This window comes from Rhodoflexus sp., from assembly GCF_053489755.1.
This window is the reverse complement of the sequence record NZ_JBRCHD010000005.1, coordinates 1-57,671: the sequence shown is the minus strand read 5'-3', so window position 1 is coordinate 57,671 and position 57,671 is coordinate 1. Positions and strand designations below refer to the sequence as shown.

The 57,671-nt window shown below is 47.4% G+C and carries 47 protein-coding genes and 1 tRNA gene (1 of these 48 running past the window's edge); 17 read left to right on the top strand and 31 right to left on the bottom strand.

The features are described 5' to 3' along the window. Positions 1-1,027 carry the 5' portion of a sialate O-acetylesterase gene (locus tag ACWIP2_RS00620; RefSeq protein WP_448517946.1) on the bottom strand. It extends 500 nt beyond the left edge of the window, so 1,027 of the gene's 1,527 nt are visible here — the first part of the coding sequence; its start codon is at positions 1,025-1,027; its stop codon lies beyond the left edge, outside the window. Positions 1,028-1,054: 27 nt separating this feature from the next. Next, the gene (locus ACWIP2_RS00615) at positions 1,055-2,212 is read right to left on the bottom strand and encodes an aminotransferase class V-fold PLP-dependent enzyme (RefSeq protein ID WP_448517945.1); all 1,158 of its coding nucleotides are present in this window, start codon (positions 2,210-2,212) and stop codon (positions 1,055-1,057) included. A 67-nt stretch (positions 2,213-2,279) separates the two neighbouring features. On the opposite strand from ACWIP2_RS00615, the gene ACWIP2_RS00610 reads away from it, so the two are divergent. The 3 genes from ACWIP2_RS00610 to ACWIP2_RS00600 all read left to right on the top strand — a co-directional run bounded on the left by ACWIP2_RS00610 (position 2,280) and on the right by ACWIP2_RS00600 (position 8,034). Next, the gene (locus ACWIP2_RS00610; RefSeq protein ID WP_448517944.1) at positions 2,280-3,710 is read left to right on the top strand and encodes an L-lactate permease; all 1,431 of its coding nucleotides are present in this window, start codon (positions 2,280-2,282) and stop codon (positions 3,708-3,710) included. 113 nt (positions 3,711-3,823) lie between these two features. Then, on the top strand, positions 3,824-6,238 hold the full coding sequence (gene tamL, locus ACWIP2_RS00605) for a translocation and assembly module lipoprotein TamL (protein WP_448517943.1): 2,415 nt from the start codon (positions 3,824-3,826) through the stop codon (positions 6,236-6,238). 128 nt (positions 6,239-6,366) lie between these two features. Beyond that, a complete protein-coding gene (locus ACWIP2_RS00600) occupies positions 6,367-8,034 on the top strand; it encodes a L,D-transpeptidase family protein (RefSeq protein WP_448517942.1) in 1,668 nt (555 codons plus the stop codon). A 58-nt stretch (positions 8,035-8,092) separates the two neighbouring features. Here ACWIP2_RS00600 and ACWIP2_RS00595 read toward each other — a convergent pair whose 3' ends face one another. The 6 genes from ACWIP2_RS00595 to ACWIP2_RS00570 all read right to left on the bottom strand — a co-directional run bounded on the left by ACWIP2_RS00595 (position 8,093) and on the right by ACWIP2_RS00570 (position 15,672). Next, the gene (locus ACWIP2_RS00595) at positions 8,093-8,635 is read right to left on the bottom strand and encodes an OmpH family outer membrane protein (protein ID WP_448517941.1); all 543 of its coding nucleotides are present in this window, start codon (positions 8,633-8,635) and stop codon (positions 8,093-8,095) included. Between the two features lie 98 nt (positions 8,636-8,733). Further along, positions 8,734-9,312, bottom strand: a complete 579-nt coding sequence (locus tag ACWIP2_RS00590) for an OmpH family outer membrane protein (protein ID WP_448517940.1) — start codon at positions 9,310-9,312, stop codon at positions 8,734-8,736. A gap of 12 nt (positions 9,313-9,324) precedes the next feature. Continuing rightward, complete coding sequence (bamA, locus tag ACWIP2_RS00585) at positions 9,325-11,883, bottom strand: outer membrane protein assembly factor BamA (protein ID WP_448517939.1); 2,559 nt, start codon at positions 11,881-11,883, stop codon at positions 9,325-9,327. A gap of 47 nt (positions 11,884-11,930) precedes the next feature. After that, the gene (locus ACWIP2_RS00580) at positions 11,931-12,671 is read right to left on the bottom strand and encodes an isoprenyl transferase (RefSeq protein WP_448517949.1); all 741 of its coding nucleotides are present in this window, start codon (positions 12,669-12,671) and stop codon (positions 11,931-11,933) included. A gap of 209 nt (positions 12,672-12,880) precedes the next feature. Beyond that, the gene (locus ACWIP2_RS00575; RefSeq protein WP_448517938.1) at positions 12,881-13,393 is read right to left on the bottom strand and encodes an FKBP-type peptidyl-prolyl cis-trans isomerase; all 513 of its coding nucleotides are present in this window, start codon (positions 13,391-13,393) and stop codon (positions 12,881-12,883) included. Next, a complete protein-coding gene (locus ACWIP2_RS00570) occupies positions 13,390-15,672 on the bottom strand; it encodes an NADP-dependent malic enzyme (protein WP_448517937.1) in 2,283 nt (760 codons plus the stop codon). The genes ACWIP2_RS00575 and ACWIP2_RS00570 overlap by 4 nt, the downstream gene beginning before the upstream one ends. A 193-nt stretch (positions 15,673-15,865) precedes the next feature. Between ACWIP2_RS00570 and ald the strand changes: the two genes are divergently transcribed. Next, positions 15,866-16,981 (top strand): alanine dehydrogenase, encoded by a 1,116-nt coding sequence (ald, locus tag ACWIP2_RS00565; protein WP_448517936.1) that lies wholly within the window; start codon positions 15,866-15,868, stop codon positions 16,979-16,981. A 160-nt stretch (positions 16,982-17,141) separates the two neighbouring features. Next, the gene (locus tag ACWIP2_RS00560; protein ID WP_448517935.1) at positions 17,142-18,245 is read left to right on the top strand and encodes a hypothetical protein; all 1,104 of its coding nucleotides are present in this window, start codon (positions 17,142-17,144) and stop codon (positions 18,243-18,245) included. Here ACWIP2_RS00560 and ACWIP2_RS00555 read toward each other — a convergent pair. Genes ACWIP2_RS00555 through ACWIP2_RS00545 form a run of 3 tightly spaced genes read right to left on the bottom strand, consistent with a single transcriptional unit; the run spans position 18,223 to position 19,624 of the window. After that, positions 18,223-18,804: an AAA family ATPase gene (locus ACWIP2_RS00555; protein WP_448517934.1), complete on the bottom strand. Its 582-nt coding sequence runs from the start codon at positions 18,802-18,804 to the stop codon at positions 18,223-18,225. The two genes, ACWIP2_RS00560 and ACWIP2_RS00555, sit on opposite strands and share 23 nt — an antisense overlap. Continuing rightward, complete coding sequence (locus ACWIP2_RS00550; protein WP_448517933.1) at positions 18,801-19,187, bottom strand: HIT family protein; 387 nt, start codon at positions 19,185-19,187, stop codon at positions 18,801-18,803. Before ACWIP2_RS00550 ends, ACWIP2_RS00555 begins: the two co-directional genes overlap by 4 nt. An 11-nt stretch (positions 19,188-19,198) precedes the next feature. Next, on the bottom strand, positions 19,199-19,624 hold the full coding sequence (locus ACWIP2_RS00545) for a DUF6252 family protein (RefSeq protein ID WP_448517932.1): 426 nt from the start codon (positions 19,622-19,624) through the stop codon (positions 19,199-19,201). Positions 19,625-19,756: 132 nt separating this feature from the next. Between ACWIP2_RS00545 and ACWIP2_RS00540 the strand changes: the two genes are divergently transcribed. After that, positions 19,757-21,046 (top strand): aminopeptidase P N-terminal domain-containing protein, encoded by a 1,290-nt coding sequence (locus ACWIP2_RS00540; protein ID WP_448517931.1) that lies wholly within the window; start codon positions 19,757-19,759, stop codon positions 21,044-21,046. Between the two features lie 60 nt (positions 21,047-21,106). Continuing rightward, positions 21,107-21,613 carry a DUF2911 domain-containing protein gene (locus ACWIP2_RS00535; RefSeq protein ID WP_448517930.1) on the top strand — a complete coding sequence of 169 codons (507 nt, stop codon included), beginning with the start codon at positions 21,107-21,109 and terminating at the stop codon, positions 21,611-21,613. 70 nt (positions 21,614-21,683) lie between these two features. Here ACWIP2_RS00535 and ACWIP2_RS00530 read toward each other — a convergent pair whose 3' ends face one another. Next, a complete protein-coding gene (locus ACWIP2_RS00530; RefSeq protein WP_448517929.1) occupies positions 21,684-23,105 on the bottom strand; it encodes an arginine deiminase family protein in 1,422 nt (473 codons plus the stop codon). Between the two features lie 93 nt (positions 23,106-23,198). Here ACWIP2_RS00530 and ACWIP2_RS00525 point away from each other — a divergent pair, with 93 nt between their 5' ends. Next, positions 23,199-24,485: a Glu/Leu/Phe/Val family dehydrogenase gene (locus tag ACWIP2_RS00525; RefSeq protein ID WP_448517928.1), complete on the top strand. Its 1,287-nt coding sequence runs from the start codon at positions 23,199-23,201 to the stop codon at positions 24,483-24,485. 73 nt (positions 24,486-24,558) lie between these two features. Here the strand turns inward: ACWIP2_RS00525 and ACWIP2_RS00520 are convergent, their stop codons facing one another. The 5 genes from ACWIP2_RS00520 to deoC all read right to left on the bottom strand — a co-directional run bounded on the left by ACWIP2_RS00520 (position 24,559) and on the right by deoC (position 34,758). Continuing rightward, entirely contained in the window at positions 24,559-27,651 is a 3,093-nt protein-coding gene (locus ACWIP2_RS00520) for a hypothetical protein (protein WP_448517927.1), read from the bottom strand. A gap of 100 nt (positions 27,652-27,751) precedes the next feature. Beyond that, complete coding sequence (locus ACWIP2_RS00515; protein WP_448517926.1) at positions 27,752-29,473, bottom strand: sodium:solute symporter family transporter; 1,722 nt, start codon at positions 29,471-29,473, stop codon at positions 27,752-27,754. A 106-nt stretch (positions 29,474-29,579) separates the two neighbouring features. After that, positions 29,580-30,932, bottom strand: a complete 1,353-nt coding sequence (locus tag ACWIP2_RS00510) for a RagB/SusD family nutrient uptake outer membrane protein (protein ID WP_448517925.1) — start codon at positions 30,930-30,932, stop codon at positions 29,580-29,582. A 49-nt stretch (positions 30,933-30,981) separates the two neighbouring features. Further along, on the bottom strand, positions 30,982-33,975 hold the full coding sequence (locus tag ACWIP2_RS00505) for a SusC/RagA family TonB-linked outer membrane protein (protein ID WP_448517924.1): 2,994 nt from the start codon (positions 33,973-33,975) through the stop codon (positions 30,982-30,984). A 132-nt stretch (positions 33,976-34,107) separates the two neighbouring features. Beyond that, the gene (gene deoC, locus ACWIP2_RS00500) at positions 34,108-34,758 is read right to left on the bottom strand and encodes a deoxyribose-phosphate aldolase (protein WP_448517923.1); all 651 of its coding nucleotides are present in this window, start codon (positions 34,756-34,758) and stop codon (positions 34,108-34,110) included. Positions 34,759-34,843: 85 nt separating this feature from the next. Between deoC and ACWIP2_RS00495 the strand changes: the two genes are divergently transcribed. Both ACWIP2_RS00495 and ACWIP2_RS00490 read left to right on the top strand, forming a co-directional pair. Beyond that, complete coding sequence (locus tag ACWIP2_RS00495) at positions 34,844-35,716, top strand: dienelactone hydrolase family protein (protein WP_448517922.1); 873 nt, start codon at positions 34,844-34,846, stop codon at positions 35,714-35,716. A 22-nt stretch (positions 35,717-35,738) separates the two neighbouring features. Then, a complete protein-coding gene (locus ACWIP2_RS00490) occupies positions 35,739-37,031 on the top strand; it encodes a S41 family peptidase (RefSeq protein WP_448517921.1) in 1,293 nt (430 codons plus the stop codon). A 70-nt stretch (positions 37,032-37,101) separates the two neighbouring features. Here the strand turns inward: ACWIP2_RS00490 and ACWIP2_RS00485 are convergent, their stop codons facing one another. Further along, on the bottom strand, positions 37,102-40,383 hold the full coding sequence (locus tag ACWIP2_RS00485; protein ID WP_448517920.1) for a TonB-dependent receptor: 3,282 nt from the start codon (positions 40,381-40,383) through the stop codon (positions 37,102-37,104). A gap of 214 nt (positions 40,384-40,597) precedes the next feature. Beyond that, the gene (locus ACWIP2_RS00480) at positions 40,598-41,581 is read right to left on the bottom strand and encodes an acyl-ACP desaturase (RefSeq protein ID WP_448517919.1); all 984 of its coding nucleotides are present in this window, start codon (positions 41,579-41,581) and stop codon (positions 40,598-40,600) included. A 124-nt stretch (positions 41,582-41,705) separates the two neighbouring features. Here ACWIP2_RS00480 and ACWIP2_RS00475 point away from each other — a divergent pair, with 124 nt between their 5' ends. From ACWIP2_RS00475 to ACWIP2_RS00455, 5 genes are all read left to right on the top strand, one after another. Then, positions 41,706-42,356 (top strand): DUF4290 domain-containing protein, encoded by a 651-nt coding sequence (locus ACWIP2_RS00475; protein WP_448517918.1) that lies wholly within the window; start codon positions 41,706-41,708, stop codon positions 42,354-42,356. After that, positions 42,250-43,095 (top strand): lysophospholipid acyltransferase family protein, encoded by an 846-nt coding sequence (locus ACWIP2_RS00470; protein WP_448517917.1) that lies wholly within the window; start codon positions 42,250-42,252, stop codon positions 43,093-43,095. The genes ACWIP2_RS00475 and ACWIP2_RS00470 overlap by 107 nt, the downstream gene beginning before the upstream one ends. A gap of 18 nt (positions 43,096-43,113) precedes the next feature. After that, a complete protein-coding gene (gene gatC, locus ACWIP2_RS00465) occupies positions 43,114-43,401 on the top strand; it encodes an Asp-tRNA(Asn)/Glu-tRNA(Gln) amidotransferase subunit GatC (protein WP_448517916.1) in 288 nt (95 codons plus the stop codon). 92 nt (positions 43,402-43,493) lie between these two features. Then, a tRNA-Phe gene (locus ACWIP2_RS00460) sits at positions 43,494-43,566 on the top strand. A gap of 182 nt (positions 43,567-43,748) precedes the next feature. Then, positions 43,749-45,053, top strand: a complete 1,305-nt coding sequence (locus ACWIP2_RS00455; RefSeq protein WP_448517915.1) for a serine hydroxymethyltransferase — start codon at positions 43,749-43,751, stop codon at positions 45,051-45,053. A 331-nt stretch (positions 45,054-45,384) separates the two neighbouring features. On the opposite strand, the gene ACWIP2_RS00450 is transcribed toward ACWIP2_RS00455, so the two are convergent. From ACWIP2_RS00450 to ltaE, 6 genes are all read right to left on the bottom strand, one after another. Beyond that, on the bottom strand, positions 45,385-46,635 hold the full coding sequence (locus ACWIP2_RS00450; RefSeq protein WP_448517914.1) for a hypothetical protein: 1,251 nt from the start codon (positions 46,633-46,635) through the stop codon (positions 45,385-45,387). Then, entirely contained in the window at positions 46,632-47,378 is a 747-nt protein-coding gene (locus ACWIP2_RS00445) for a BsaWI family type II restriction enzyme (protein ID WP_448517913.1), read from the bottom strand. Before ACWIP2_RS00445 ends, ACWIP2_RS00450 begins: the two co-directional genes overlap by 4 nt. A 53-nt stretch (positions 47,379-47,431) precedes the next feature. Further along, on the bottom strand, positions 47,432-48,340 hold the full coding sequence (locus ACWIP2_RS00440; protein WP_448517912.1) for a polysaccharide deacetylase family protein: 909 nt from the start codon (positions 48,338-48,340) through the stop codon (positions 47,432-47,434). A gap of 63 nt (positions 48,341-48,403) precedes the next feature. After that, positions 48,404-49,702 carry a metallophosphoesterase gene (locus ACWIP2_RS00435; RefSeq protein WP_448517911.1) on the bottom strand — a complete coding sequence of 433 codons (1,299 nt, stop codon included), beginning with the start codon at positions 49,700-49,702 and terminating at the stop codon, positions 48,404-48,406. A 56-nt stretch (positions 49,703-49,758) separates the two neighbouring features. Then, on the bottom strand, positions 49,759-49,920 hold the full coding sequence (locus ACWIP2_RS00430) for a hypothetical protein (RefSeq protein ID WP_448517910.1): 162 nt from the start codon (positions 49,918-49,920) through the stop codon (positions 49,759-49,761). A gap of 90 nt (positions 49,921-50,010) precedes the next feature. Continuing rightward, a complete protein-coding gene (gene ltaE, locus ACWIP2_RS00425) occupies positions 50,011-51,027 on the bottom strand; it encodes a low-specificity L-threonine aldolase (protein ID WP_448517909.1) in 1,017 nt (338 codons plus the stop codon). A gap of 80 nt (positions 51,028-51,107) precedes the next feature. Between ltaE and purD the strand changes: the two genes are divergently transcribed. Further along, positions 51,108-52,385 (top strand): phosphoribosylamine--glycine ligase, encoded by a 1,278-nt coding sequence (purD, locus tag ACWIP2_RS00420; protein ID WP_448517908.1) that lies wholly within the window; start codon positions 51,108-51,110, stop codon positions 52,383-52,385. A 12-nt stretch (positions 52,386-52,397) separates the two neighbouring features. Here the strand turns inward: purD and ACWIP2_RS00415 are convergent, their stop codons facing one another. Genes ACWIP2_RS00415 through ACWIP2_RS00405 form a run of 3 tightly spaced genes read right to left on the bottom strand, consistent with a single transcriptional unit; the run spans position 52,398 to position 53,796 of the window. After that, complete coding sequence (locus tag ACWIP2_RS00415; protein ID WP_448517907.1) at positions 52,398-52,850, bottom strand: hypothetical protein; 453 nt, start codon at positions 52,848-52,850, stop codon at positions 52,398-52,400. Positions 52,851-52,854: 4 nt separating this feature from the next. Beyond that, positions 52,855-53,241: a hypothetical protein gene (locus ACWIP2_RS00410; RefSeq protein ID WP_448517906.1), complete on the bottom strand. Its 387-nt coding sequence runs from the start codon at positions 53,239-53,241 to the stop codon at positions 52,855-52,857. A gap of 3 nt (positions 53,242-53,244) precedes the next feature. Beyond that, the gene (locus ACWIP2_RS00405) at positions 53,245-53,796 is read right to left on the bottom strand and encodes an RNA polymerase sigma factor (RefSeq protein WP_448517948.1); all 552 of its coding nucleotides are present in this window, start codon (positions 53,794-53,796) and stop codon (positions 53,245-53,247) included. A 181-nt stretch (positions 53,797-53,977) separates the two neighbouring features. On the opposite strand from ACWIP2_RS00405, the gene ACWIP2_RS00400 reads away from it, so the two are divergent. Beyond that, the gene (locus ACWIP2_RS00400) at positions 53,978-54,967 is read left to right on the top strand and encodes a tetratricopeptide repeat protein (RefSeq protein WP_448517905.1); all 990 of its coding nucleotides are present in this window, start codon (positions 53,978-53,980) and stop codon (positions 54,965-54,967) included. Here the strand turns inward: ACWIP2_RS00400 and ACWIP2_RS00395 are convergent. From ACWIP2_RS00395 to ACWIP2_RS00385, 3 genes are all read right to left on the bottom strand, one after another. Further along, positions 54,964-55,464: a hypothetical protein gene (locus tag ACWIP2_RS00395; protein WP_448517904.1), complete on the bottom strand. Its 501-nt coding sequence runs from the start codon at positions 55,462-55,464 to the stop codon at positions 54,964-54,966. The two genes, ACWIP2_RS00400 and ACWIP2_RS00395, sit on opposite strands and share 4 nt — an antisense overlap. Before the next feature lie 32 nt (positions 55,465-55,496). Continuing rightward, positions 55,497-56,783: an MFS transporter gene (locus ACWIP2_RS00390; protein WP_448517903.1), complete on the bottom strand. Its 1,287-nt coding sequence runs from the start codon at positions 56,781-56,783 to the stop codon at positions 55,497-55,499. A gap of 144 nt (positions 56,784-56,927) precedes the next feature. Then, the gene (locus tag ACWIP2_RS00385) at positions 56,928-57,440 is read right to left on the bottom strand and encodes a hypothetical protein (protein ID WP_448517902.1); all 513 of its coding nucleotides are present in this window, start codon (positions 57,438-57,440) and stop codon (positions 56,928-56,930) included. Between the last annotated feature and the right edge of the window lie 231 nt (positions 57,441-57,671).

The following is a 57,671-nucleotide window of genomic DNA, read 5'->3' as shown; positions in this document are numbered from 1 at the left end:
GTGCTTCGCGCAGTTCTGCCCACTCGCTGCCGCCATTTTGGCTGGTGCCACCTGCTGCTTTCCAATTGGCTAACTGTACAAATAGGAAAGGTAGTTCCTGCCCCCATTGCTTGCGCCAGTCGGCAATCAGTGCAGGAAACATTTCGCGGTATTGCACTGCCCTCGCCGCATTGGTTTCCCCCTGATACCAAATCACGCCGCGCAAAGCAAAAGGAATTAGTGGGTGGATCATGGCATTGTAGAGAACTGAGGGATAGCGATTGGGATTTTTTCTGATGAGCGAATCCGTCCGCGTATCACTTGCGGCAGGCGTGCGGGCAAATAAAGCCGTCATGCCGGGTAGATCGGAAAGGCTTGTTCTACTGATCCACGACTCGATTTGCGTACCGCCCCAAGTGCTGTTTATCAGCCCGATTGGCACTTTGAGCGAGTCGTGCAAATGGCGGGCAAAGGCATAGGCAACAGCAGAAAACGCTGCTACATTTGGCGGAGTAGCTGTCTGCCAGCCGCCTGTTTGGAGGCTATCCTGCAAACTTAACTTAGCATTGTGAACAATTTTTACATGCCTGATGAGCGGATAGTTAGCCGCAGCAATCTCGCGTTCGGCATCCTGACTGGCGCGTACCTGCCACTCCATGTTGGATTGACCCGAACACAGCCAGACTTCGCCTACAGCCACATTGTGTAGCAAAACGGTGTCCTGCTGCGGTTGCATGACAAGCAGCCGATAATTGCTGCCTACGGGCAAGCTATCAATAGTAATTTGCCACCTGCCGCTGACTTTATCTGTTTTTTCTTTCCACAGGCGGTTGCCAATCTGCACGCTGACGGGCTGCCCGGGCACACCCCAACCCCATATTGGGATTGTCTTGCCCCGCTGTAATACCATGTTATCGCCAAAAATAGCTGCTACCCTAAGTTGCTGCACGGGCTTTTCCCTCGCTTTTTTTTGTGCGTTTGAACAAAGCGGCAGCAACCCCGCACCAATCAAGCTGAACCAAAAGATGAGTTGTATGGTTGATTTCATATGCTGATGCTGTTAATTTGCCAAGAATTACGACTTCAGAACCACCTGTAAACCTTCCATAAGCGCTTCTATATCGGCGGGAGTGTTGTATAGATGGGGGGAGACACGCATCGCATCACCGCGATACGATACCAGCACATGGCGGCGGTTTAGCTCCTCTCGCAAGCGCGCCATATCTATATCTTTCGGAAAGCGAACGCCCAATAGGTGTTCGCTTCGCCAGTGCAGATCTTCCGTATAGCAACCCGCTTCTGTCAGCAAGTCAATGAGCGGCGCAGTCAGTTGGCGACAGTGCGACTGGATCTGTGCCGTACCCCAGCCCTGTACCAATCGGAGTGCCTCCAGCAGCATTGGGATAAGGATAAAGTTGCTTTTTTCGCCTACGTCGTAGCGTATTGCACCGGGCTGGTAGGCTGGCTGATAGTCTATCAGTCGGCTGAAGTCTTCGCTGTTGAGTCTGCCCATCCATGACTCCTCTATGGGCTGTCCGTTGTCAAAAATAGGCCCGTACCAGGCAACTCCTATGCTGTAAGGCCCCATGAGCCACTTGTAAGAAGCAGCAATGACGGCATCTGCACGGATCTCGCGCAGATCGAACGAGTAAGCCCCAATGCTTTGTGTGCCGTCTACCACCAACACACCGCCACAGCGGTGGACTTTGTCGGCAATGGCAGCCAGTTCGAAGCGCGTGCCGTCTGCCCAATGAAAATGCGGCAAAGCTACCAGCGCTGTTTTATCGGTAATGGCTTTCAGGATTGCCTCGTTCCACAGCGCCCCGCGATTGTGGAGCGTTTCGGGGGGAGCGATCGTTTTGATGGTCAGCTGCCGCTCGCGGGCAAGCATCTGCCAGGAATATATGTTACTTGGAAACTGCTCGTGGGCAACAATAATTTCTTCCCCTGCCGAACAGGGCAGATTTTTAGCGACTGTTGCAATGGCATAAGATACTGAAGGAATAATGGCAACTCGCTGAGGTTCGCTGCTTCGGATCAGGTTTGCAAAGGCATAGCGTACCTTCTCTACGTCACTAAAAAAATCTGCCTGACTGATGTTGTAAGGTTCTGCTTTGCGCAAAAGCCCTTTCATACCTGCTAAGGCTACCGCATTGGGCATGGGCGACATGTAGGCGCAGTTGAGGTAGTGCACGTCGTCGGCGATACTAAAAAGTGAGCGAAAATTTGCCATCGTGATCAGTCGTCTATGGTCAAATATAATCTTTCGTTTTTATCTTTCGGCTTTAGTGTGGTTTATCATGTCTCAATCGCTGATTTATACGCTGTTATCGCTGGCATTGCTGCTCGGTGGTATTTTTGTTCTGCGTCGTTTGTGGATAGGGGCGCTGGCAGGAGTCCTCTTTCTTGGCATTGCTCATCTGCGGGCAAGAGGCACTTACGCCTTGCTCCCTGCCGCTGCGGATGCGCTACTTATCTGGGCAGAACTTGGCATCCTGATTTTCGGAGCGTATTTGTTCTATAACCTTTTGCATCAGCAAGAGCAAATGAATGCTTTCAGCCAAAAACTGGGGACTTCCGGCAAAAGCCTGACGGTCATTTTGTTGTTTGGCTGGTTTTTGGGAAGCCTGATGGAAGGTATCGCAGGCTTTGGCATTCCGGCAATGCTGGTGGCGCCCTTGCTGTACAGCCTTGGCTTCCGCCCGCTAACCTGCGTAATGATTCCGTTGGCTGCCAATACGGCCTCAGTAACTTTTGGCGCGCTGGCAACTGCCTTGCGCATCGGCATAGGAGTAACCTTGCCGGGCGATGCGGTAGTGCAGTACACAGTAGTGATTAATGCGCTGCCCATTATGGCGATGCCCTTTGTGCTGGCATGGCTTTACAGCAATACTGAGGGCATTACAATCCGTTGGCAGCAGGAGAGGCAAACGCTTCTGCTGGCAGGCATTTGCTTTCTGATTCCCTATCTGATTGGTAGTCGTTTGAGCGTAGAGCTGCCCACTGTGCTCGCGGGTAGCATAGGCATGTTTGCTTTTGTAGCGCTGGCGATGCCCAACGAACAAAAGCCCGCTGCTAAACTCTGGTGGCAAACTTTCTGGCCGTATCTGCTGTTCATCGCACTGCTGATTCCTGCCTCGTGGCTGCTGAAGCCTATCGGCTGGCGATGGACGGACAATGGCAAAATGCTTTCAGCCTTTCAACCGGGGCTGCTCTTTGTTCTTGCAGGACTTATTTACCAATCAATCGCTGTCCAAAACGATCGCGGTAGAGTTTTTTGGCAGGCTTTTGGACAAACTGTCGGCAAAATGCGCATGACGCTACTCAGCATCCTGCTTTTGGTACTGTTTACACAACTGATCCGTGCAGATATGGTGGCTGCCTACGGCGAGCTTGCCCCGCAACAATCGTGGATGGCACTGCTTGTATTTCCGGGGCTTTCGGGCGTGGCAGGCAGTTTTATCACAGGCAGCGCCACGATGGGTAACCTACTCTTTGCCGGCGGATTGCAAGAAATACTGGCCGGACAGCAATGGATGAGCCTCGCGCTGGCAGTTCTCCACTCGGGCAGTGCGGTAGGCAATGCGATCTCGCTGCAAAACATCCTGATGGTAAAATCTGTTATCCCCGAAGAAATAGAGGAAGCACAAATGATGCAGCTAAATGCTCCCATCGTTGGGTTTTATCTGCTGCTCGTCTGGCTGGGGGCGTGGGTGGTGATGCAGGTATAAGTGCAATTGCTATCTTTTCAACAGCAACCTGTCGAAAAGATAGCAAATTACACCTGCATCTTAAGCAGTAAAAAAATGGATATTGGTACTTTTGTTGTCCAACCCGTGAATACATGCGCATTTTCCGCCACTTCTTTTGGATAGTCATTATTTGTTGCTCTACAGGTTGTACGGGGGTTCGCTATTTGCAGGAAAACGAGCAACTGCTCTACAGTCAAAGTATCAGAGGCAACCGCCAAGTATCTACCGATGAACTGGAAACCTTCTACAGACAACGCCCCAACCGTAGGTTGCTGCTGTTTGCTTTTTCGCCTTATGTAATTGCTTATTACGAAGGCAGAAAGCCCTACGAGCGCCGCCTACCCGAAAAAAAAGCAGAACTTGCCCAAAAAGAAGCCTATTTTGACGCGCTGCTGCAAGATACAACGCTCGACTTCCGCCGGGAGCGAAAGATTCTTGCCAAACGCGATCGTCAACTGGGTAAGCTCCGCCGCTGGATAGAGGAGGGCAATTGGCTTATGCGCTCCGTAGGAGAAAAGCCTGTTATCTTTGACTCGATGCTCATGTTCCGCACGGCGCAGCAAATGCAACTTGCTATCCGCCAACGCGGCTTTTTCTCGGCGCAGGTCAAGCCTGTGTACCGCATCAATAAGCGCCTGGCAAATGTTACCTATCAGGTAAGTGAGGGGGTTGCGCATACCATTAACAGCATCAGCTATACCAGCACAGACTCGGTACTGCTGCAAATCATTCGGCAGGATACGCTCAACCGACTGCTGCGCAACAATATGCGCTACGACGAGGCAATTTTCGCACAGGAACGCGATCGCATCACGCGCTATTTGCGCAACAACGGCTACCACGAGTTTACCCGCGATTTTATCTTCTTTGACATAGACACACTCATCGGGAAGCCCTACCGCGCAGACCTGCGGATTACGATCGAAACAATTGATGGCATAAGTCCGCACCGTCGGTTCTCTATCGGACAGGTAGAAATTATTACGGACGTAAATACGGAAAGCGATCGCCCTGCCCGCGACACATTGAATTACAAAGGTTTACGCATCGTTTCGTTTGATACCTATCGCTACTCGCCCAAACTGCTGGAAGATCGCATTCGACTCAAAGCCAATCAGTTGAGCAGTCAGGCAAATGCCGAAGAAACACAGCGGGCACTGGCAGCATTAGACATGTTCAAGTTTGTAAATATTGTGCAGGATACAACTGGCGGAATGCTTCGCCCGCGCATATTTGTCAGCCCCTTACCCATCAATGAGATCAGCTTCGAGGGCGGCTTGAACGTAGCGCAGGCATTTCCCGGGCCCTTCTTCAGCACATCGTGGCGCAATCGAAATATCTTTCGGGGTTTTGAAATTGTAGAATTACGGGCACGGGGATCGCTGGAAGCCCAAGGCAGCGCTGCCGAACTGCAAAATAACTATAACGCGCAAGAACTCAGCCTCAATGCGAGTATTGCTTTTCCCAAACTGATATTCCCAATCAGCTTGGACAAAAACAAAATCCTGAATATTTTTTCGCCACGAACTAAACTTTCCACAGGCTATACCTTTATCCGCCGTCCGGAATATGATCGCCTGAATTTTCAGTCCACCTTTAATTACGAATGGACAAACTTGCGCGATAAGCAGTTTACTTTTACCCCCTTAGACCTCACGATTGTCAATACACCGCGCTTTCAGGACGAGTTTATCGAGTACTTGTTGCAATTAGCAGCAGGTGGCAACACTTTGCTGCGAAGTTTCAGCCGCCTGATCGTATCGAGTATGTCTGCCAATTTTACCTATTCGAATAGTAAACGGCGCGACGCTATCTATTTCCGCTTATTTGGCGAGTCGGGTGGTACTACGCTCAACTTACTCAGCCGACGATTTCTGGCAAACAACAGCACCATTTTTGGGTTGGAGTATTTCCGTTTTGTCAAAATGAATGCCGAAGGCAGGTACTATTTGCCGCTCAGCAAAGAAACAACCCTTGCTATGCGCGCCAATCTAGGGATGGCGCTCCCCTATGGAACTACACAAGACGAGCGAAGTACAGTGCTGCCCTATGAAAAGTATTTTTTCACAGGTGGTAGCAACAGCATACGGGCATGGCGACCGCGCCGCCTCGGACCGGGCAGCTACACCCCTCCTTTCAATGAAAACACGGGCTTTTTCGACCTGCGATTCGAACAACCCGGCGAACTGCTGCTGGAGATGAATGCCGAACTGCGCACCAAACTGTTTGGGTTTGTTAATGGCGCACTCTTCATAGATGCAGGCAATGTGTGGATGCTCACACCGGACTCCCGTCCGGGATCGGACTTTCGCTTAGATCGCTTTGCACAAGAAATTGCCGTCGGGACGGGTGCAGGGCTACGCATGGACTTTTCCATCGTAATTCTCCGCTTCGATTTGGGCTTACGCGTATGGGATCCTGCTTTTCCCTTGCAACAACGCTTCGTACTTGGCAGAGAAGCCCTCCGCAACCCCACCTTCAATATCGGCATCGGGTATCCGTTCTAATCCAAGTATGAATTTAACATCTGCGCAAAATTGAGCGCACTTGGCGGTAAAAAATTTCAACTGCCAAATAGGCCAGCAAAGTTGGCAAAAAATTCGTATATAGAATTACCAACAAACAACTTCTGCTTATGCGACGCTTGGCACTATTTTCCATACTACTGTTTGGGGGCTTCCTAATAAGTTGCGAGGAACAATCTGCGGCAGATCGGATAACGGTGGAGACTTCACTGATGATAAATAGCGCAGAAACGCCACCAACCTCGCTACAAATAGCCAACTATTCGCAGTCTTTGCGCGAACTGCTGGCGCGGGATTCCTCTATAGACAGCGTGATTAGTGCTTTCTACCGGCAGCGCAACTTTTTGCCTCTGTGGCAAAGTCCTGAAAAAATAGATGCAGCCGTCGCTACACTGCTCAATGCCGATGAGCACGGACTGCTGGCCGGCGACTATCAGATCAATGAGGCGTTGGAGCTAAAAAGATTAGCACTGCGCTCCGAATATCAGCATCCGCAAACGCTGGCAAAATTAGAACTACAACTAACGGCGAGTTTGCTGCAATATGCCGTTGATCTGCTGGCAGGCAAGCTGAAGCCCAAGTCCGTACATACCCTGTGGAACTATCCTGCACGCGATTTTGTGGCGCAAAACAAGGCTGAAATCTTACAAAAATATATTGCTGCCGATACTATAGCCCCTACTTTCCGCCATATGCGGCAACATCCGCACTATGTTTTTCTGAAAAATCAATTGGCCACTTACAGGCAAATGGCTGCTGCGGGTGCTTTTCAGCCTGTACACTGCGATACTACTATCAAAAAAGGCAGCACACACGAAGCCATTACTGCGCTGCGCAAAAGGTTACGCGCCGAAGGGCTGTACACACCCAGTACAGATACAATCTGGTTAGACGATTCGCTCAGCGAGGCATTGAAAATATGGCAGTATAGACACGGACTGAAGCAAACAGGCAACTTAGACACCATGACGCGCAATGCCCTCAACGTGCCTGCCGAACAGCGGATTGCAACTATTCGCGCCAATATGGAGCGGATGCGCTGGCTGTCCGATACGATGCCTGCCAACTACACACTGGTTAATGTAGCAGATTTTCGACTATTTGTGTTCCGAAACGGTAAAGCCATATGGGAAACTCCTGTTATTGTCGGTGCAAAAGCTACTCCTACCCCGATCTTTGAAACTTACATGACTTATTTGGAGCTGAACCCGACATGGAACCTGCCACACAGCATTATTACAAAAGAAGTTGCTGTGGAAGCAGCCAGAAGAAGCGACTATATCTCCCGCAACCGATTTAAAATTTTGAACAACAAAGGCGAGGCAGTTGATCCATCAACCATCAACTGGAACGACGTGCGCAACAACAAAACACAATACAGAGTTTACCAGCCGCCGGGCCCAGACAATCAATTGGGTAAAATTAAGTTTTTCTGCGTCAATCCACACGCCATTTACCTCCACGATACTCCCAGCCAGAGCAAGTTCAAATTTCAGGATCGCGCCTTTAGCCACGGCTGCGTGCGCGTATGGAATCCATTCGGGCTGGCAGGGCTGCTCATGGGCGACACGCTGCAATGGAACAAGGCAGCGTTCGATCAATTGCTTGCCCCGGGAACAACGCGCAACCTGATGCTGCCGACACGCGAACCGGTACACCTGCATTACTTTACAGCATTCCCCGATCGGAAGCAGCAACTCATACTGCGTCGCGATATCTACGGACACGACCGTCGCCTGCTGCAAATGCTCGATGCACCCGCCGATAGGTTACAATAAACACGCAAGCCGACACAGAGCAAACTGTATCGGCTTTTTAACATGATTGCAGTAGCGATTACTTTTTAGGCTCTTCTTTGCTAATTGGTTTGCCACCCAGTTTGGTAATGATCTTATTGGTTACGTCATACTCATCTTTGGCAAACAGGATAATCGGCATTTGGCCTGCATCTGAAACCAGAATGTAGTCGTAGTTTTCCGCCTTAGCCAAATCGTCAATTGCTTTTTGGATTTTTTCGTACAGAGGCTGCAACAACTGCGCTTGTTTCAACTGCATATCATTTTGAGCTTTCTCTTGAAATTCTTGTAGTGATTGGTTGAGATTTTGCAATTCTTTCTCACGGCTCTCGCGGATAGCAGGGGTCATGTCATTCACAGTGCGCTGATAATTTTCGAACTTGGTTTGCAGCTCTTTCTGCTTATTCTGCATCTCATTTGTCAACTGCGTCCGGTAGGTATTCAGCTCCGTATCAATAGTCTTAGCTTCGGGCAGTGCCGTCAGAATAATGTCAGGATTGGTGAAACCGATCTTTATCTGGGCTTGCGAATGTCCTGCCCACAGTACCAGTCCAGCTACAAAAGCGAAAAATTTAATTTTCATATGGCGTTAGCGTTTTTTTAGTAATACTCAATCAATTCTTACAATTTGTGCTCCAAATCAGAAACGGCGCAAATATATACAACACTGATTAACAGTTTTTAATTATTGCCTCTTTTGGGCGGATTACCGCCGGGGGCAGGAGTTTTTTGCTGTTGGCTTGTTTCGCCAATACCCAACTCGTCCATTACAATATCGGTATAGTTGTGCGTAGGATCGGCAAAAATCACCACCAGATCGCCCGCCTTGTCAAAAATAAACGATAAGCGACGTTTGCGAGCTACCTTCTCTACAGCGGCATAGATCTTGTCCTGAATCGGCTTCATCAGCTCTAATCGCTTCTGATAGATCTGCCCTTCAATACCAAACATTTTGTTCTGGAATTCCATGACCTCCTTTTCTTTGGCATCTATGGCGGCGAGGCGCTGCCGGCGCAGGTCTTCGGGAAGCAGCACTTTTTCTGCCTCAAAGTCTATGCGCATTTTCTGAACGGTTCGTTGCTTTTCCTCTACTTCGTTGCGCCAAATCTCGGCCTGTTTTTCTATATCGCTTTGTACCTGTGCGTATTCAGGCATTTTTTCTACAATTACCTGCGTATCAACATAGCCGAATCGCTGAGCGTATGTCTGCCCGGCAAGAGAAAGCAGCAAGACGGCCAAAAACAATCGGATTGAGATCATCGTCTGTGGCTTTTATCTTAATAATTGTCCAATAGTGAAGTGGAACTGGCTGCCGTTGATGCCGGGCGCACCGGGGATGTTGTCAAACCCATAAGCCCAGTCAATGCCCAACAGACCAAAGGCAGGCATAAAAATACGCGCACCTACACCCGTCGAACGTTTCAAATTGAACGGGTTAAACTCTTTGAAACTGCCCCAGTTGTTGCCGCCCTCAGCAAAGCCCAATACGAAGATAGTAGCTGAAGGGTTCAAAGACACGGGATAGCGCACTTCCAATACGTATTTGTTATATACAATACCGCCTGCACCGTTTCTGTTGTAGCGCAAACCGCCCTGCCCATCGGGTTCCAGCGGACGAATCGTATTGTCTTGGTAGCCGCGCAGACCGATAATTTCTGTACCCAGCAGGAAGTTGTTGATCGTCAGACCGCTGCCGCCCAACACGAAGCGCTCAAACGGACTGGTATCAATATTGGGATTGAAGCGACCCATGAAGCCCATGTGCGCACGGGCGTGCAGCACAAGTTTACCGTTGTTGGTCAGTTTCATAAACCACGAGTTATCAAACATCCAGCGGTGGTACTCAATCCACTGTGTTGAGCCGTTTACCAAAGGCTCTACGCGCCCTGTCAGCAGTGAGTACGGCGGTGTAACCGTTACTGAAAGCGATACGTTTGCCCCTTCACGTGGGAAGGTTGGGTTGTCAATGCTATTTCGCGCGAGGGTTGTATTGAAAGTGAAGTTATTAAAACGACCATTGTTGATAGCCCCAAAGCCAAAAAAGTTGTTCAAGTTATAGTATTGATAACTTAACGCGTTGGTCATCACGAACCAGTCATCAGGCACTTTCAGTTGTCTGCCCAAACTCACGGACACACCAGAGATTTGCAAAGAACCAATCTGGCGAGTCATAGCAAAGTCTGCAAAGTTTCGGTTTACAGAGTGGTTGAAGCCGACTGTAAATGCGTTGCGTTTTTTGCCGCCCAGCCATGGTTCGCTGAAGGTGAGTGAATAGTTCTGGAAGCGGCGACCGTTAGCCTGCAAGCGCAATTGGAGGCGTTGCCCGTCGCCTTGCGGGAGTGGTTTCCACGAACTCAGATCGGTCAGTTTTCGCGCAGAAAAGTTGTTGAACACCAAACCTACCGTTCCTACGAAGCCGAAAGCACCGCCCCAACCACCGGAAAGCTCGATCTGATCGCTTGGGCGCTCTTCTACATTATAGTTAATGTCCACAGTTCCGTCCGACATATTCGGCACGGGATTCATACCAATTTTTTCAGGGTCGAAATAGCCCAGCGCTGAAAGTTCGCGCTGGGTACGGATCAGGTCGCCGCGGCTGAACTTATTGCCGGGAAGGGTTCGCAGCTCGCGCAGCACTACATGATCGCTCGTGCGGGTATTGCCGCGCAAGTTGATCTTATTGATATTTGCCTGCTCACCTTCATACATGCGCAACTCGATGTCAATTGAATCTTCGCCTACCTGTACTTCTACCGGATCTATGTTGAAGAACAGATAACCATCGTCCATATAAATGGAAGTAATATCTTGTTGCGTCGGGCTAAAGTTGAGGCGCTTATTCAACTCTTCGGGGTTGTACACATCGCCTTTTTGGATACCTAACACTTTGCTCAGTACTGTATCGGAATAAATATAATTACCTACCCATTTGATATTGCGATAGTAAAATTTCTTGCCTTCGTACACCTTGAGCTTGATACCTACCAATCCTTCAGCAATGTCATAGACCGAATCGGCCTCTATGGCAGCATTCCGGTAACCGTTCTTTTTGTAGAACTCTATAATATGTTTTTTGTCGTTTTCAAACTCCTCTTTGATGAATTTGGAAGGCGTAAAGATCTTGGCAAGGTTGAAGCCTTTAGCACGGGTTTTCTTCATGCGGTTGATGATCTTCTTTTCCTTAAAATCGTTCACCCCTTCTATCTCGATCTTGCGGATTCGCACTTTCGGGCCTTTATCAATCTTGATGAGTAGGTAGGCATAATTTGAATTTGATCCGTAGATGCTGTCTTTGCGCTGTGTAATAGTGATTTTGCTGTTCCGATAGCCTTTTTCCTCGTAAAACTTGCGAATTTTATTTTCAGTATTTTTTATGAGTGCATCGTTGATGATGCGCCCTTTGGTAAGTTTGACTTTCTCATTAAGCGTTTCCTGCTGTCCTTTCCGAATGCCTTCAAAGACAAAGCGCGATAAACGTGCGCGTTCTTTAACGGCAATCTCTAAGTAGATATTGTCGCCTTCTGTCTTGGAAATCAGTACTGCTACATCGCTTACAATTCCCGATTTGTAGAGTTTTTTGATGACATTGCTCACGTCTTCGCCCGGAATTTTTATTTTATCGCCTACGCGCAGACCAGACATAGACAAAAGAGCGTCTCTGTCTAAGTGTTCCGCACCGCTAACGGTAACGGCGGCAATGGTATAGTCTCGCGGGCGAGAGTAGTCCACCGTCTCCTGCTGGCGATAGCGATTGCGCAGACCCAAGCCGATCTGCGCTAAGGCGGTCGTTACTTGAAAAAACAGGAGAGAAAGGATAATAATGTTTTTCATGGTTGAGAATCAAAGCTATGCTTTGTATCCGTATGCAAAAATGAGTCTTAAGGTTGCACGAGCTGTTCGCTTATTTTGCCAAAGCGCCGCTCGCGCTGCTGATAAGATAGGATGGCTTCGTAGAGGTGTTCTTTTCTGAAATCAGGCCACAGGATGTCTGTAAAAAACAATTCAGAGTAAGCCAATTGCCACAAAAGGAAGTTGCTGATCCGCATCTCGCCACTGGTGCGAATAATCAATTCGGGATCGGGTATGTTGTAGGTGTTCAGGTAGTAATTGAAAAGCTCATCGTTGATGTCGTTGCTGTTGAGTTTATTTTCTTCAATGTGTTTTGCCATCGTGCGGATAGCGTTCAGGATCTCCCAGCGTCCGCTATAGCTCAGTGCCAGAACGACTGTCATGCCTGTGTTTGCTGATGTATCTACAATTGCTTTTTGCAGGGTTTTCATACAATCAGCCGGCAGGCGCTCGATATTACCGATCGTCATGAGCTTAATGTTGTTTTTATGTAGAGTCGCCACCTCTTTCTCTATCGTACTGACCAGCAGTTGCATAAGGGCATTTACCTCTTCCTGTGGACGATTCCAGTTTTCAGTGGAAAAAGCATAGAGCGTCAGGTATTTTACCCCTAACTCGGCGGATGCCTCTGAAATTTCTTGTACGGCTTTCACCGCATTGCGATGACCAAAAATTCGTGCTGCCCCTCTTTTTTTTGCCCAGCGCCCGTTGCCATCCATAATCACGGCAACATGTTGGGGAACGCGCGACAGATCAATCTTCTCTTTCATCAGCTTGTGGTAATCGTATTTGTCAGCCCTATCGTACATGTGCTTGTGCCGTAAATTTCAGCATAATACCTAAGAAATAATGCAGCTAAAGATAGTCCGTCCAAAACTTTATTACAAAACAGATTGATTTTCAGGTGATTATTTGTCGGGTGTCAGCCTAAAAATCAATCTGAATGCAATTTACAAAAATACGGGATTAATCAAACTGATTAATGCTGAACTCCTCCGGGACCGTGTACATGACCATGCTCGATTTCGCTGCGTGTTGCGCTGCGCACATGGAGAACAGTTCCTGTGAAATACATTGTCTTACCTGCCAGCGGGTGATTGAAGTCCAGCAGCACACCGCTGTCGGTAACTTCTTCCACACGCGCACTGAGCAGGTCTCCTTCGTCGTTGGTGAGCGGGAGTACAGCGCCGATCTGCAACATTTCTTCGTCTATCTCCCCGTCAATCTTAAAGGCTTCTAAGGGAAAAAGCTCTTTGGCTTCGGGATCGTAGTCGCCGTAGCCTTCTTCAGGGCTGATGCTAAACTCGAAAGAATCGCCGGCTTGCTTGCCGATCATCAGTTCCTCAAATTTTTCGGGTAGCCCACTTTCGCCTACCAAAAATATCATCGGATCCTCTTCGGTAACGATTTCGACCAGCACTTGTTCTTGGCTCGCATCGCTCATACGCAATTCGTAGGTAATGGTAGCAACGGTGTGATATTCAATTTTCATGAGCGTTTGCGCTTTTTGTCTTGTGCATCTACGGCAGCAATAGTTGCCATGTTAACTATCTCGCGTACGGAACTGCCCAATTGCAATACGTGTACGGCTTTTTTCATTCCTAAAACAATCGGCCCTACGGCTTCTGCGCCGCCAAGAGCCTGCATCAACTTGTAGGCAATGTTTCCTGCTGCTAAGTTAGGAAAAATAAGAATATTAGGCGAACCGGATATCAATTCAGAGAAAGGATAATTTTCTTCGAGGATTTCTTTGTTGAAAGCTACGTTTGCCTGAACATCGCCATCTACACACAAATTAGGATACATGGCTTTGAGCATAGCAACGGCTGTGCGTACTTTAGTAGGTTCAGGATCGTTAGAAGAGCCAAAGTTGGAATAAGATAGCATAGCGATGCGCGGCTCTATCTCAAAACGACGCACCGCTTCGGCAGCAAACAGCGCTATATCTACCAGTTCTTCTGTAGTCGGGTTCTGAATCACAGTCGTATCTGCCATGAAAATTGGCCCTTGCTTGGTAAGCATCATGTACATGCCCGATACCTTTTTGCCCGCTTCGGCAGTACCGATCACTTCCAGCGCCGGGCGCAGCACTGACTCGTATTTGCGCGTCATACCAGAGATGAGTGCATCGCCTTCGCCTTCGTGCAGCATCAACATGCCAAAATAGTTGCGTTCGCGGATGCGGTGGTGGGCTTCGTTGTAGTTATAGCCGCGACGCTTGCGTTTTTCGAAGAAAATATCCCCATAGCGCTTGCATTGCTCGGCAGTTTCAGGTGAATACGGATCTATGATTTGTGCATCTCCCAAATCCAGCCCGTTTTCGGCGATGATCTGCGCAATTTTGTTTTTATCGCCCAGCAGGATTGGCTTGGCAATACCTTCGTCCATCACAATTTGCGCGGCTTTGAGTACGCTGTAGTTGTCTGCTTCGGCAAAAATAACGCGCTGTGGATCTTGTCTGGCTTTGTTGATAAGCACACGCATGATGTTTTCATCGTTACCCATGCGGCGGCGCAACTCGTTTTCGTAAGCGTCCCAGTCTTTGATGTGGTAGCGGGCTACCCCGCTTTCCATTGCAGCCTTTGCCACAGCAGGCGCAACTGTAGTGAGCAAACGCGGATCTAAAGGTTTAGGAATAAAGTAAGTCGGCCCAAAAGAGATATTCGGCTGGTTGTAGGCAATGTTAACAATTTCGGGAACAGGTTTGCGAGCCAACTCGGCAATGGCGTGTACGGCTGCCAGTTTCATGGCATCGTTGATTTCTGTTGCGCGAACATCTAAGGCCCCACGAAAGATGAAGGGGAAACCCAGCACGTTATTAACCTGATTGGGATAGTCGGAGCGGCCCGTTGCCACGATGATGTCGCTGCGGGTAGCTACTGCCAGATCGTAAGCAATTTCCGGGTCAGGGTTTGCCAGCGCAAATACGATCGGTTTATCTGCCATAGTCAGCAGCCATTCGGGCTTGAGTACGTTGGCTTTGCTCAAACCAAGAAACATGTCTGCGCCTTTCATCGCGTCTTGGAGCGTATGCAGGTCGCGTGTGGTAGCAAATTCGCGCTTGTACTTGTCCAGATCGGTGCGATCGGCGCGTACTACGCCTTTGCTGTCGCACATGATGATATTTTCGCGCTTCACACCTATTTTAAGGAACAACTTGACGCAGGAAATAGCAGAAGCTCCTGCCCCTGAAACTACTATCTTGATGTCGGCAATATTTTTGCCCACCAGTTCGGAGGCATTGATCAGCCCGGCAGCCGTGATGATGGCCGTGCCGTGCTGGTCGTCGTGCATGACCGGGATGCGCATCTCTTTTTTGAGGCGCTCCTCTATCTCGAAGCAGTCGGGTGCTTTGATGTCTTCCAAGTTCACACCGCCAAAAGTCGGCTCGAGCGCTTTGACGACGTTGATAAACTCATCAACATTGCGGCTGTTAAGTTCAATATCAAATACATCTATCCCCGCAAAAATTTTGAATAGAATGCCTTTGCCTTCCATCACGGGTTTAGAGGCTTCCGGACCAATATCGCCCAATCCGAGCACGGCTGTACCGTTGGAAATGACGGCTACGAGGTTGCCCTTAGCAGTGTATTTATAAACATCTTCAGGGTTTTTGGCAATTTCGAGACATGGCTCTGCCACTCCGGGCGAGTAGGCAAGCGCCAGATCGCGTTGCGATTTGGTCGCCTTTGCCGGTATCACCTCTATTTTGCCGGGACGCTCCAGTGCGTGATAGTCCAGCGCATCCTGTTTTCTGATCTTAATAGCCATAAGAAAAATTCAGTCTGTATCCATTCCTAACTCGGCTGCAAAGCTAATGATAAGTTGCTGAATCGTGCTGTACGGAGCAAACAGGATTTTGTAGGGCAGGACTTGTAAAATTATTATCGGCAGCAGCCGCGGGAGGCATATCAAAAAGACTTTCTGTTACTAACTTTGCTGCCTCAATTAAATAAGCAACAACATGGTTATCGGCGTTCCAAGAGAGATTAAAAATAACGAAAATCGCGTGGCGCTTACCCCGGGTGGCGCTGCCGAACTGACCGAACGTGGTCATCAGGTGTATGTACAAAGCAGCGCAGGTGCAGGCAGCGGCTTTGAAGACGATGAGTACGTAGCAGCGGGCGCGAAAATTCTACCAACCATTGAAGAAATCTACGGCATCGCCGAAATGATCGTAAAGGTAAAGGAGCCGATTGAATTGGAGTACAATCTGATCCGCAAGGATCAACTCGTGTTTACCTACTTCCATTTTGCCTCTTCCGAAGAACTGACACATGCCATGATCCGCAGCGGTGCGGTGTGCTGTGCCTATGAAACTGTTGAAAAAGCAGATCGCAGCCTCCCCTTACTGATCCCCATGTCGGAAGTAGCCGGCCGCATGTCAATCCAGCAAGGTGCGAAATACCTCGAAAAACCAATCAAAGGTCGCGGCATTCTACTCGGTGGCATTCCGGGTGTAAAACCTGCCAACGTACTGATTTTGGGTGGCGGTGTTGTAGGTACGCAAGCAGCTAAAATGGCTGCCGGTTTGGGCGCTCATGTAACCATCATGGATGTGAGCCTGCCGCGCCTCCGCGTGCTAGACGACATCATGCCTGCCAACGTGAATACGATGATGTCCAGCCGTTACAACATTATGCAGGAACTACCACACGCTGACCTGATTATCGGCGCGGTACTGATTCCGGGTGCAAAAGCTCCTAAACTGATCACACGCGACATGCTCAAACTGATGCGCCCCGGTACGGTGATGGTAGATGTAGCGGTAGATCAGGGCGGCTGCTTTGAAACCACCCGCGCTACTACGCACGAAAACCCAACTTATATCATTGACGATGTGGTACATTACTGCGTAGCCAACATGCCGGGCGCGGTGCCTTACACTTCTACGCTGGGGCTGACTAATGCAACCCTGCCTTACGTGATGCAACTGGCAGATAAAGGCTGGAAACAAGCCTGCAAAGATAACCGCGAACTTATGCTTGGTCTAAATATTGTACAGGGCAAAGTAGTTTACAAAAACGTAGCCGAAGACTGGAATCTGCCTTACGAAGAGGTAGCAACGGTTTTGAACTAAAAAACTACATTGAACAACCAAAGAGGGTGTCCAGAAAGGCTACATGTAGCACAGACTTCAGTATGTAGTCGTCTGATTATCAAGTATTTCAACGATCGCAGACTAAAGTCTATGTTACTTTTTGGACAGCCTCTTTTTTTATGATGTTTTTTATGATGCAATGCCGCGTAAAGTCCTCATTGCTTCTTTGCTCAAACCGGTAGATGATGTGCGCAGCTTCGAGCGGTTTGCGCTATCACTGGCTCCGGATGACGAGGTTTTTATCATAGGTGCGCCAAGTCTTGCCCCCTTGCCCGTTCAGGCACATATCCATTTTTTACCTTACAACTTTTTTCCGCGCCGATTGCGGCAGCGCCTGACGGCATGTTTGTTTTTTATGCACCAAACTATGCAAATCAAGCCTGATATCCTCATTGTACAAAGCCCTGATTTATTGTTTTTTGCAACTTTGTATGCGCTTTTTCGCCCGTGTCGGCTGATCTATGACATCCGCGAAAACTACCGGCTGAATTTGCTGCATCAGGGCTACTATCGCGGTGTGGGTAAGTACTTGCTCGCTGTAGCTGTGCGCTTGGTCGAAACCTTGTGTAGCCTGCGCGTCAATCGCTACTGGCTGGCCGAGCAGAGCTATGCCCAAGAACTGCCTTTTGTAGGCATGAATTACGATTTTGTACCCAACAAATACGCACCACTGCATCCGCTTTCAAAACCTAATAGGTTTCCGGAAACGAATAATAGACTTCGTCTCATCTACACAGGTACCGTTTCGCGGGCATATGGTACACATCTGGCGATTGATCTGGCAAAAAAAATGCACCAAACAGCTCCCGGTACTTCTCTGTTAGTGATTGGCTCGTGCACCGACGCTGCTTACTTGCAGGAACTGGAAGCAATGATTGCAGACTGTTCTTTTATCCGGTGGGAAGTGCGCCCCCGACCTATCAATCATCAACTGATTATCAGTGCATTAACTAATGCAGATCTTGCTGTGATGAGCTATCTACCCAACCGAAGCACCGAGCGCTGCGTGCCGAGCAAGTTGTACGAATACATGGCTTACCGATTGCCTTTCCTAATGCCCGCCAATCCACTTTGGGAATCCATTGCGATGCCCTATCAGGCGAGCTTAGTTGTTGATTTCCAGTCTTTTGATGCAGCACAGTTGCTTGCAAAGATCCGCACGGTAGACTTTTATAATCCTGAGCCACCGAACGACGCATGGCAGTTCGATCGCGACGCATTCAGGAATTTGCTTGCCGAATGATGCCCCAACTTTCCAATGCAGCGAGCGCCTCTTGCAAACGCCCCTCGCCTGTGGCGTGAATGTGTGTATAGTTGCAACTGTATAGGTGGAGTGCATTTTTGAAAATCTCCAGCATTAGATCGCGCTCGTGCGGGCGGTCGCGAAGTCCGTCAGCTTGCCAGGGTACATTAGGCTCCATTAGCAGGTAAGCATCGTACTGCCGCTTATGGATAGCTGCGGGCAGCCAGTCAGGATATTTTGAAAAATAGTATTCGGCATAAACCAGATTGGTCAAAAGGTTGGTATCGTAAAATACCAGCCCATTGGCAGCACATACCAGCGCATGATCTTCAACTGCCATTTGCCCAATGGCTATGGGTTCTACATCTTCATAAACCGAGACAAAGCCATGCTCCCAACGCTGCTCGATCTCATTTTTAGCCATCAGGTAGTAACGCGTGTACTCAGGAGACCAACTTGTATCAAAAATTGCTGCTAACTGCCGGGCAAGTGTTGTTTTTCCGCTGCATTCAGGTCCAAAAATAACAATGCGTTTCACAGACAAATCCGGCGTACTCATAGCTGTGCAACGATCTTCTGCGCGGTAGCTGCTAATTGTTCAGGGGATTGCTGAAGCGTATGGCGGAAATCAATATGGGGCTGATGCAGCGGAATCAGGTGCAGGTGCGTGTGCGGCACCTCCAAACCAATCACGGCCAAGCCTATGCGCAAACAAGGAATCGCCTTTTCTATACCTTTGGCGATCTGTTTGGCAAATACTATCATATCGGCCAGCGTCTGATCGTCGTGGTCAAATATGTAATCCACTTCCTTTTTAGGCACGACCAGCGTGTGACCTTCAGCTACAGGGCGAATATCGAGAAAAGCGATAAATTGCTCATTTTCTGCAATTTTATAGCAAGGTATTTCGCCGTTGATGATGCGTGTGAATATGGTAGGCATATGTTAGTGGTTTACTTTCTTTTGATAGCAAATCTGCCGTTGGTAACAGCAACGCGGCGATTGTTGCTACCTACGCCAATGCTGCCTTCAAAGTTAAAAGTTCCTTCTACCCAACGATCGGTGATGCGGCTGATGACCAGCGCACCACGACTAATGTCAGCTGATTCGTTGTTTTCAAAATAGCCAACTTCGTTTCCATTAACCGAGCCGATACCGTAAGTACCTGCTCGAGTGAAAGGGCCTTGAATGGAAATGATACGGATTGGAACATTATTGACATCCAACTCCTGTGCATTGAGTATAAAATCTGCATCGAGTATAAACAAATCAACAATATCAGCTCGCCAAGGATTGCCGTTGATCGTAGCTGTAAGGATTTCTTGAGTTGGCTCGGGCGCAACCTCTTCGCGGGGCTTTGCAGAACCGCATCCAAGCATAAGCCAACTTAATAATATCGCCGGGATGATTGAGAAAATCTTTCTGTGTTGCATAACGAACAAATGCGTCGACATTTGTGCAAAATTACCAAATTGCATAGACTTGTTGCTCATTTAGCTACCAATAATACCATGCGCTACCATCCGATACCCAACGACTTGTTCGTATATAACCGCGAAAATTTTCGCCAATACCTTAAGCCCGGCGCTTTAGCCGTGTTTAATTCCAACGATATTATGCCCACTAATGCCGATGGGACGATGGGATTTAAACAACAGACGGATTTATTTTACTTGAGCGGCATAGATCAGGAAGAAACAATACTGATTATTTTTCCCGATGCAAAGGAAGAGAAACACCGCGAAATACTTTTTCTACGCGAAACTAATGAGCAAATCGCTATTTGGGAAGGACATAAACTAACCAAGGACAAAGCCCGCGAACTTTCAGGCATCCAGACCATTTACTGGACACACCAATTTGCGGGTATATTTCATGCACTGGCTTTCGAGGCGGAATACCTGTACCTGAATACCAACGAACACCTGCGCAACAGCAGCGAAGTGCAAACCCGCGACGACCGGTTCATTCAGTATTGTAAAGAAAAATTTCCACTGCATAAGTACGAGCGCCTACAGCCGATCATGCACCGTTTGCGTGCGGTAAAATCTGCCCGCGAGATAGAGCAACTGCGAACTGCCATAGATATTACCGCCAAAGGATTTCGCCGTTTGCTGGGCTTTGTGCGTCCGGGTGTATGGGAATACGAAATAGAGGCAGAACTGATCCACGAGTTTATCCGCAACCGCGCCGATGGCTTTGCTTATGCGCCAATTATCGCTTCGGGTGGCAATTCGTGTGTGTTGCACTATGTCGAAAACAACCGCCAGTGTCAGGCAGGCGATGTGCTGCTGCTCGATGTGGGCGCACAGTACGCCAACTACAATGCCGACCTGACCCGCGTACTGCCGGTGAGCGGCAGGTTTACTGAACGTCAGCGGGCGGTTTACAACGCCGTGCATCGAGTCATGGTGGAAGCAAAAGCCATGCTAGTTACAGGCAACAACTGGATAGACTACCACAAAGAGGTCGGCAAGGTGATGGAAGCCGAACTGATCGGGCTGGGATTGTTAAGCAGGCACGAAGTCGCTCGACAAGACCCTGATAATCCGCTGTATAAAAAATATTTCATGCACGGCGCTTCGCATCATTTGGGGCTGGACGTACACGACTACGGCAGCCGCTACCACGTTTTCGAGCCGGGCATGGTCTTTACCTGCGAGCCGGGTATCTACATCCGCGAAGAAGGCATCGGTATTCGTTTGGAAAATGATATTCTCATTACCGAAAGCGGGAACATAGACCTAATGGCACACATCCCGATCATTGCTGAGGAAATAGAAGACCTGATGAACAATTAACAAGGCTGCTGCGTTATAGAAAGGGTTATTCATCTTGACCAATCAAACACAAATTCTTGTATGAAAAAACACTTTGTATTCCTGTTGATGTTTGTGCTTGCAGGATTTGCAACACAAGCTCAGAACAAACAGCCGGCAAGCCCTGAAGCGTCAGTTGCTGAAAAAATCGGCGAAACTACTATTACCATTACCTACGGGCAGCCTTCTGTGAGAGGTCGCAAAATATGGGGCGAATTAGTCCCCTATGGTAAAGTATGGCGCACAGGTGCAAACAAAGCAACAACCTTTGAAACCAGCGCAGACATCATGGTAGAAGGTCAGAAACTGCCCAAAGGCAAATATGCCCTTTTTACAATTCCGGGTGAGGACGAATGGACAATCATCTTCAACAGCAAGCACGACCAATGGGGTGCATATGACTACAACGAGGCTCAAGACGTGCTTCGCGTGAAGGTAAAGCCGGCAGTTGCTGACGAACATTTTGAAGCCATGACCTTCGACATCAACAAAGAAGGCATCGTAAGCCTGATGTGGGAAAAAAAGCGCGTGAGTTTCAGTGCAAAATAAATCATCTGATCGTTGTTCTAGCAAAAATACCCTGATCAGTTTTGCTTATCAGGGTATTTTGTTTAACGGCTTACAGTACAGTATCGCGCAGCAGCGGCATACTCATGCAGTGAGAACCGCCTCTTGCCCGCGAAAGCTCGGCAGAGGGCAGCATGATCAATGTATCGGTAAGGGTTTTGGGAGATAGTTCGCCGCTTTCAAATTGTTGTAGGAGATCTGCCGCCCCAATAATGCGGAAGCCATGCCGCGCAAAAGCCTCTGCCGTTTTATCGTTCCTATCGTAGCCAATTACCACGCCATCTTTCAATGCAAGCAAATTACAGGAGTCTGTCCATTGCTCGCGCAGGCTGTAAGGGAATTCATAATCGCCCGAGTAGATAAACTGTGTAGGCTCTGTGGCATGTAAATCCTTCCGGCTAATATTGTCCAGCAGGTCTTCCATCGTGTCAAACTCGTGCGCATGCTCTTCTCCGTTTACAAACTGCATGATTTTGAGTTTATTTTCCTCGCCTTTTTTGTAAAATTTATCGAGCAGATCTTTTGCCTCGAGATTGCGCTTGGAAAACTTGCCATACAACACCCACATATTGCGCTTGACTTGTGTAAACACAGTATCAATATGCATAAAATCGCGCTTGGCAGGTATGCGGATGACGGTAACTTTCTCCAGCACATTGCGGCTGAAAAGCGCCTGAATAATTTTATTGACTGCATGTGTACTTGTGCGTTCGCTGATACCTACCAACAAGTGATTGGGTGCAACTATCATAATATCACCGCCTTCGAGCGTAACCTGACGATTTTCGCGCTCTGCGCCATCTAAGAGGAAAAACTGCTCATCGTCGGGAATTTCGATAATGTTGTGGCGAATACTTTCAAAAGCCGGATGATAGTAGAATACATAACGTGCGATAAAAGACTCGCGGCGACGGGCCGCCTTAGCGGGGCGATTGAGCAGTATATGGTCGTTAATTGTAACGCCGATATCACGGGTAAAAATAAAGTTAGGCACCGGTGCAAAAATCATCTGCTCATTGGGCAGCGCCCCTGAAATAATTGTCTTTGCCAATGCACGCGGTTCGAGTTTGAGCAGTTCATTTTGCAAGGCAAAAGAATATTGCTCCAAAGCAGCAATAGATGCTACCAGTTCGCGGCGCACCCCTACGTCTGCCAGAATATCCCCCAGCAAATACTCGATGTCCATCACCTTATCAGAGGCATGGAACTGCGGATCATCGGGCTTGTAGAACGCCCGGTGATTGTCGGGATGGTCAATGACAGACAAGCGCCCACGCACTTTTTCAGGATCTAAAAAATACAGTAATATTTTGACATAATAGTCGTACTCATCGCATCGCATCGTTTTCAAATGAACAATGTCTTCAAACAGCCAATCTTGCGCTTTTGAGGGTACAACTTTTCCTAAACCGCTGTCCGGACTGTGAATAATCAGTCGGCGCAGCGTGCCAATTTCAGAATTTACGTGAATCATAAGTTGGTGATCTTCATTTGGTTTAGCAAGTTGGCAAATCACAAGTAATATTTCTACTTTTGCCGCACCAAATCCAATAAATCAACAGTTTTTATGGCTAACCAATCGCAGTACATAGAGCCTGCACCGATCAAGGACAAAGAGAATCCTTTTGAGTCCATGATGTCCCGCTTTAATGAGGCAGCAAACATCTTGGGGCTGGATAATGAAACTTATGAAGTGCTGAAGCGTCCGCATCGTCAAGTAATCGTTTCGTTACCTATAACGATGGATAACGGCAGGATACAGGTATTTGAAGGCTATCGCGTCATTCACTCCAACATCCTCGGCCCTGCTAAAGGGGGTATCCGCTACGATCTGGGGGTAAGCCTCGACGAGGTAAAAGCGCTGGCAGCATGGATGACATGGAAATGTGCTGTTGTAGATATTCCTTACGGCGGTGGTAAAGGCGGCATCATTTGCGATCCGCGCAGTATGTCTGCCGGCGAGTTAGAGCGCCTGACCCGTGCATATACTTCTGCACTGGTAGATGTTTTTGGCCCCGATAAAGACATCCCTGCACCGGATATGGGCACAGGCGAGCGCGAAATGGCTTGGCTAATGGATGAATATTCAAAAGCACAGGGCAAAACAGAACCTGCCGTAGTAACGGGCAAACCGCTGGTATTGGGTGGCTCGCTGGGTCGTACTGCGGCAACCGGACGCGGTGTAATGGTAACGGCACTGGCAGCTATGGAAAAATTAAGACTGAACCCCGCCAAATCAACATGTGCCGTACAAGGTTTTGGTAACGTAGGCTCTCACGCAGCAATCCTGATGGAAGAACGCGGTCTGAAAATATGCGGCATCAGCGACCATACCTCTGCCTACTGGAACGACAAAGGTATTGATATTGAAAAGGCAATTGCCTACAAGAACAAGAACAAAGGGGTTTTGGAAGGTTTCGACGGTGCAGAACTGATTACTAATGCCGAGTTGCTGGAGGCAAAAGTGGACGTACTCATCCCTGCTGCCAAAGAAGACGTTATCACACAGAAAAATGCCGCAAATATCCGCGCCCGACTGATTGTAGAAGGCGCAAATGGCCCAACCTCTGCCAAAGCTGACAGCACACTTTACAGCAATGGCGTATCGGTCGTACCCGATATTCTGGCGAATGCAGGCGGTGTAACTGTATCTTACTTCGAGTGGGTACAAAACCGCATTGGCTATAAGTGGCCGCTCGACCGCATCAATCGCCGCACCGATCGCGCTATGAAGGATGCCTTTGAGCGTGTTTACAAAACAGCGCAAAAACACAATATCTCTTTGCGCTTGGCAGCTTACGTAGTAGCTATCGCCAAAGTAGCTGAGACCTATAAGTACCGCGGCGGCTATTAATCCACAGCCGCCTATTAGTAAAAAACCACTTCAACTTATGCTGAAGTGGTTTTTTACTAGCTTTAAGTAACCACTAATTATCGTAAGCCAATGTGATTTCTCTGCTGATAGGCTGGCATTCGTTGTTGCAATTGTCTTTGAACTTTGCAAAGACGCGCTTCAGACCTGCACCATCGCGCAAAGACCACTTTTTAGATGCCTGATAAGGCTCCCAGACAGCGCCATCATCAAACTTCGGCGAATTAGATATCATCATAAAATTAGCTTTACGCGCATTAAATTCAAGGGTTACAAGCGGAGTCTTGGTCAATGTCTGATTATTTCCTGCAAATTTGATAGAACCCGGTATAGGCGCATCCGTGTCTAACACGATATTAGCAGAAGCAACACCTGATTCATTGCCGGCTTCATCGCGGAACTTAATAAAGACTGTTTTTTCGCCATCGCCGGGCGAAAGTCCCCAGTCTTTGCTATCCCGAACAGGCTCCCATGTTGCTCCGGTGAAGTACTTGTTATTGCTGATCATCATCTCTTTAGCACCTTCTACCCTGATATCCAACTTAACCCGTCCGTTAGAGGCATTGGTACATCCCTCGCCTTTATTAATGATTAGTTCCTCGTTGATAGGCTCCTGACGGTCTAATATGATGCTGGCTAGCACGGGCTGCGTCTCATTACCTGCTCTATCGCGGTATTTTACATATACATATTTCTCGCCGTCGTCGCCGTCCAACTTCCAGTTGTACAGATAACTTTCATAGCGCTGCCATTTAGCATCCTTAAAATCTTTGTTATTGCTAATCATCATTTCGGTAGCATCTTGTACAGAAAGTTTCAGCATAACAAGTTTATTGATATTGGTTGTGTACTTCGCGCCGTTGTTGATCTTAATATCCCCGCCTTTAGGTGCAGTCATGTCCAAGCCAATGCGGTCGTAAGCAACCTCCGAAATATTATTTACCCTATCTTTGAACTTGACAAAAACGGTCTTTACACCGTCTTCACCTACCAAAGTCCAGTCTTTCGAGGTTGCATAAGGTTCCCACTTTGCATTGCGAAAATCGAAGAAGTTGGAAATCATCATCTCTACTGCATCTTGCGCATAGAGTTCGAGTTTAACTTGCTGTAATTTAACCTGCTGGTTTTCAGCCAGAATTTTAACTGTGCCTTTTTTCGGTGGTGTCCGATCCAAAATAATGTTATCCGAATAGACAGGCGATTCGTTACCTGCCTCGTCTTTAAACTTGGCATAGACTGTCTTGAGTCCGTCGTTACCAATCAATGCCCAGTTCATATTCAGTTCAGAATACGCTCTCCAACGCTCACCTGCAAAATCAGGAGTATTGGAGATCATCATTAGAGCAGCCTGTTTGGCTTTTACCTTTACAATCACAACTTTATCAATGTCGTTGGTGATGGAGTCGCCGCGGTTGATCGTTATGCTGCAATCGAAAGGCGGCTTGCGATCTAGAATGATATTGTCTGCTACAACGTCAGACTCGTTGCCCGCCTGATCGCGAAACTTTGCCACTACGTTTTTAAGACCGTCTTCGCCCTCCAGTATCCAATCTATGTTAGTAGCATAAGGCTGCCATTTAGCTCCGGCAAACGTGCTGTTGTTGGAAATCATCATCTCAGAGGCACCTCGTGCAAACAACTGAAGCGAAACCTTTTTATTAGGATCTATGGTAAACTCTCTGTTGTTGTCTATTACGATACGACAGTCGACAGGTTTTGTCCGATCAAGCCTGATTTTAGTGCTGACCACATCTGAAACGTTGCCTGCTTCATCGCGGAAGCGGACGAAGATACCTTTGTCGCCGTCGTCACCGGGGCTGCCCAACTTCCAATTTTTGATATCTGTCCGATATACTTCCCAACGGGCGTTGAAAAAGTTGCTCGTATTGCTGATCATCATGTACTTTGCCCCTTCGGCAGAAACTTTCAGATTCACAGTAGCACTTGTATCGTTGGATATCTTAGACATATCACCAACAATTTCTACGCGTGGCTTGGTAGGCGGAACTCTGTCAAGTATGATCTCTGACCATGTCGTCTCGGAGATGTTGCCTGCCTGATCGCGGAAACGAGCATAGACACGGCGGTTACCATCGCGGTCGGGAAGTGTCCATGCGGCTGACACATTGTAAGGACGCCACGATACATTCTGAAAAGAACTATCGTTGCTAATCTGCATTTCATGAGCGCCGATAGCTGAGAGCCGCAGCCCGACTGACAAACTTCTGGTGAAGCGGTTGCCGCCGTCAATAGAGATGCGTGGCAACATTGGCGGTTCAGTATCTACAATGATAGCATCTTGGGCTACGGCAGAGTAGTTACCCGCATCATCGCGGAAGCGAACCTGTACGACGCGCTCGCCTTCTCCGGGAGGATCCAGCGTCCACTCTATCGTATTTCGCATCGGCATCCACTCAGAACCGCCCCGAATGAACACCTCTGTTGCCCCCTGCGCACTCAAAAATAGAGTAACGGTTTCTTTGTTGGTGTACGTATCGCCGTTATTGATCAGCACACGTGGGTTAAGTGGCGGCATCATATCCATGATAATGCGCGCACTAACTGTCTGTGAGATATTACCCGCTACGTCGCGAAAACGCGCAAAAATAACTTTTTCACCATCCTCGCCAAGCAGTTGCATTCTGCGTCGTTCGGCATAGGGAACCCATTGCGCACCTACAAAATCGGCACGCAAGCTCAACTGCATTTCTTTGGCTTCCTGAGCGTATAACTCGACACTCACGATCCTGTCTCGGGCATTGGTAAAGCGCGCACCGCCATTGATGGTAATGCTGCAATCAAATGGAGGCTGTCGGTCTAATTCGATAACTGTTTCTACTACGTCGGATACATTGCCCTGATTATCTTTGAATTGAGCGTAAACATTTTTCAACCCGTCGCCGTCGCTAATTTTCAAGCGCCATTTGACTGATGTTTCGTAGGGCCTCCATCGCTGGTTAGGAAAACTTGGATCATTAGATATCATCATCTCGGTTGCACCGCGCCCAAAAAGTTCGAGGACAACCATACCCTCAGGGTCGTTGGTAATATTTTTCCCACCGCGCATCCTTATAGCGCCGTCTATCTGCGCCAAAACGGAAAAACAAGTCAAAAATGTAAACAGTGCGGTAAATATGCTATATTTCATACTTGCTTTGGGCTATTACCTTTTTCTCAATCAGGTAGGTAAGCCAATGAAAAGTAATCAGACAGGCAGGGGGGTAGTCTGCCTCGATGTTTATCTAACTTCAAAATTGTACAAAACTTGTACCATCTGTGCCGCGTTTTTGAAATAGTTGCAGCACTAAACCCAGCACTACTACCGCCAGACACCCGATCATATTGTACCAAAGATAGGATATGTTGCTAAATTTCCAGCATATTAATACAATAATTTCGGCAAAAATTGCAGCTTGGAAAATAGCTCTCGCCTGTACTTTCTTTACGTAAAATGCGACCAAAAAGATGCCCAAAATTGTTCCGTAGAAAAGCGACCCTAAAATATTAACGGCTTCTATGAGATTATTGCTCAAAGAACTTGCAAACTCAGCAAAGAGAATTGCGTATGCTCCCCAGCCAATCGTCATCCATTTAGAAGCCTTTAGGTAATGAGTCTCGTCTTGATTAGGCTTGATTGAGCGCTTGTAAACATCTATCACCGTAGTGGAGGCAAGTGCGTTTAACTCTGATGCGGTAGAAGACATAGAAGCGCAGATTACCAGCGCTATTAGCAGTCCGATAAGTCCTTTAGGCAAATAGCTGATTACAAAGGTTAGGAATACGTAGTTCGTATCGCTTGATTTGCCCTTCCCCTCTGCCTCGTTTTGTTGATGAATAATTGCGACGGCCTGATTTCTGATCTTGCGGGCAGCCTGATTTTGCTCGTCTAACTGTGCTTTGTTCTGCTCGATTTGCTGTGGATCATTTTGTTTCAGCGCTCCTACAAGTGCAAGCGCTTGCGCGCGTTTTTGTACAAATAGACGGCTGTGTTGCTCCTCTAATTGCTGAAACTCTTCTCCTTGATCAGAACGGCGCGCCTTTTCGGCTTCTACCTGATTAAAATAGATCGGCGGCTCGTGGAATTGATAGAATACAAAGACCATCGCACCGATGAATAGGATCAAAAACTGCATTGGAATTTTGATAAACCCATTGAAGATCAGCCCTAAACGACTTTCGGTCGTAGACTTACCACCTAAGTAGCGTTGCACTTGCGACTGATCGGTACCGAAATAGGAAAGTTGCAGAAAAAAACCACCTATCAGCCCTGACCAGAAGCTGTAGCGATTGTTCCAGTCAAAACTAAAATCCACACTGTCCAATTTACCCGCTTTACCTGCTACCTGAACAGCCTCCCATACACCAACTTCCTGCGGCATCAGATTGAAAACCATATACATAGCCACCATCAATCCGACGAAAATGACAAACATTTGTTGTTTTTGGGTAATGCTGACAGCCTCTGTACCGCCTATGACAGTGTAGAGGATCACAATGCTGCCCAGCATCAGATTGACATAGAAAATATCCCAGCCCAGAATAGTAGAAAGCACAAGTGCAGGGGCATAAATCGTTAGCCCTGCGGCAAGTCCGCGCTGAATTAGGAAAAGAAAGGCGCCGAGCGATCGGGTTTTGATGTCGAAGCGCTTTTCCAGAAACTCATAAGCCGTGTACACGTTGAGGCGCTGGTAAAGTGGTACGGCAGTCATGCAGAGCACAATCATGGCCAGCGGCAATCCGAAGTAAAACTGCACGAAGCGCATCCCATCGGAAAATGCTTGCCCGGGTGTACTCAAAAAGGTAATTGCACTGGCTTGCGTTGCCATGATGGAAAGTCCAATCGTACCCCAACCCATTCTTTTAGACAGCAGAAAATCTCTGGTGTTTTTGCTTCCGCGCGTTTTCCAGATACCATAGGCAGTGATAAAACCGATGGTAAGAGTGAGGACAAACCAGTCTAATAAGGACACAGCAGATTTAGTTTAGGGTTAAAGACAACTGTCAAAAATAGGCGAAAAAAAGAAATTCCACTTCCGCAGAAGTGGAATTTCGCATTGGTATTCTGATAGTAGGCGATTATCTGCCTTGAAGTTTTTCCCAGTTTACTTCTGCCAATGGTCGCTCTAATTGTTTAAAAACTGTGCCCTGATCCAACGCAACAGGGATCTCGTTTAGACGGTCGTAGCGACGGGCATCTACCCAGCGATGTCCCCAAGGTTCACACCACAGAGAATAACGGCGTTGAAACAAGATCTCGTTGATAAGTGCATCGCGGGTAGTTGCACCCGCATAAGCGGGCAGACCTGCTGCTGTACGGATACGATTAATTGCACGAACAGCTTCTGCACTATTGCCTGCCTGTGCGCTGGCTTCAGCATAGATGAGCACTAACTCTTCGTTGCGCAGGTATTTCACCGGCGCGGTGTTGGTTGGGTAGCGCAAATCCTGCCACTCGCCTGATAAAGGTATGTTATCAGTTGTAACTACAACAGGACTGCGGCGGCGAAAGAATTTGCGCTGCACGCGTAAATCGCCGGGCAGAGCGTCGGCAATCAGCGACGGATGCACCACAATCATTGTATTGATAGGCGCATCCAATACAAAGAACAACGGGTTAAACAAATCAGGTGGTGCGCCGTAGGTAAATGCAGGTCCCGCGTCCAAATCTCCGTCAATGTTCATAAAAGATTGGTTTAAAGCGTTCAACGCGCCTTGCCAATCCTGACGATATATTGCCAGTCGCGCTGCAACTGCACGATTAAACTGGCGCAAGGATGCGATTGAGCTGAAGTTATTAGCTGCAAAACCGGCAGTCAATTTGAAGGGGAAATTGCCTGTACCTGCACGGCTCAACTCGTCGTTGGCTTCAGTCAGCAAGGCGTTGATGCGGGTGAGCGCTTCAGCATAAGGTACAAAAGGACCAGGGTTCAACTCGTCGGCTACATCAATACGGATGCCGTTTTGAAACTGTCCATTGGCAACAATCATGTACTGGTAGGCCTGAATTGTTTTCGCAAACCCACTGACAGCCAAGCGTTCCTGCTCGCTAATAGCGTTGGTGTTACGCACAGCTTGTAAAATCACATTTGCTTGTTTAATTGTCTGATAGGGTGCATCGTAAGCAGGGCCGACAGCAAAAAACTGCCCATCGGGTTTGCGACCGCCCTGCCCCAGCCAGTCGGTTTGCCAGCGCGGATCGGAAGCGTTTAAGTACCAGATTTCACGCCCAAAACAGCCAAAAGCAGCTGTAACAGTGAACACATGCGCCCGATGACGGAACTCCAGACCTGTAATCAGCGACTGGATCTGGTTGCGGGTAGCATTTTGTCTTACGCTTTGCAAGGAGGGGTTGTTGGGGTCAACAGCATTTTCTAAGGTAAAGAAGCTACAGCCGCTATTGCCTAAAAGCGCAGCAGCTAAAAGACCCATATAAAGAGATTTTTTCAGCATAGTTTTTAAATGTTTAGGTAACAACGGCTTAGAATTCCACAATCAAATGTCCAAAGAAGCGTTTTGATGTCGGGTAAGGTGTAACGTCTATACCGGAGCCGATGGAACGCTGACCGAAAGTTGAGGTTTCAGGGTCGTAACCTTCATACTTAGTAAAAGTAAGTGGGTTGTTGGCAGAAACACCAACGCGTACTCTGCCGACTTTATCGTCAAACCATTGCGTCAGCGTAGTTTTAGGCACATTGTAATACAATGCAACCTCGCGCAGACGAACATAGCTCGCATCCTGAACCCAGCGACCAGCGTTATTGAACGGCGCAGGTGGACGCTGACGGCCGTTAGGAATGCCGTCTCCGTTGTCATCTCTGAACCAGCCCGGAGTTGTACCACCGGAATCAGTTAAGAAAGCAGAAAGGTTGATATTATCACCACCTTGCTTCCAGTGCCACAGCATGTTGAATTCGAAGTTTTTCAGGAAAGTAATTTCGTTCAACCATGACATTTGGAAATCAGGCTGCTGATCGCCCCAGATGGTAAATACTCCGGGCGAAACCTGTGGCGTACCTACGATTGTAGTTGGTGAAATGCCCTCGCGAATCCAGAACGTACCCAGAGCCGTACCAAAACCACCCTGGAAGTAAGCCGGAATACCTAAGCGCTTTGTCAGAAGGCGATTTTGCCAGTACATCACGCGGGTAAACCAACGGAAGTTATCTTTCTGTACAGGAACAGCGCCCAGTGAAAGCTCCCAACCCTTGTTGGAAAGTTGTGCAAGGTTGCTGGGGATAGAGTTTACACCTGTAGAAGGCGCAAGGCTTAGGTTCTGGATATTGTTGCGTGTCTGTTTGTCGTAATAAGTTACCTCAAGTTGCAGGCGATTGTTAAAAAATCCTGCATCAAGACCAACCTCTAATTCGCTTGCGCGTTCAGGCTCTAATGTAGCATTCCCTGCCGCCGTTGTAACTACTGAACCAAGTAAGCCACCAATATTAGCTGGATTCAGAGCTGTAAAAGTTTGACCGAACGCAGGCAAACCTGCTGTTTCACCATAAGCAATACGCGGTTTTACTTGGTTTACAGTTTCTTTAAAAGTCCAGAAGTCGAAGTTGGCAACATTGACCGCTAATGAAGCCCTTGGGAAGGCATAGAACTTATTTGCGTCACCGTTAAGGGTAGATTTATCCCAACGGATACCGACAGTAGCTACTACTTTATCATCCCAGTTAGCTTCCTGCTGTGCAAATATCCCTACGTCTGTAATATCGGATTGTTGTGCCTGAAAGATTTCTTGTACAGTTCCCTGACGGAGGTTTTTCTGCCCCGGCGCCAGACCGCGAGAGCGAGCCAACAAACTGTTTTCAAAGAAATTCAGACGTACCGTACCCAACTGTGAGTTCATATTCACTTTGCCTAAGTTGAAGTTATAGGTCAAAGCCGCCTGCAAGTTGGTGTTCACGTTGCGTGTTTCTCCCCACAGCGCGTCGCCGGGGTTGGCCTGTGCGCGTTGGAATTGCAGATCTTCGGGCAAATAGACCAGTGTAGAGTTCTGTGTGAAGTCCAAACCTCCTTGTGCCACAAATTTCAACAACGATTTATCTGTCTTCAGCAGATCAGCCCCAAAACTAAAGGACTGGATAAAGCGATTAACTACGGAGTTGTTAATACCTTTATCTGTTACCGCAATTGGATTTTCTGCAAAGTACGGATTGTCGGGATACACACCGTTTTCATTTGGGAACAGATTAAAATAGGTTGGCACATAGGCGATATTGTAACCAATGCTAGCACCTGTGTTGTTCTGGTTGCCTGTAAAACCACGATCTGTATTGGTGCGGATATAATTAGAACCTATACCAATTGTAATGCGATCGTTTAGCTTATGCTCCACATTGGTACGCAGCGAGTAGCGCTGAAAACCTGTGCGACGTACAATACCCTCCTCGTCGGTAAGTGCTCCTGATACGAAGAACTTAGTTTTTTCATTGCCTCCCGAAACACCTACGCGGGTGTTGAGCAAAGTAGCAGTGTTGCCATAAAAATACTTTTCGTAGTCAAATCTGCGTCCGCCTGCAGCGCGAAAACGCTCCAATTCGATCGGACGGCGGGCAACAGGGAAAAAGAAATTAATCTTATCTTCGTTCCAGTCATCAACACCCAGCAGGCGCTGTGCGCGCGCAAAACCTACGTCTTGTGCGAATGATACTTTGGTACGGCCGGCAGCGCCTCTTTTAGTAGTAATAATGATTACACCTGCATTGGCTCGCGTACCGTAGATAGCGGCTGCAGAAGGCCCTTTCAGTACTTCGATGCTTTCGATATCGTTCGGGTTTAAGTCAGCGAGACGGTTAGGGGCATCGTCCTGCGCACCTACACCTGCACCGGCTTCAGCACCCGATACGGCAGCGCGTCCGCTGCGATTCGTAGCATTGTTGATATATACACCATCTACAATATAAAGCGGCTGCGAAGCGCCTACCAACGATGAAATACCGCGCAGTTGGACAGAAACACCGCCACCCGGCGCGCCGCCGTTTAGATTGATATTGACACCTGTGATTTTGCCATAGAGTGCATTATCTACCGTTTGAATCTGTGTAGTGCCGATGAGCTCTTTGGCTGAAACCGTAGAAACAGCGTTAGCAAGATTGCTTCTTTTGATAGAAGATGCAAGACCTGTAATAACTACCTCTTCCAGTCTGGTAACGTCTTCTGCAAGCAAAACATCTACTGTGGTATTGCTCGCGCTAACTTCTACCGATTTGGAAAGGTAGCCGATGTAAGAGAACACTAAGGTAGCAGGACTATTGCTACCTACATTGATGCGATAAGAACCATTGGCATCGGAAATGGTACCGGTCGTAGTCCCTCGCACTACAATGTTTACGCCCGGCAACGGGCTACCGTTAGCGGCATCTTTAACTGTACCCTGCACCGTGTACTGTGCCCAAGCAGAATTGCACAACCACATCAGCGCAAATGCAGCCGAATAGCGGATGGCATGTTTAATTGTAGAAAACTTCATAGTAAAATAGTTTTAATTTGTTCCCCTAAGGTAGCCACTTCCAACCAAATATGAATCAAGTATGAACATTTTTTATCGGGATTCGCCAAAATTTCACACATGTACTATGAAAACAACTGATTTTCAGGCGTTTTATTGTTGCAATAAGGTTGCACCTGCTGAAGAACCAATGCGATCGGCACCGGAGGCAATCATTGCCAGCGCCTGCCCTTTAGTGCGGATGCCCCCTGATGCTTTTACACCCATATATTCGCCTACGGTTTCCCGCATCAGGCGAACGGCGTGTTCGGTTGCCCCGCTGCTGCCAAAGCCGGTCGAGGTTTTAACAAAATCTGCCCCCGCATCCTGAGCAATTTTACAGGCGCGCACAATCTCCTCGTCGTTTAGATAGCAAGTTTCTATAATCACTTTCAACAGAGCGCGACTCTCATGGCATATTTTGGCTAATTGTGCGATTTCACCTTTTACCCAACTCACAACACCCGTCTTAAATGCGCTCAGATTCATTACCATATCTATTTCCTCTGCACCATCGAGCAGGGCGATTTCGGTTTCGCGCACTTTTACCTCCGATCGGTTATAGCCCAGTGGAAAACCCACAACCGTTACCAACCGTATGTCGTGTGTACCAATATCGCGGCGAACCTTTTTGACCCAGTAAGGCGGTACACATACACCGACAAACCGATGCTGAATAGCCTCTTGTACCAGTTGTTCAAAATCGTCTGCACTTGCTACGGGAGCAAGCAGCGTATGCTCGATATGCTGATTTAAAGTTTCCATGTACCTTCTTATATTAAAGCCGTAAACTTTGCGTGAGCAATGCGTGTTGTAACACCAAAGTTTTATCACAAAATAAATAGAAGCCATGCTAAAAATACTTATTATCGCTGCGGCTTTTACGGTGAGTGCTGTAATCGTATTTGTGTACGACGCATTAACTAACAACTCAGCAAAAACAGTTTGTTGCCATGTGCCTGCCGCAACTGCATCTTTTGCCGCCTTTGCTTCCGACCAAGCATTTGTCAACAAGCACGAAGAGCCAATTCCGTTTACTTTCATTTCGCAGGTAGGCGGAAAAGAAATCAGCTACCCTACCGCCGACGGCAAAACTGCCAAAGCATGGTTGATTCCTGCCAAAAAGAAAAGTAATAACTACCTGTTCGTATTCCACGAGTGGTGGGGACTGAATGACTATGTGAAAGCTGAATCAGAAAAATTCTACAAAGATTTACCTGATGTAAATGTGATCTGCCTTGACCTATACGATGGACAAGTAGCAACTACCCGCGAAGAGGCAGCTAAACAAATGCAAGGGCTACGGCAGGAACGTGCTGTGGCTATCATAAACGGCGCGATTGCTTATGCAGGCAAGAAAGCCAATATTTTTACTATCGGTTGGTGCATGGGAGGCAGTTGGTCGTTGCAAGCTGCCCTGCTGGCAGGAAAGCAGGCGAAAGGCTGCATCATCTACTATGGAATGCCTGAAAAAGACGTAGAACGCCTCAAAACGCTCAATACCGACGTACTTGGCATTTTTGCAGGTCAGGAGCAATGGATCTCACCCAAAGTTGTAGAGGAATTCGATGCTAACATGAAGCAGGCAAACAAAAAACTGATTTACAAGATTTTTGATGCAGATCATGCCTTCGCTAATCCAAGTAATCCTAAATTCGTGAAAGAGGCTACAGACGAAGCATACGCCATGTCCTTAGATTATCTCAAACAACGAATAAAGTAAGAAAACCATCATCTAATCTGTTATGAAACGTTTGATTTATGCGGGACTATTGCTATTGGTAGGAGCAACAGCCTGCCGCAATCAGGTAAATGAGCCTGTTACAGATGTGAATGCGCTACCTATCAGGCGCTATGTTTTTGAAGTGATGAACTTCTTTTATTTCTGGCACAGCAGAATACCATCGAATATCAATCCGAACAACTTCAGTACACCCGAAGCACTGTTGGAGGCAATGATGTACCGCCCAACCGACCGGTGGAGCTACATCGTGCGCGACAACGGAGCCACAGCAGCCCAGATCCGCACAGGATCTACACAGGGTTTTGGCTTCCTTTGGGGCTTAGATCGCGAGCAGAACCTGCGGTTAGTGCTCGTGCATCCCAATTCGCCCGCAGCCGATGCGCAACTGGAGCGCGGTATGCGCGTGATACGCGTCAACGGCGTAGCGATCACTGCCGGGGCAACCAACATCCCCCGCTTTGAAAATTCGGTAGATATAACTGTACAAGACAGTTCGGGGGCTATCCGCGAAGTTCAGTTGCAATCTCGCAATTTTACCATGCGCGGAGTTACGCTGCGAGAGGTCAAAGAGGTAGCAGGCAGAAGAGTCGGCTATCTGGTCTTCTCTATTTTCACACAATCTTCCGTACAAGAGTTGGATGAGGCTTTTGACTTTTTCCGCAGTGCCAATGTCAATGAATTGATATTAGACCTGCGCTACAACGGCGGCGGCGCTCCCGAAACAGCCCAGCATCTCGCCAGCCTGATTGCGCCCAATGCGGCAGGTAGGCGCTTTCTGCAATACCAGCACAACAGCAAGAATACGCAACGCAACACTGAGCTTAATTTCAAAACTGTTACTAATGGCTTGAATCTCAACCGCGTATTTGTACTGACAACAAGTAACACTGCCTCTGCCAGCGAATTGATTATCAACGGATTGCGTCCTTTTATTAACGTGCAGACAATTGGCACAACCACTAATGGCAAGTACGTAGGCGGATATGTATTCAGCCACCGCGAGGGTTACTCACTGGTGCCGATCTGCTTTCAAAGCGTTAATGCCAATGGCGATACCTTTGCTAACGGTTTTGAGCCGTCTTTCCGTGCTACAGACGACCGGACACGCCCCTTTGGCAATCCGAACGAAAACCTGCTTGCCGCTGCGCTGCATTTTATAGCCAATGGTTCTTTCGGCGGCTTTATCCAAACAGCACGCACAGAAGCCGAACAGGTAGATGATAAGTTGCTATACACCGAAGATCAAGCCATTCGCCGCCTACCAATTATCGGTGGCTTTGAGCAGATGCAGTAAGGATTGATAATATGTCAAACAAAAAAAGGCTGTCCAATTGGGCAGCCTTTTTCATATGCTTCAGACAAACTTAGTTGAAGATATAACGCACACCGAACTGCATACGATAAACATCACCAAAGCCGGTTGATGAGTTAAAAGTAGTGTTAGGCAGTATTGGGTTAGCAGTTGTACCTACGTTTACCATGCGGTAAGTTGGAACGCCCTGCGCATTTACACCTGCAAAGTTAAGCGGAGTGGTGGTGGTGATGATATTGCCTACCCCCCAGTTATTGTTAATCAGGTTGCCTACGTTGAAAACGTCCCAACGCAGTTGCAGCTTGTTCTTGGCAGGCAATTTAAAGTCAATTTGTAAACTGAAGTCAGCGCGATATATCCATGGCAACAGCGCACCATTACGCTCTGCATACTGACCACGACGAGAGCTCAGATAAGCATCCTGATTGATGAATGCGTCGAAAGCGGCGGCTTGCTCTTCAGGAGAGAATGTACGACCACCGATCGTTAAAGGCAAGAAAATCAGATCGCTGGCGCGGTTAGGCACAAACAGCAGATCGTTGCCATTCACACCGTCGCCGTTCATATCGCCGTTAATACGATAGCTAAAGCGACCTTGGTTACGAGCCTCGTAGAACAAAGAGGCAGTCAGCGTAGCTACTTTACCAAGATCTCTGCGGTAGTCAATTGCAGAAATGAAGCGATGACGTTGGTCGTTGTCAGAGAAGGACAGTTCAGGCAGGTTGTTACCGCGAACCGTTGGCAGACCAGCCCATGAAGAGAAGGCAATAAAGGCAGGGTCTATTAGGTTGCGGGCATCGCCGCGGTTGTAGGCAGCCATCACGTTCAAGCCGAAGTCAAAGCGCTTCTCCAAACGAGCAGTGATGTTGTAGATACGCCCTTGGTTAGTATTCTTCAGTACAATTGCATCAGTAATGTTATCATTGATACGGATAGCATTATTCTGTGCAGCCCCTGTCAGTCCTGAACCCGGGAAACGTGGACGGTTATCAGGACCATTGAAAGTGCGATCGGCAGGTTCGCGGTTTGCATCAATGTAATAAGCCTGATTTACGTCTTTGCTGTAGATAAATTCCAAAGTACCAATGATGCCTCCGGGCAGTTTCTGGTCAATAGCGATGTTAGAACGCCATACCTGAGGGAAACGGAAGCCAGGGTCTGTTACAGCAATGTTATATGTGGAAGGCGTAGTAGGATTGGCAGGAATATGTCTTCTCGGATTAGGATCAAACGGGAAAGCAGTCGTGTTATCAATATTAATCAGGCCAGTCAATACGCCATTGTTGCCAATCTGGTTAGAAATCCATACAAACGGCGGACGGCCTGAGAAAATACCTGTGCCACCGCGTACCTGCGTAGTTTGATTCTTCTTTACATCCCAGTTGAAACCTAAACGAGGCGACCAAAGAATATTTGGATCAGGCAGTTTAGCAGTGTTGTAACGAACGGGGTTACCTTTTTCATCGCGGAACGTCAAATTGGGTACTTCAGGGTTAAAATAGCCTGTTTCAGCAAAGAAAGGAACATCAACGCGAAGACCGGCAGTTAATTTGAAGTTGTCGGCAGCCTGAATTTCATCTTGTACGTATACACCTGCATAAGTTACTTTGGTAGGCTGTACAGGTTCTGCACCACCCGGCAGCGCCGAGAAGTTCAAACGGTAGTTGCGAATCGTTACCGGTGAGGTTGTTAAACTTGGATTAGCTAAGAAGGCATTTGCAGCTGTGTAAAAATCCTGTAGTGAGTTAAAAGCATAACGGCCTTGCGAGAAAGGGAAGAATACGTTTTCAAAAGACATACGCTCTATGTTGAAGCCGGCAGTGATCGTATGCCTGCCACCATAGTAGGTAAAGTTGTTCTGCATCTGAAATGTACCATAATTGAGTCGGTTGCTCGGTGTAAAAGGCTCAAAGCCGAACGTAATGTAAGTTGCACCACCTTGAGCAATCTCAACCAGTGGGAAGAAGTCGCCGCGTGAACCGCGATCTTCATTCTGGTAAGTATAGCCAATGATGAAGTTGTTAGAAAACTTGCCCTTGAAATTAGAGTTCAATTCGGCAATTACCGAACGGATGTTTTCGTTTTGGATGTAGTTCGAGTTTTGATAGTTCAGCGCGTTCAGGTTACCACGGCGGTTGCCTAACACAGTGGTACTATTGCTCACCAAAATATCAGCGCGAGAATCTAAGTGTGTGTAGCGAACGCTCAGTTTATGGTTGTCGCTGATGTTGTAATCCAAACGAGCGAGAAACTTATCGCTGCGGGTTTCGTTATTATAGCCTTCGTAGGGGCCTGTTTCATAGTTGAAACGCGTGCGCAAAAAGTTGCTCAATTCGTCCAGATCTGAACGCAATACGCGGGTTACATTACCACCGACAGGTTCACCGCCGGCATTTGCGCGGAAAGTAGTACCCGGCTCTGTTTGGCGCTCAAATTCGCCGTTCAGGAAGAAGAATAGTTTGTTTTTGATGATAGGACCACCTACGCGGAAACCTGTCTGGAATACGTTGAAATCGCCAACAATTACTTCACGTCCCTTTGCCTGTGTACCTACGAAATTTTTGTTACGTGTGTTATAGAAAACAGAACCGCTGAAATCATTGGTGCCGCTGCGAGTTACCGCATTTACACCTGCACCTACAAAGCCACCTTGGCGCACGTCATAAGGGGCAATGTTTACCTGAATTTCTTCAATCGCATCCAGAGAGATAGGCGACTGACCTGTACGACCACCCGGCTGACCTGCAAGACCAAAGCTGTTGTTGAACAAAGAGCCGTCAATTGTGATGTTGTTCAAACGGTTGTCAGCGCCACCAAAAGAGCCGTTGCCGCTTGCCTGAGGAGTCAGACGAGTAAAGTCGTTGATAGAGCGGTTCAGCGTAGGCATGTTGTTGATCTGATCCTTGCCAATGTTAGTAGCAGCACCTGTACGATCTGAACTGAAGATGTCGTTGCGGCTGCCTATAACTACTACCTCACCCAACTCGATATTATCTTCTTGCATAGCAAAACTTACTTCTGCAGAAGTACCCAAGTTAAGGAAGATATTGTCGCGTACCTGCTCCTTGTAGCCTACGAAAGTTACAGTTACGCGATAAGGTCCGCCTACGCGCATACCTGGGATCGTGTAGCGTCCATCAGTCTGTGTTGCCGTGCCGTAGCGCGTTCCTGAAGGCAGGTGGATAGCTATAACGCTGGCACCTGGTAAGCCCTGACCTTTATCGTCAAGTACTCTTCCTATCATAGCTGCAGTTGTTACCTGTGCCTGAACTGCTGTTACAGCAAATACGCACATAATCGCAGCAAATACATTAAGTAATAATTTTCTGATCATAAGATTGCCTTTTATTGCGTTGCAAAATTAGACGTTGCAACAGGCAACCCTACGAGTTTTAATATTAAGAAATTGCTAAGTTATTACTCGAGGCTGTCCAAAAAGGACGCATGTAGCACAGACTTCAGTCTGCAACTATTTGATTATCAAGCAACTAAGAAATAACAGACTAAAGTCCGTATTACTTTTTGGATAGCCTCTAAAATGCTCAGCGTCAGTCTAGAATCCAGCGAAACTTATACTCCAACTGGGGAACTTTCATGCGCTCGACTATGCGCTCTAAACGATTTGGCAGGGCCAAGAGATATTCTCTTGCCTTTTCCCCCGTATCCCGAAGTTGCGGAAGGCCTTCAATGTTCCAGTCTTTGAGCAGTTGACGCATGATCTCTACGTAGTCTGAAGCAGTATATACGCCCAGCCGCTGCGCAGCATCAGTAAAGTGCGCGAAAGTTGTACCTATTTCAACGCCTATTTCACGCATGAAATGCGCCGGCATCACAATTTTCTTGCGCATCATGTCTTCAAAAGCGAGAATAGCCTCGTTGGGATCTATCTCAAAAATATGGCGAATGAAGGTAATATAGGCTTTGGCATGGCGGGCCTCATCAGCGGCTACTTGTCCGCAAATCTTGGCAAGCAGCGGATCGCCTTGCTTTTTAGCCATTGATGCCACCCGACGGTGTGAAACATTGGTTGCCAATTCCTGAAAACTGGTATATATAAACGTGCGGTAAGGATCGTCTCCTATTTGTGGATCGAAACCATCGGCAATCAGATACTGCGTAGATGCTTCCATCTCACGCATGTTGATCCGCCCTGTCAGATAGAGGTAGCGGTTCAGTACATCGCCGTGGCGGTTTTCTTCAGCAGTCCAGTGGCGTGTCCATGTACGCCAGCCGCTTTCGCGCTCGGTGCCATGTATGCCTTGCAAAGTATGAATCCACGATTCGTAGCTGGGTAGCGCCTCCTCGGTAATCGCATCGCCGATCAGCACAGCAACCAGATCGTAGGAAAGTTCTCGGGCACGTTCTTGCAGCCGTTTGACTTCCTCAAAAAAGTTTTCCATTGAAGCATTCGGCAGTAAATCAGCCGGCTGCCAATTCTCATCTATCGGTCGCAGAAATTCTTTAACATATCCTAAAATCTTCTGATCAAGAAATTGCATCACCTCGCTCCTTGCAGGCTGTGAGAAACTCATAATAACTTGTTAGTTTGATTTTTACCAAAGAAATCAAAGGAACTAACTTCCTTTGAGGAGTTAAAGATAGAACTAATTTGGTAAAGTTAATCGAATTGTGGTAAATTTGTAGAAATATTTTTTGATGGAAAAATTCGAGTACAACACAGGACGCAGTGCACTGATATTGAAAGAGTATGGGCGGAGTGTGCAACAAATCGCCGAATATATTGCCTCCCGTCCAACACAGGAAGAGCGCACAGCCCTTTCGCATGTACTAATTGGGCTAATGAAGCAACTCAACCCCTCGGTGCGTGAAAACATCGAAACACCACAGCGCATCTGGGATCACTTGCACCATATGGCGGGCTATAAGTTAGATATTGACGGTCCCTTCCCCCCTCCCCAGCCCGGTGAACTTTTCCAAAAGCCGCAAAAAATGCCCTACAATACTCATAACATTACCTACAGACATTATGGCAAAAATGTGGAGCTAATGATAGAAAAAGCGGTAAAACTGGAAGATCCCGAAGAGCGCAAAGCAGCAGCTATCAGTATTTTCAAACTGATGCGCACCTTCTATGCTACATGGAACAAGGAGCATACAGAAGATGAAATCATCGTTGCACAATTGCGCGAACTTTCCAATAATCAGTTGGATGTAGATCTGCAATCACTTCGTAACGATCATGCCGAAAGAGAATATCGCCACAAGCCACAGTATCAACAACAACAACAACATCAGAGCCACTCGCACGGCAACAACAAGCGCAAGAAAGACAAGCGTCGCAGGTAAGATCTACGGACTTTGGTGTGTCGCCTGCCTGATCGGATTCTTTCTCGTTCCAGTCGCACCACTTGCCCTTATTGGCACCTTGCATAGGCGCTTGCATGTAATAAGTCTAGCTGCCTACAAGATGTGGAGCATACTGCTATTTCGCGCAAGCGCATTGCCAGTCCAGGTGATTGGAGTGGAAAATCTACCTAAAGACACCCCTTACATCCTTACGCCTAACCATGCCTCCTATTTAGATGTTCCGTTGATGGTTTATGCCATTCCCAAACTCTTCGTGTTTGTAGGTAAAAGTTCGCTGAGCAAAATTCCGATCTTCGGATATATCTTCCGGCGTGTACACATTCCTGTCAATCGGTCTAATCCCAAAAGCGGATTAGGCGCTTTGCAAAAAGCTAAAGATCGGCTATTGCATGGACGCAGCGTACTGCTGTTTCCCGAAGGTGGTTTCGGTAGGATTCAACCGCCAACATTAGCTCCTTTTAAAGATGGCGCTTTTCGCTTGGCAATTGAAACAGGTGTACCGATAATACCCGTAACAATGCCCCACAACTGGCAGATCCTGCCCGAAAAGTCAGGGCTACAGATCAACCGCAGGCGGGCAGTAGTAGTGATCCATCAGCCGATACCTACCAAAGATCTCAAACCCGCCGATACAGATGCACTCAAAGCGCAAACCTACGAGGTCATCGCAGCAGAACTATCCAAGCATTATCCCCAATCTATTATCCGTTATCTGTAAACGAATAGCAACTATTCTATGGAAATTACGCCCGAGATATTAGCAAAAATTGCACATTTAGCGCGCTTGCAGGTAGCGCCCCAAGATCAGCACCAACTGATAGAAAGTCTGAACAAAACGATCAGTTGGATAAATAAACTACGCGAGTTAGATACAACAGGCATTGAGCCGCTCACACACATGACCCACGAAATAAACCGCCTGCGCGAAGACAAGGTCATACAGACAATAAGCCACGAACAGGCGCTCTCGCAGGCACCCGCACACGACGCTGATTATTTCCTCGTACCAAAAGTAATTGATTAACAATGCATTACAAAAAAGTTACAAAAATTTGCAGCCAAGATTTGGCAGATAAAGAAACGCACTCTACTTTTGTGCCACAAAAATAACAAGGCGGTGCGGTAGCTCAGTTGGTAGAGCAAAGGACTGAAAATCCTTGTGTCGGGGGTTCGATTCCCTCCCACACCACAAACACGCTTAAAACCCTGTCAAAACGCATTCTGACAGGGTTTTTTCTTTTGTTCCCTGTATCTCAAAGACAAAAACCGTACATATTACCGTACACAAGTGCCTAAAAAGTATATACAGCCGTTTTGCCGGAAAGCCCGCACTTTTGCGTACATTTGTGTACTCATTTTCCCTCATTTTCCATGATTAAGGCTGATAATCAAGTATTTTCTCTCATTCAGAAAGAGTTTGAACGCCAGATACACGGCATAGAACTGATTGCTTCCGAAAATTTTGCTTCTCCTTATGTGATGCAAGCAATGGGCAGTGTGCTGACCAACAAGTATGCAGAAGGTTTGCCCGGCAAGCGCTACTACGGTGGCTGCGAAATAGTGGATCAGATTGAAACCATTGCCATTGAACGCCTCAAACAACTTTTTGGTGCTGCTTGGGCAAACGTACAGCCACATTCAGGAGCGCAGGCCAACGCGGCCGTTATGTTGGCAGTGCTGCAACCCGGCGATAAGATTCTCGGCTTCGACTTGGCGCACGGCGGACACCTGACACACGGCTCGCTTGTGAACTTTTCAGGAAAATACTATCAACCTTCTTTCTATGGTGTTGAGCGCGAAACCGGACTGATTGACTGGAACAAAGTAGAGGAAATAGCGCTGCGCGAACAGCCTAAACTGTTGATCTGCGGCGCTTCGGCTTACTCCCGCGACTGGGACTACGCCCGCCTGCGTGTAATTGCTGATGAAATCGGTGCCTTGCTGCTGGCTGATATTTCGCATCCTTCGGGGCTGATTGCACGCGGTCTGCTGAACGATCCGCTGCAACACTGCCACATCGTAACCTCTACGACGCATAAAACCCTGCGCGGGCCTCGCGGTGGCATTATTATGATGGGGAAAGATTTTGAAAATCCCTTTGGCATTACCAACATGAAAGGGCAGGTAAAAATGATGTCTGAGTTGTTAGACGGAGCTGTATTTCCCGGTACGCAAGGCGGCCCGCTGGAACACGTCATTGCCTCTAAAGCCGTAGCCTTTGGCGAGGCGCTTTCGGACAGCTATTTGCAGTATGTGAAGCGCGTTTCCGAAAATGCACAAGCACTCGCCCAATCTTTCGTGGAAATGGGCTACCACCTCATTTCAGGCGGTACTGACAATCACCTGATGCTCATTGACTTGCGCAACAAAGGCATCAGTGGCAAACTGGCAGAAAACACACTGATTAAGGCGGACATTACCATTAATAAAAACATGGTTCCGTTCGATGACAAGTCTCCTTTCGTAACTTCAGGTATGCGCATTGGTACGCCTGCCATTACGACGCGTGGGCTGGTAGCTGCCGATATGCCGCGCATCGCCGCCCTGATAGACAAAGCGCTAATGAACCACAACAACGATACAATCCTTGCTGAAGTTCGCAAAGAAGTAAACGGCTGGATGCAGCAGTACCCGCTCTTCGCAGAGTCAGAAGAGTTGGTAGCAGCTATGTTTTAATCGGCTGTTAGTCTCATAAAATAAAAAACCTAACAGGTCTTAGAGATTTGTCAGGTTTTTTTACGTTATTGCCCGAAGCAACCATATCATACTGAAATAAATTATCTACCATGCAGTTTTTATCCCGTAGGAATTGCATATTGGTAGTAGAGCTACTACAGTATTACGGCAAAAGCCTCGTTGCTGTGAGTTATAGGATCGGTTGGGGGCTTGGGTAGGGCGGATTTTTAGCACAAAAGTTCACTCGAAGAACTGCACTAGAACCTACCACAAAACTGTCATACGAAGCACTGCACCCGCCATTACGCCAAACCGCTGTTGCACGATGTTTTCATTCTTTTCGCATTACCACGATATACTCGTTATTCATTGTTTCGTCTTTTTTTCCTGTTACATTTGTCGGGCTGTTTTTGCTCGGCATACGTTTGTTAGGAATGTTGCGAATAATCGTTTCTATGTGCGAAAAACCTTGATTTTCAAAAAAGTCTTTGGTTATTTCGTCTGTCGGTAAAACTTCACCTTTTACTTTTCGGTTGCCTACTACATAACAAGCATAACCACCTTTTTTGATGGTTTTGGCTACATTTTCAATAGAACTTTGATAGTCGCAATAAAACGAAGAGACTTCTTTGGCTCTTTTCTCATCTATATTTGCAATTTTTTCAAGGCTTTCATTCAGACTTTGGCTCTCAAAACTACAAACCTCTTTTTGTCGGTTTCCACCCATTAAATTATTGTCTATTTGGTTAGCATTTTCTACGTCTAACCATTCGTTGGCAAGCCTCGAAAATTGTCCATAAGCAACTGTTGTGCGGCTATCTCCATAGGGCGGTGAAGTTACAACAATATCAACACTTTCATTTTCAATATGTTTCACTTCATTGCTTGTATTAAAATCATAAACTTGCGAATTACCTTTGGGTTTTTGCTCTAAAAATGATTTTAGTCCCTTGTGATTTCGGGCTAATTTACTTTGCATTAAACCAAAAACATCAGGGTTAAATTTTTGCATTTGTTCTGCCGTCATTCGGAACAATTTAAACTCGCTATTGCGTGTAAAACTGCTTTCTCTCACGGTTTCGCTAAATGCTATTTTGAAAAAATTGCTCACGTTCTCGTCTTCTATTTTGTCAATAAAAGTTTTAATAATTGCTAACTTTTCCTGCACGCCTTTGTCAAACCAAAAATCAATATTGTTAATTTGGGGAATAACGATGTTTACCTTATTGTTGAAATCAAACATCAAGGAAAACATATAATCGTTAAAATCTTTGAGATACAAATCCAGAACTTGTAGGTTAATTTTGGTTGTTTTTGTTTTGGCAATAAGTCTTGCCAATGGGTTTAAGTCTGTTCCAATAGCGTTAATTCCTTTCAAATTGGCTTCTACCAAACTTGTTCCTGTGCCACAATAAGGGTCAAAAAGCAAATGACTATCCACACCGTATTTTGCCAAAATACGTTCTACAATTTGCGGTATCATCATTGCTGGGTAATTGTGGTAGCAATGTGTAAATTGTTTGGTGTTTGCACCTACGAAGTCCCACGAAAAATCTGTATATTTTTTCTCGGTTAGTATCATTTGTAAAGTGTTTTGAGGTCTGACACAATTTTTGAAAACTCGTTGATAGGTGATTTGAATTTTCCTGATTTGGTAAGATACACAAAATCAAAGAAATTCAACATTCCTATTTGTTGGGGTTGCGTGATTTCATCATAAAAATTGGTCGTAATAAAACCTACTCTAAAATCTGCTTTTACTTCAAAACTCAAACCGTACTTTTGTTTGATTTGCATACAGTCTTTTGACGTTGCAATGTCCATCAAAAGTTTCCATTTGTAGGTTTGTCCCGCTCTTTCTCTCAAAGATGTTTTGATAGAGAAAATCAAAACAGGTGCTTTTTCTAACTTTTTGTTGTGGTAAATCATCAAATCCACATCTGGTTTTTGCACGTCATCACCTACCTGAATAGTGGCATAGTCTTCTATGAGTTTGTGTTTTTTGGGTTTTAGAGTGATAACCAAGTCTTTGTTTATCAAGCCTTCGCTTTGCAAAAATATTAAAGCATAAGCCACCAAACCTTGAAAACCATTTCCTGCAACCGCTTTTCTTGTCTGTGAGGCATCGTTTATTTCACCACTTTTGATACGTTTTTGGATAATCTTCTCAACTTCTGCTGTTGAACTTTGCATAATTTCGGTGAGGTAAGAAATAGCCTTTTCTGCCCCAACTTCTTTTACTTTTTTCTCAAAGTTCTTTTTGATAGGGTCAAAATAGTAACGTCCTTCTACATCTTTAAATACCTTTTGGTTGGTTTCAAGCATTGCATTTTGTTGTTTTTGGTTTTGTTGTTTTTCTTAAAATATCGTGCAACTAGTCAAATAGCCGCAATATCTGCGCCCGTTGCGCTCCACACGCCCGGATGTTGCAGGATGTAGCGCAAGGCTTCTTCTACTGCGTGAATGCGATAAGGCAAGCCGCTGATGTAAGGATAAAGCACCAAAGATAGTACGCGCCCCCCATAAGTTTTACTTTCGGCAAGCAATGTGTCAAACTGATCTTTAATCTGTTCTACAAATTGTGCTTCGGTGTGGTGATAGCCAAATATGATCTGCCGATCGCTGATTTCTTCTGAATAGGGCATTGCCAGCAGGCTGCCCTGACGCGTATGAAAGGTGTAGGGTAGATCGTCGTTTGCCCAATCGCATAGGTAGCTGAAGCCTGCTTCCTGCACCAGATCAGGGGTCAGAAAAGACTCAGAAGAAGCAGGCGACAGCCACCCCTGCGGCACTATGCCCGTTATATCGGTCAAAATTTGGCGGGAGCGGAGGATGATTTCGCGCTCTTCTGCCTCGCTCATCCCGCTGTGGTGGATAGTATCCATGTCGTAGCCGTGGCAGATGATCTCGTAGCCCCTGCCAACAGCCTCACGCGCCAGCAAGGGGTAACGCTCTGCTACCGCCGCATTCATCGCTACGCTTGCCTTGATACCTAACTGTTCAAACAGGCGAAAAAGACGGAAAATACCAACGCGGTTGCCGTAGTCGCGCGAGGAGTAGTGCCTGAAGTCGGGATAGGCAGTAACCATGCCGCCGGGAGCTTTGAAAGGCTTACCCTGCTGGTTGAGTGGGAAGAATTCAGAAACTACCGTTACCCAAAGTGCAATATTTGCAGCATTGGGGAAAGCTAACGGCTTGCGCTCAAACAGATTAGACCATTTGTAGCGATCGTGATCCATCGCATGGCGGCGCTTGGGATATTGCAAGTATTCTTCAGGTAAAGACATGGCATGTAGGCGTTTTAACGGCTGTATAATTAACGAAATTAATCATTTTTCGCAAGTCAATTGCTACGCCTTCACCAATTCCATGATCGTAATTTCGGGCATAATGCCAATGCGCCCCGGAAAACCAATATACCCAAAACCACGATTGACGTACAAGTGCTGGTTTTGTTTGGTATAGAGACCTGCCCACTGCTCATATATATACTGCACGGGACTCCACTGGAACGAGCCGACCTCTATGCCAAACTGCATCCCGTGGGTATGTCCTGCAAACATCACGTCTATATCGGCGTATTGCGGGCGTACCTCTGCGTCCCAATGGCTGGGATCGTGTGAGAGTAGTAGCTTTACAGGTGCTTCTTCAGTTCCTGCATATGCTTGTTTCAGCCGTCCGTATTTGGGGAAATTGCCTTTCGCCCCCCAGTTTTCTACACCAATCACGGCTATTTTATCGCTTCCGATCTGCAAGTTAATGTGCTCATTCATCAGCAGTCGCCAGCCCATATCTGCATGGATCTGTTTGATTTTCTGCAAGTTCCGATATTTAGCTTCTGCCGTAGGCCATTGGTAATATTCTCCGTAGTCGTGGTTGCCCAGCACCGAATAAACACCCATAGGCGCTGCTACATTCTTAAAAATGCTGAAATAGTTGCGCATTTCGTCGGCAACGTCGTTAACCAGATCGCCTGTGAAAAACACGACATCGGGCTTTTCGTTGAGTAGCATATCTACACCACCTTGCACTGCTACCCGATTAAAGAAACTACCCGAGTGAATATCAGATAGTTGTCCGATACGGATACCGTCGAATGCTTTGGGCAAATTGGCCAAAGGCAAACGAATACGGCGGATGCGGTAGTCGTGTGCGCCGGAAATAATTCCAAAACTCATAGTTGCCAGTGGCACTGCCGCAGCGACCAAACCTGCCTGCATCAGGAATTCGGAACGTGTGATGCCATTGGCAGGAGACTCAGGCAGCATATCAGCAGGCAGGCTGATCGGTTCGGGCTTAGCAGCCGTTTGTGGAAGCAAACCCGCAACCTGCGTATAAATCCATTGCCCAAGTCGGATGATGTCGTCTAAGGCAATAAACAAAACAGCAAACAGCTTGGAGAAATAAAACATAAAGCCCCAGACCATGACAAAACGGCGGGCGGTAAGCATAGCCGCAGAAGTCGGCAGGTAGGGATAGATACCCAAAATAGTAATAGTCAGCAGCGTAATTGTCCAATAGAGGCTGTAAACCAGACGGCGAGTTTGTACCTGCGAATCTTCCCACACCACGCGGACAGCTTGGAAAACATACCAGTCAATCGCCAGCAAAAGAGTGATTAGCAAGATCAAAGGAAATATTTTATTCATGATTAGGGAGTAGGGATCGGCTAATAACTAACAGCAAACAAGTCGGTTTGTTTTGATCAACCTTCTAAACGATGCAAAGTTTGCGCCCTTTCGTTTTTATGACGGTTTGTCAGGTCGCCGCCGCTCTCAATCTCCGATCTTATGATAATACTGCTGTGGAGTTGTTCTAACAACTTCGTGATCTTCGTAGCAGCTATGGCGCGTTCTTCAGCTCCCATAATAGGTAAGAATCACTATTGATGCGATAGAAGTAGCTATTTGTCCGCAATTTGCAAACACGAAAAAAAATCTTACACGTGAAACTTTAACTACAAAGATTTTAGCAGCGTGCTTAGCGCACTAAGTTTTGCATCATCAAAGTCCAAATGTGTTACAAAGCGCATACCGCCTGCGAAAGGATTTGCCAGCACACCCTTCCTTTTGAGTATCTCACTGAATTGGATGGGCTGATAACGTTCCTCTTTCAACTTGAAAACCACAATATTGGTTTCTACGGGCAGTATTTCGGCTACATAGTTGCAGGTACTCAAAATATCGGCTATTGCCGTAGCCCTGCTATGATCTTCTGCAAGCCTTTCAACGTGATTTTGCAGCGCATACAGACCTGCCGCAGCCAATAGGCCTGCCTGCCGCATACCTCCCCCCATAGCTTTTCGGATGCGCAGCGCCTTGCGGATATGTTCGCGGCTGCCCAGCAGCAACGAGCCGACAGGTGCGCCCAGTCCTTTGGAAAGACAAATCGAGATAGTGTCAAAAAGTTGTCCGTACTGTATTGGTTGTTCCTTGTTAGCTACTAAGGCATTGAACAGGCGCGCACCGTCCAAATGTAGCGCAAGTCCTTTTTCCCTACAAAGCGCCGCAATAGGTGCTATTTCGTTGATTTTGTAACAAATGCCGCCCCCTTTATTCACCGTATTTTCTAAGGCAACAAGTCGCGTTGTGGGATAATGAATGTCTTCAGGATTAATGTTTGCCGCAATTTGATCCGCAGTCATTTTACCTTTGACAGACTCGATTAAGCGTACCGAAGCATGTGCATTCAGGGCAATGCCACCGCCTTCGTAGTTGTAGATGTGTGCTAATTTATCGCAAATCACCTCATCGCCGGGCTGTAGGTGCAGCTTGAGCGCAATCTGATTAGTCATCGTACCAGAAGGGCAAAAAAGCGCGGCTTCCATGCCAAACAATTCAGCCGCATACGCTTGCAGTGCATTAACTGACGCATCTTCGCCGTAAACATCGTCGCCAACAGGGGCAGTAAACATTGCTTCTCTCATGGCAGCCGTCGGCAGAGTAACCGTGTCGCTGCGTAGGTCTATCATCATAGCCATTCAAAATTGTGGACGGGCAGTAAATTTAGGCTTTGTAGCAGTAAATGCTAATTTTGCCGCAACGTTCTGATCCTATGAAAATTCTCATTTTAGGCAGTGGCGGGCGCGAACATGCGTTTGCTTGGAAAATTGCACAAAGCCCGCTTTGCTCAGGTTTATTCATTGCGCCTGGTAATGCAGGTACAGCAGAAGTGGCGCAAAATATAGCCATCGAAGCTACTGATTTTGACCAATTAGCCGATTTTATTGTAAGTAATCATATAGAACTCGTTATTGTAGGCCCCGAAGCGCCCTTAGTGGCAGGCTTCACCGATTTTGTGCGCAACAGTCCTGCGCTCAGCCATGTGCGCGTAGTCGGGCCGGACAAAGCGGGCGCAGCGCTGGAGGGCAGCAAGCACTTCGCCAAGCAGTTCATGATGCGCTACGGCATCCCGACCGCTGGCTATCGCAGTTTTGACAGTAGCAATCTGGAAGATGGTATCGCTTACCTGAGCACACAGCAGCCGCCATTTGTCCTCAAAGCCGACGGGCTTGCAGCAGGCAAAGGTGTGCTGATTATCAATGACTTAACAGAAGCGCAGACAGCACTCCGAGAAATGATTGCAAATGCCAAATTTGGCAAGGCAAGCGCAACAGTGGTAGTTGAGCAGTTTTTGCAAGGTATCGAACTCTCCGTATTTGTGCTGACCGACGGAAAAGACTATTGCCTCCTCCCTGCTGCCAAAGACTACAAACGCATTGGCGAAGGCGATACGGGCTTGAATACAGGCGGCATGGGTGCAGTTTCGCCCGTTCCTTTTGCAGATGAGGTGTTTTTGAAAAAAGTAGAGGAACGCATCGTTCAGCCCACACTCACAGGACTGCAACAGGAAGGCATTGACTACATTGGCTTTATCTTTATCGGACTGATGAATGTCGGCGGCGAGCCATATGTGATCGAGTACAACGTGCGCATGGGCGATCCTGAAACGGAGGTAGTTGTGCCGCGCATCAAGAGTGACTTTCTGGCGCTGCTCGATGCTGCCTCCCGTCGCCAACTGGCACAGGCATCGCTCGAAACCGATCCGCGCACAGCAACGACTGTCATGCTCGTATCAGGTGGCTACCCCGAAGCCTTCGAGAAAGGCAAAACCATCAGCGGACTTGATCGGATCAGCAAGGCTGTTACTGCTTTCCATGCCGGAACCATGCGGCAGGGATCTGATCTTGTAACAGCAGGCGGTCGGGTGATTGCGCTTACAGCCCTTGCCGATACTTTGGACGAAGCCTTGCAACTTTCATACAATGCCGCAGCAATTGTTGACTATTCGGGTAAATATTATCGCCGCGACATTGGGCAGGATCTGATGTAATTTTCATACAGGCTAATCCATGTCGTCGGGCAGGCGGACACCTTTACCCAATCGTTCCAGCAGTAGGCGCTTGAATTCCAGTTCAGACTGGTACAGTTCGGCAACCTGCCGCACATTAAGCACAGTGAGGAACTCTTTGTGGTACTTACGGGCAAGCGCTACCTCTTTTTCGCGCAGGTCAAATTCCTGATCCATTGCTTTTTTCAGATCATCGTCCGTCATTACGAGGCTCTTCCGGCGCAGTTTCATGATCTGCCGGCGCATATCCATTTGCTCTTTGCGATACTGGCGGAGCAAGGGCATAAAGTTTTTTGCCTGCTCAGGTGTAAGTTGCAGCCGCTCCTGAATAATCGCCATACGGATTTTTTCCACTTCCTCGCGATTGGGCATGCGTTGGGCATGCGCTGCAAATGACAGCCACAGCGTGCAAGCGACAAACGCGATGTATTGTACACACTTTTTCATAGCTTCAGTAAATAAATTCGTCAAAATCTTCTTCGGTAAGGTCGTAAAGCAGTTCGTCTAAGGTCAGTTCATTATCGTCTGTTGCTATTTGCAGGCTGTAATAGTCCAGCAATTCGGCTTCGGAAATATCATTTTCCAGCAGTATCTCTTCTACCGACTGCCAAGCCAAATCTTGCGCTGCCTGAGGCGTTGTGTTGTACCAGAAGATGCCTGCAAACAATAACACAAGCATAGCAGGCAGCACATAAGCAAGGCGCAACGACTGCCAAAATACGGCTGTGGAATTTTCGGGCTTGCGCACACGACGGGCAACGCGCTGCGGCAGCGTATCAAAATAGCCTTCAGGGGGGCTGAAAGGTTGCTTATTTTTGGGTATATCCTCGAGTTTCATTGCTTAATTTTTGGTCAAATGGTCTTCAATTTTTTTAACCGCATGGTGGTAAGAGGCTTTCAACGCGCCTACGGAAGTCCCCGTAATGTCTGCAATTTCTTCGTAGCTTAGTTCGTCGTAATAACGCATATTGAAAACAAGGCGTTGCTTATCGGGCAGTGTGAGCAGGGCTTTTTGTAGTTTCAACTGGATTTCGTCGCCTGAAAGGCTGCCTTCACCGTCTAACTTACCTGCAAGCTCCTTGCGCACATCATAAATCGGTATGAGGTAGCGGCGGCGTTTCTTATCCAAAAAGTTGAGGCACTCGTTTGAGGCGATCCTGTACAGCCAAGTAAATAGTTGTGCATCGGCTCTGAATTTGTGCAGATTGTGCCACACTTTTACAAAAACCTCCTGCGTCAGGTCGTCCGCGTCGTCGTGGTCAATTACCATTTTGCGGATGTGCTGATAAATCCGCTGCTGGTATTTGCGCATCAGTTGGTCAAAAGCCCAGTTTTTAGAGGCTTCCTGACTGAATTTTTCCAGAATTTCGCGGTCGTCGCTCGCCGTTTCCATGTTTTTGGCGGGTTTAGGTTTCTGTTCGTGCCTCCGCCCGTCATTGTCCTTTATTCCGATTGTCCCGAACATACTCCAGAAGGATTCATCTCGCTGTTCATTTGCAGGTTAGAGTAGCTGATAGGCAAAAGGTTTAATGACAAGCCGCTACTTTTTAAATTTTTTGTTGCAAATTTGGTGTATGCCATCGTCGTATCTCAATTTCAGGTTTCGATTTCTCAATGCAGCAGGCAAAAGGCAGTCTGTCATTCCTCTCAACGGACGGGCAGACGGCGAAAGCGGTTTGCGGCTGACCGAGCACCCGATTCCCATCGAAGATATTATGCATGTCTATCGCCATCGCGATCAGTTAGCCGTGATATTGAAGCCTTACCTTGCGCTGCCAAAAAATTTATCCATACACGTGCTGCCCGAAACAAGTGCGCTCCTGATAGAAGTTGCCGATGGCTTCGCCTTCAACGTCAAAAGCGCAATAGACCAGCATCTCAGCCGCCTGCACATGGCAGAGGCACAGGCAAAATGGGCAGCAGAAGGAAAAGGAAAACTGTTCCGCACCATCACCTGCCCTGTTTGCGAGGCTTCTACCGACATAACCGCCATTCTGTCAGAATACATCTACTGCCGTTACTGCACAACGATGTTCAATCAGTACCAGCAGGTACTGCCTAAGTCGGAACAGTACGACATCTGCCCGCGCTGCAACTACTACGGACGCTTGCAGACCTATCCTGAAGTGCGTTTCTATTGGTGGGGCAAGCATGACAACCACTCCTCATTTACGGAAAACCACATATGCGACACCTGCGCCGGCAGAACTTACGATGAAACCATTTGGAAAAACACGCTATTTCTGATAGGTTTACCCTTTACCCTGTATCTTAAATACATGATGAGTAAGGAGCATGATCCTGTACTGGCAGAAATGGCAACAGCCAATCGCTTGGCGCAAGACGGCAACATGGTAGAAGCCGACGTACTATACTCCGCCATGCTTTTGCGCAATGACAACCACCCGGGATTGCTGTATAACTATGGACTTGCTTGGCTACAAAACGGTGAACCCAAAAAGGCATTTAACTACTTGAGCCGTGTGCTGGAAATTTGCTATAACTACGAGCCTGCCCGCGAAATGCTGGAGATTTACAAGGATACGATGATCGTAAGAAGCTAATCCATCAACTTTTTTATAAGGCTTGCCTGTGCGGGATCAATCCTGCCTTCGCGCAGCATAAAAGCAGCAATTTTGTTTATGTGAATCCGTGCAAGCGTCCCGTCTTGGGCTGCCTTTGGCAACTGTTCGCAGATAACAATGCGATCTTCGGCAATATGATGACTCAGGTTCAGGTAGCCGGGCAGCCCCAACTGGATCGAGAAGCGCAAAAAGCGTATTTCCGGATTGTTGGGCGCAGCAGCAACAGCTTTAGCGAGCAGTTCCTGTGAAAGTTTAGTCAGCCGTAACTTTTCCAATGGATTGAAAACCGCCCGCGCCTGCTGCGTATGCAAAGCGCCGTAATAAGCTATCCAGAGGGGATCATCCTGAAAAGCAAGAGCTTCCATTTGGCGCAGCATGGCAGTTGCGCTGATCTCCCCGTCGGCAACTTTGGGGTAGTCGCTGCGGATCTTTTCCCAATTCACCGAGCCGTCGGGGTTAGCTAATAATGATTTCATGGCTAAAAAAATCTCATGATTAAAACTGTCGCTCAATGCCCGCCACCGCTTGCGGATTGGCTACTTGCCGTTGTAGCCTTTTTATCCTCTTTCACCAATAACCACAAAACGGCAGAAACGGTTAATGCTGCTGTGCAAATGATGAAAATAACACCCTTATTTTCGCTATTTTCAATAATTTTACCAAAAAAACTACTCACAACCAACTGCGGCAAAACCACCGAAAGATTGAAAATACCCATGTAAAGCCCTGTCTTGGACTTATCAATTTTTTCGGTCATAATGGCAAAAGGGAGGCTAACCGTAGCCGCCCAGCCCACACCAACTACTGCCATCAACGCATAAATCGCCCAAGCGCTGTGTCCGAAAAGGAAAATGCCTGCATAGCCTGCTGCCATTACGGCGATGCTCAGCGTGTGGGTGCGCACTCTGCCAATCTTTTTGGAAAGTGGAGCTAACACAGGCGCAGGCAGCAAAAAACCGACAGTATTCAGCACAGCAAAGGCGACGGCTATGACCTGCCCCAGTACCATATCGCTCAGCCCGCCGATGCGTTCTTTCAAGAAGGCAAACATGAAAACAAACATGGTTTGCACACCCAGCCAAGTAAAGGCATGTGCCAGATAAAGCGGCAAAAGCGACTGATTTTGAGTAGTTTGTGTAGAATTAAGCCGGTTTTCTTCTGCTACCGCCACAATAGTTTTCAGTTCGCGAGGTTCTGTAATGAAAAACATCGGGACGATGGAAAACAGCAGCACCAGCACCGCGCCGGCGTAGATGAGTGTCAAATTGCCAAATACTGCCCCAATCAGATAAGCCAACACGCCAAAAGCGCCCGAAACGGTTTGCATCCATGTATAGCCTTTAGTACGGGCTTCGCCTTCGGGCGTTACGTCGGCAATGATGGAGCGCGTCGGGTTGAAACTGATGTTGATAGACAAATCCAGCAGCAGCGCAACTGCGATAGCTACCGCCAGCAGGTTGCCGATGCCGAGTGAGTCGTTGATAGTCCCGATTGCAGGCAGTGCAAGCAGCATCAGCGCCGCCAGCAAGCCGCCAACGAGGATGAAAGGTCGCCGCCTGCCGCCCCAAAACCACACATTATCGCTGATGAGACCAACGATGACCTGCCCGAAAATACCCGCCAGCGGTCCGGCAGCCCACACAAAGCCGACTTCTTCAATATTGAGCTGGTATTGCGTACTCAGCAGCCAGCTAAGCGCCGAAATCTGTACGGAAAGTGCAAAGCCCATTGCCGTTGCAGGAAGGCTCAGCAGGGCATAGAAAGGTGCGGTTAGTCGTTTTTGTGCGTTGAGCATTTGTTTGTTCGGTTTTTTACATAGGGCAAGCAGCCGAACAAATCTAACCATTTGGAAAAATAATCCAGTAAAATTACAAGAGCCATCCCAAAAATTTCAAAATGACTCTTGTAACTAATTGTTTATCGGATAAAGCCGATTTGATTATCGTTGAGTTGCTGGGGGGAGCATTAAGTAAGCCGCCAGCGTAAGTGCCAGTCCAATGAGTAATAAGAAGGCTGTAATGTAAAAAAAGTACAAACTGAAATCACTCGGTTGGTTAGCTTGTATAAAATCTGCCACACGAAATAGTAACGAAATGAAGGCTGTAACCGTGAGTATTCTGACCCAACTGATATTGTAGGTATTAAAAACGGCTATCAGAAAACCGACATGTACTATCCCCAATAAGATCATTGAGTAAAATGAAATGGGGTCGCCAGAAATATTTACATGAATCGTGAAGGCAGTATTACACAGAAGTCCCGAAACAATAGCGCCACCAACAACTTTGGAACTATTGATCGCAGCATAAGTAACTCCAATGAGTAATAGAATACCTGTTATACCTGAAAGATATAACCAAACAGGATTATCTACTATTTGATAAACAGTGATACTGCTAATAGCGAAAGCTACTAAAGTAATCAGTATGGGTAATGAAAATATCTTTTTCATTGTTACTCAGTTTAATAACTACCAGTGAAAAGGAATAAGACAATACATACCAGCGCCAATACTACATACTGAACCTACTAAACCAAAGACTACAACTCATCTCAAAACTGTCTAAGTAGTATAATCATGGCAGCCAGTTTGACAAATCCTGCAAAATTGTCTAAATGATATTCGTATCTGGTTACGCATCGTCTGAAGTTTTGTAGCCAGGCAAAAAAACGCTCTACTTTC

Coding starts and splice junctions, on each gene's coding strand:
- ACWIP2_RS00590 (WP_448517940.1), bottom strand. CDS start 9,312: ATGATCTCAATCCGATTGTTTTTGGCCGTCTTGCTGCTTTCTCTTGCC.
- ACWIP2_RS00610 (WP_448517944.1), top strand. CDS start 2,280: ATGTCTCAATCGCTGATTTATACGCTGTTATCGCTGGCATTGCTGCTC.
- ACWIP2_RS00450 (WP_448517914.1), bottom strand. CDS start 46,635: ATGATACTAACCGAGAAAAAATATACAGATTTTTCGTGGGACTTCGTA.
- gatC (WP_448517916.1), top strand. CDS start 43,114: ATGGAAATTACGCCCGAGATATTAGCAAAAATTGCACATTTAGCGCGC.
- ACWIP2_RS00415 (WP_448517907.1), bottom strand. CDS start 52,850: ATGAAAAAGTGTGTACAATACATCGCGTTTGTCGCTTGCACGCTGTGG.
- ACWIP2_RS00575 (WP_448517938.1), bottom strand. CDS start 13,393: ATGAAAATTGAATATCACACCGTTGCTACCATTACCTACGAATTGCGT.
- ACWIP2_RS00615 (WP_448517945.1), bottom strand. CDS start 2,212: ATGGCAAATTTTCGCTCACTTTTTAGTATCGCCGACGACGTGCACTAC.
- ACWIP2_RS00505 (WP_448517924.1), bottom strand. CDS start 33,975: ATGAAGTTTTCTACAATTAAACATGCCATCCGCTATTCGGCTGCATTT.
- ACWIP2_RS00485 (WP_448517920.1), bottom strand. CDS start 40,383: ATGATCAGAAAATTATTACTTAATGTATTTGCTGCGATTATGTGCGTA.
- ACWIP2_RS00400 (WP_448517905.1), top strand. CDS start 53,978: ATGCCATCGTCGTATCTCAATTTCAGGTTTCGATTTCTCAATGCAGCA.
- purD (WP_448517908.1), top strand. CDS start 51,108: ATGAAAATTCTCATTTTAGGCAGTGGCGGGCGCGAACATGCGTTTGCT.
- tamL (WP_448517943.1), top strand. CDS start 3,824: ATGCGCATTTTCCGCCACTTCTTTTGGATAGTCATTATTTGTTGCTCT.
- ACWIP2_RS00570 (WP_448517937.1), bottom strand. CDS start 15,672: ATGGCTATTAAGATCAGAAAACAGGATGCGCTGGACTATCACGCACTG.
- ACWIP2_RS00495 (WP_448517922.1), top strand. CDS start 34,844: ATGCTAAAAATACTTATTATCGCTGCGGCTTTTACGGTGAGTGCTGTA.
- ACWIP2_RS00535 (WP_448517930.1), top strand. CDS start 21,107: ATGAAAAAACACTTTGTATTCCTGTTGATGTTTGTGCTTGCAGGATTT.
- ACWIP2_RS00600 (WP_448517942.1), top strand. CDS start 6,367: ATGCGACGCTTGGCACTATTTTCCATACTACTGTTTGGGGGCTTCCTA.
- ACWIP2_RS00435 (WP_448517911.1), bottom strand. CDS start 49,702: ATGAATAAAATATTTCCTTTGATCTTGCTAATCACTCTTTTGCTGGCG.
- deoC (WP_448517923.1), bottom strand. CDS start 34,758: ATGGAAACTTTAAATCAGCATATCGAGCATACGCTGCTTGCTCCCGTA.
- ACWIP2_RS00475 (WP_448517918.1), top strand. CDS start 41,706: ATGGAAAAATTCGAGTACAACACAGGACGCAGTGCACTGATATTGAAA.
- ACWIP2_RS00530 (WP_448517929.1), bottom strand. CDS start 23,105: ATGATTCACGTAAATTCTGAAATTGGCACGCTGCGCCGACTGATTATT.
- ltaE (WP_448517909.1), bottom strand. CDS start 51,027: ATGATGATAGACCTACGCAGCGACACGGTTACTCTGCCGACGGCTGCC.
- ACWIP2_RS00410 (WP_448517906.1), bottom strand. CDS start 53,241: ATGAAACTCGAGGATATACCCAAAAATAAGCAACCTTTCAGCCCCCCT.
- ACWIP2_RS00430 (WP_448517910.1), bottom strand. CDS start 49,920: ATGGGAGCTGAAGAACGCGCCATAGCTGCTACGAAGATCACGAAGTTG.
- ACWIP2_RS00595 (WP_448517941.1), bottom strand. CDS start 8,635: ATGAAAATTAAATTTTTCGCTTTTGTAGCTGGACTGGTACTGTGGGCA.
- ACWIP2_RS00525 (WP_448517928.1), top strand. CDS start 23,199: ATGGCTAACCAATCGCAGTACATAGAGCCTGCACCGATCAAGGACAAA.
- ACWIP2_RS00510 (WP_448517925.1), bottom strand. CDS start 30,932: ATGGGTCTTTTAGCTGCTGCGCTTTTAGGCAATAGCGGCTGTAGCTTC.
- ACWIP2_RS00395 (WP_448517904.1), bottom strand. CDS start 55,464: ATGAAATCATTATTAGCTAACCCCGACGGCTCGGTGAATTGGGAAAAG.
- ACWIP2_RS00545 (WP_448517932.1), bottom strand. CDS start 19,624: ATGCTTGGATGCGGTTCTGCAAAGCCCCGCGAAGAGGTTGCGCCCGAG.
- ACWIP2_RS00445 (WP_448517913.1), bottom strand. CDS start 47,378: ATGCTTGAAACCAACCAAAAGGTATTTAAAGATGTAGAAGGACGTTAC.
- ACWIP2_RS00555 (WP_448517934.1), bottom strand. CDS start 18,804: ATGAGTACGCCGGATTTGTCTGTGAAACGCATTGTTATTTTTGGACCT.
- ACWIP2_RS00480 (WP_448517919.1), bottom strand. CDS start 41,581: ATGAGTTTCTCACAGCCTGCAAGGAGCGAGGTGATGCAATTTCTTGAT.
- ACWIP2_RS00405 (WP_448517948.1), bottom strand. CDS start 53,796: ATGGAAACGGCGAGCGACGACCGCGAAATTCTGGAAAAATTCAGTCAG.
- ACWIP2_RS00385 (WP_448517902.1), bottom strand. CDS start 57,440: ATGAAAAAGATATTTTCATTACCCATACTGATTACTTTAGTAGCTTTC.
- ACWIP2_RS00520 (WP_448517927.1), bottom strand. CDS start 27,651: ATGAAATATAGCATATTTACCGCACTGTTTACATTTTTGACTTGTTTT.
- ACWIP2_RS00470 (WP_448517917.1), top strand. CDS start 42,250: ATGCCGAAAGAGAATATCGCCACAAGCCACAGTATCAACAACAACAAC.
- ACWIP2_RS00540 (WP_448517931.1), top strand. CDS start 19,757: ATGCGCTACCATCCGATACCCAACGACTTGTTCGTATATAACCGCGAA.
- ACWIP2_RS00490 (WP_448517921.1), top strand. CDS start 35,739: ATGAAACGTTTGATTTATGCGGGACTATTGCTATTGGTAGGAGCAACA.
- ACWIP2_RS00550 (WP_448517933.1), bottom strand. CDS start 19,187: ATGCCTACCATATTCACACGCATCATCAACGGCGAAATACCTTGCTAT.
- ACWIP2_RS00390 (WP_448517903.1), bottom strand. CDS start 56,783: ATGCTCAACGCACAAAAACGACTAACCGCACCTTTCTATGCCCTGCTG.
- ald (WP_448517936.1), top strand. CDS start 15,866: ATGGTTATCGGCGTTCCAAGAGAGATTAAAAATAACGAAAATCGCGTG.
- ACWIP2_RS00560 (WP_448517935.1), top strand. CDS start 17,142: ATGCCGCGTAAAGTCCTCATTGCTTCTTTGCTCAAACCGGTAGATGAT.
- ACWIP2_RS00455 (WP_448517915.1), top strand. CDS start 43,749: ATGATTAAGGCTGATAATCAAGTATTTTCTCTCATTCAGAAAGAGTTT.
- ACWIP2_RS00440 (WP_448517912.1), bottom strand. CDS start 48,340: ATGTCTTTACCTGAAGAATACTTGCAATATCCCAAGCGCCGCCATGCG.
- ACWIP2_RS00580 (WP_448517949.1), bottom strand. CDS start 12,671: ATGAAAGAGAAGATTGATCTGTCGCGCGTTCCCCAACATGTTGCCGTG.
- bamA (WP_448517939.1), bottom strand. CDS start 11,883: ATGAAAAACATTATTATCCTTTCTCTCCTGTTTTTTCAAGTAACGACC.